43 protein-coding genes (2 of these 43 cut by a window edge) are annotated in these 57,671 nt (G+C 49.9%); 7 read left to right on the top strand and 36 right to left on the bottom strand.

The genetic code is table 11. The features are described from left to right. The 11 genes from RB298_RS17690 to RB298_RS17740 form a co-directional block, all read right to left on the bottom strand. A protein-coding gene (locus tag RB298_RS17690) for an ABC transporter permease (protein WP_486047775.1) crosses the window boundary here: on the bottom strand, window positions 1-483 show its 5' portion. 474 nt of this gene lie to the left of the window's left edge; the window shows 483 of its 957 coding nt (coding positions 1-483); it begins with the start codon at window positions 481-483; its stop codon lies off the left edge, out of view. 261 nt (window positions 484-744) lie between these two features. Then, entirely contained in the window at window positions 745-2,862 is a 2,118-nt protein-coding gene (locus RB298_RS17695; protein WP_375119646.1) for a helix-turn-helix domain-containing protein, read from the bottom strand. 499 nt (window positions 2,863-3,361) lie between these two features. Continuing rightward, on the bottom strand, window positions 3,362-4,123 hold the full coding sequence (locus RB298_RS17700; protein ID WP_486047777.1) for a DUF4253 domain-containing protein: 762 nt from the start codon (window positions 4,121-4,123) through the stop codon (window positions 3,362-3,364). 163 nt (window positions 4,124-4,286) lie between these two features. Beyond that, window positions 4,287-5,768 (bottom strand): S-layer homology domain-containing protein, encoded by a 1,482-nt coding sequence (locus RB298_RS17705; protein WP_486047779.1) that lies wholly within the window; start codon window positions 5,766-5,768, stop codon window positions 4,287-4,289. Window positions 5,769-5,901: 133 nt separating this feature from the next. Then, entirely contained in the window at window positions 5,902-6,597 is a 696-nt protein-coding gene (locus RB298_RS17710; RefSeq protein ID WP_486047781.1) for a response regulator transcription factor, read from the bottom strand. A 3-nt stretch (window positions 6,598-6,600) separates the two neighbouring features. Further along, complete coding sequence (locus tag RB298_RS17715; protein ID WP_277748769.1) at window positions 6,601-8,073, bottom strand: sensor histidine kinase; 1,473 nt, start codon at window positions 8,071-8,073, stop codon at window positions 6,601-6,603. 7 nt (window positions 8,074-8,080) lie between these two features. Then, window positions 8,081-9,301, bottom strand: coding sequence for an amidohydrolase (locus RB298_RS17720; protein WP_192572140.1), 1,221 nt, complete (start codon window positions 9,299-9,301; stop codon window positions 8,081-8,083). A gap of 167 nt (window positions 9,302-9,468) precedes the next feature. After that, window positions 9,469-10,230 carry a class I SAM-dependent methyltransferase gene (locus RB298_RS17725; RefSeq protein WP_486047784.1) on the bottom strand — a complete coding sequence of 254 codons (762 nt, stop codon included), beginning with the start codon at window positions 10,228-10,230 and terminating at the stop codon, window positions 9,469-9,471. A 32-nt stretch (window positions 10,231-10,262) separates the two neighbouring features. Then, window positions 10,263-10,859 carry a hypothetical protein gene (locus tag RB298_RS17730; RefSeq protein ID WP_096775571.1) on the bottom strand — a complete coding sequence of 199 codons (597 nt, stop codon included), beginning with the start codon at window positions 10,857-10,859 and terminating at the stop codon, window positions 10,263-10,265. Between the two features lie 121 nt (window positions 10,860-10,980). Then, window positions 10,981-11,955, bottom strand: a complete 975-nt coding sequence (locus RB298_RS17735; RefSeq protein WP_486047786.1) for a phosphotransferase enzyme family protein — start codon at window positions 11,953-11,955, stop codon at window positions 10,981-10,983. Window positions 11,956-11,991: 36 nt separating this feature from the next. Continuing rightward, a complete protein-coding gene (locus RB298_RS17740; protein WP_213578245.1) occupies window positions 11,992-12,555 on the bottom strand; it encodes an SMI1/KNR4 family protein in 564 nt (187 codons plus the stop codon). A 178-nt stretch (window positions 12,556-12,733) separates the two neighbouring features. On the opposite strand from RB298_RS17740, the gene RB298_RS17745 reads away from it, so the two are divergent. Beyond that, window positions 12,734-13,519 carry a M15 family metallopeptidase gene (locus tag RB298_RS17745; RefSeq protein ID WP_486047788.1) on the top strand — a complete coding sequence of 262 codons (786 nt, stop codon included), beginning with the start codon at window positions 12,734-12,736 and terminating at the stop codon, window positions 13,517-13,519. A 197-nt stretch (window positions 13,520-13,716) separates the two neighbouring features. Then, on the top strand, window positions 13,717-15,180 hold the full coding sequence (locus RB298_RS17750; RefSeq protein ID WP_486047790.1) for a 4-hydroxyphenylacetate 3-hydroxylase family protein: 1,464 nt from the start codon (window positions 13,717-13,719) through the stop codon (window positions 15,178-15,180). Between the two features lie 84 nt (window positions 15,181-15,264). On the opposite strand, the gene RB298_RS17755 is transcribed toward RB298_RS17750, so the two are convergent. Together RB298_RS17755 and RB298_RS17760 are read right to left on the bottom strand one after the other, a co-directional pair. After that, on the bottom strand, window positions 15,265-17,349 hold the full coding sequence (locus RB298_RS17755) for a DUF5054 domain-containing protein (protein WP_486047792.1): 2,085 nt from the start codon (window positions 17,347-17,349) through the stop codon (window positions 15,265-15,267). Window positions 17,350-17,556: 207 nt separating this feature from the next. After that, entirely contained in the window at window positions 17,557-19,116 is a 1,560-nt protein-coding gene (locus tag RB298_RS17760; protein WP_486047794.1) for a HEAT repeat domain-containing protein, read from the bottom strand. Window positions 19,117-19,261: 145 nt separating this feature from the next. Between RB298_RS17760 and RB298_RS17765 the strand changes: the two genes are divergently transcribed. The 3 genes from RB298_RS17765 to RB298_RS17775 all read left to right on the top strand — a co-directional run bounded on the left by RB298_RS17765 (window position 19,262) and on the right by RB298_RS17775 (window position 21,421). Next, entirely contained in the window at window positions 19,262-20,134 is an 873-nt protein-coding gene (locus RB298_RS17765) for a helix-turn-helix domain-containing protein (RefSeq protein WP_096775564.1), read from the top strand. Window positions 20,135-20,259: 125 nt separating this feature from the next. Further along, on the top strand, window positions 20,260-21,111 hold the full coding sequence (locus tag RB298_RS17770) for a serine/threonine protein kinase (protein WP_486047796.1): 852 nt from the start codon (window positions 20,260-20,262) through the stop codon (window positions 21,109-21,111). 100 nt (window positions 21,112-21,211) lie between these two features. Continuing rightward, complete coding sequence (locus RB298_RS17775) at window positions 21,212-21,421, top strand: hypothetical protein (RefSeq protein WP_009592958.1); 210 nt, start codon at window positions 21,212-21,214, stop codon at window positions 21,419-21,421. A gap of 68 nt (window positions 21,422-21,489) precedes the next feature. On the opposite strand, the gene aac(2')-IIb is transcribed toward RB298_RS17775, so the two are convergent. The 12 genes from aac(2')-IIb to RB298_RS17835 all read right to left on the bottom strand — a co-directional run bounded on the left by aac(2')-IIb (window position 21,490) and on the right by RB298_RS17835 (window position 39,717). Beyond that, on the bottom strand, window positions 21,490-22,218 hold the full coding sequence (gene aac(2')-IIb, locus RB298_RS17780; RefSeq protein ID WP_096775562.1) for a kasugamycin N-acetyltransferase AAC(2')-IIb: 729 nt from the start codon (window positions 22,216-22,218) through the stop codon (window positions 21,490-21,492). Between the two features lie 170 nt (window positions 22,219-22,388). After that, window positions 22,389-23,765, bottom strand: coding sequence for a Na+/H+ antiporter NhaC (gene nhaC, locus RB298_RS17785; protein ID WP_486047799.1), 1,377 nt, complete (start codon window positions 23,763-23,765; stop codon window positions 22,389-22,391). Between the two features lie 235 nt (window positions 23,766-24,000). Next, window positions 24,001-25,086: an aspartate-semialdehyde dehydrogenase gene (asd, locus tag RB298_RS17790; RefSeq protein WP_192572152.1), complete on the bottom strand. Its 1,086-nt coding sequence runs from the start codon at window positions 25,084-25,086 to the stop codon at window positions 24,001-24,003. A 655-nt stretch (window positions 25,087-25,741) separates the two neighbouring features. Then, window positions 25,742-27,340: an amidohydrolase gene (locus RB298_RS17795; RefSeq protein WP_486047802.1), complete on the bottom strand. Its 1,599-nt coding sequence runs from the start codon at window positions 27,338-27,340 to the stop codon at window positions 25,742-25,744. Window positions 27,341-27,469: 129 nt separating this feature from the next. Then, window positions 27,470-28,702, bottom strand: a complete 1,233-nt coding sequence (locus RB298_RS17800; protein WP_486047804.1) for an RICIN domain-containing protein — start codon at window positions 28,700-28,702, stop codon at window positions 27,470-27,472. 351 nt (window positions 28,703-29,053) lie between these two features. After that, entirely contained in the window at window positions 29,054-29,557 is a 504-nt protein-coding gene (locus tag RB298_RS17805) for a VOC family protein (RefSeq protein ID WP_486047805.1), read from the bottom strand. A 15-nt stretch (window positions 29,558-29,572) separates the two neighbouring features. Continuing rightward, window positions 29,573-30,916: a helix-turn-helix domain-containing protein gene (locus RB298_RS17810; protein WP_486047807.1), complete on the bottom strand. Its 1,344-nt coding sequence runs from the start codon at window positions 30,914-30,916 to the stop codon at window positions 29,573-29,575. A 312-nt stretch (window positions 30,917-31,228) separates the two neighbouring features. Next, window positions 31,229-32,023: a DUF2935 domain-containing protein gene (locus RB298_RS17815; RefSeq protein ID WP_192572155.1), complete on the bottom strand. Its 795-nt coding sequence runs from the start codon at window positions 32,021-32,023 to the stop codon at window positions 31,229-31,231. Between the two features lie 138 nt (window positions 32,024-32,161). After that, window positions 32,162-34,546, bottom strand: coding sequence for a polyprenyl synthetase family protein (locus tag RB298_RS17820; RefSeq protein WP_486047809.1), 2,385 nt, complete (start codon window positions 34,544-34,546; stop codon window positions 32,162-32,164). 97 nt (window positions 34,547-34,643) lie between these two features. After that, complete coding sequence (locus RB298_RS17825) at window positions 34,644-35,420, bottom strand: alpha/beta hydrolase (RefSeq protein ID WP_486047811.1); 777 nt, start codon at window positions 35,418-35,420, stop codon at window positions 34,644-34,646. Window positions 35,421-35,573: 153 nt separating this feature from the next. Then, window positions 35,574-39,038 carry a glycoside hydrolase family 2 TIM barrel-domain containing protein gene (locus RB298_RS17830; RefSeq protein ID WP_486047812.1) on the bottom strand — a complete coding sequence of 1,155 codons (3,465 nt, stop codon included), beginning with the start codon at window positions 39,036-39,038 and terminating at the stop codon, window positions 35,574-35,576. 265 nt (window positions 39,039-39,303) lie between these two features. Further along, window positions 39,304-39,717 (bottom strand): YugN-like family protein, encoded by a 414-nt coding sequence (locus tag RB298_RS17835; protein WP_009592953.1) that lies wholly within the window; start codon window positions 39,715-39,717, stop codon window positions 39,304-39,306. Window positions 39,718-40,202: 485 nt separating this feature from the next. Here RB298_RS17835 and RB298_RS17840 point away from each other — a divergent pair, with 485 nt between their 5' ends. Further along, a complete protein-coding gene (locus tag RB298_RS17840) occupies window positions 40,203-41,999 on the top strand; it encodes a hypothetical protein (RefSeq protein WP_486047815.1) in 1,797 nt (598 codons plus the stop codon). 87 nt (window positions 42,000-42,086) lie between these two features. On the opposite strand, the gene RB298_RS17845 is transcribed toward RB298_RS17840, so the two are convergent. From RB298_RS17845 to RB298_RS17880, 8 genes are all read right to left on the bottom strand, one after another. Continuing rightward, window positions 42,087-42,545, bottom strand: a complete 459-nt coding sequence (locus RB298_RS17845; protein ID WP_192572160.1) for a hypothetical protein — start codon at window positions 42,543-42,545, stop codon at window positions 42,087-42,089. A gap of 202 nt (window positions 42,546-42,747) precedes the next feature. After that, window positions 42,748-43,098, bottom strand: coding sequence for a DUF2512 family protein (locus RB298_RS17850; protein WP_096775550.1), 351 nt, complete (start codon window positions 43,096-43,098; stop codon window positions 42,748-42,750). Window positions 43,099-43,244: 146 nt separating this feature from the next. Beyond that, on the bottom strand, window positions 43,245-44,666 hold the full coding sequence (locus tag RB298_RS17855; protein ID WP_486047818.1) for a sensor histidine kinase: 1,422 nt from the start codon (window positions 44,664-44,666) through the stop codon (window positions 43,245-43,247). 3 nt (window positions 44,667-44,669) lie between these two features. After that, window positions 44,670-45,377, bottom strand: a complete 708-nt coding sequence (locus RB298_RS17860; RefSeq protein ID WP_213578213.1) for a response regulator transcription factor — start codon at window positions 45,375-45,377, stop codon at window positions 44,670-44,672. A gap of 95 nt (window positions 45,378-45,472) precedes the next feature. Further along, on the bottom strand, window positions 45,473-47,677 hold the full coding sequence (locus tag RB298_RS17865) for a M1 family metallopeptidase (protein WP_486047821.1): 2,205 nt from the start codon (window positions 47,675-47,677) through the stop codon (window positions 45,473-45,475). Window positions 47,678-47,704: 27 nt separating this feature from the next. Beyond that, window positions 47,705-48,070 (bottom strand): YxeA family protein, encoded by a 366-nt coding sequence (locus RB298_RS17870; RefSeq protein ID WP_192572164.1) that lies wholly within the window; start codon window positions 48,068-48,070, stop codon window positions 47,705-47,707. A gap of 25 nt (window positions 48,071-48,095) precedes the next feature. Then, entirely contained in the window at window positions 48,096-50,030 is a 1,935-nt protein-coding gene (locus RB298_RS17875) for an FtsX-like permease family protein (RefSeq protein WP_486047852.1), read from the bottom strand. Further along, window positions 50,017-50,784, bottom strand: a complete 768-nt coding sequence (locus RB298_RS17880; RefSeq protein WP_096775544.1) for an ABC transporter ATP-binding protein — start codon at window positions 50,782-50,784, stop codon at window positions 50,017-50,019. The genes RB298_RS17875 and RB298_RS17880 overlap by 14 nt, the downstream gene beginning before the upstream one ends. 153 nt (window positions 50,785-50,937) lie before the next feature. Between RB298_RS17880 and glsA the strand changes: the two genes are divergently transcribed. After that, entirely contained in the window at window positions 50,938-51,879 is a 942-nt protein-coding gene (glsA, locus tag RB298_RS17885) for a glutaminase A (protein ID WP_192572165.1), read from the top strand. Window positions 51,880-51,989: 110 nt separating this feature from the next. Here glsA and RB298_RS17890 read toward each other — a convergent pair whose 3' ends face one another. From RB298_RS17890 to RB298_RS17900, 3 genes are all read right to left on the bottom strand, one after another. Beyond that, on the bottom strand, window positions 51,990-52,667 hold the full coding sequence (locus RB298_RS17890; protein ID WP_192572166.1) for a serine/threonine protein kinase: 678 nt from the start codon (window positions 52,665-52,667) through the stop codon (window positions 51,990-51,992). Between the two features lie 158 nt (window positions 52,668-52,825). Continuing rightward, on the bottom strand, window positions 52,826-56,551 hold the full coding sequence (locus tag RB298_RS17895; protein WP_486047824.1) for a non-ribosomal peptide synthetase family protein: 3,726 nt from the start codon (window positions 56,549-56,551) through the stop codon (window positions 52,826-52,828). Between the two features lie 46 nt (window positions 56,552-56,597). Further along, window positions 56,598-57,671, bottom strand: the 3' portion of a protein-coding gene (locus tag RB298_RS17900; RefSeq protein ID WP_452520512.1) for a methyl-accepting chemotaxis protein. Its footprint extends 699 nt past the window's final position; only the last 1,074 of its 1,773 coding nucleotides appear in the window; its start codon lies beyond the right edge, outside the window — the gene reads right to left on this strand; the stop codon is at window positions 56,598-56,600.

Below are 57,671 nucleotides of genomic sequence, written 5' to 3' on the forward strand. Positions count from 1 at the left end.
CAAAGCCACGTTGGCAAAGCCCAGCCGCGGGGCCAGAAAGAGCATGATGATCGACACCATGACCACCGTTGAAATAAAATACGGCGCGAAGGATACCAGCTGGACGAATTTTTTGAATCGGCCGCCCCGGATCTCGTTAATCATTAACGCCAGCACGATCGGAATCGGAAACCCGGCTAAGATGAGATAACCGCTGAGAATGATCGTGTTTTTGACGAGCGTCCAGAATAACGGATTCTCGAAGAACAGCTCGAAGTGCTTGAAGCCTACCCAGGGACTGCCCCATATTCCCTTGATGACGTTGTAGTCCTTGAAGGCAAGAACGGCATTCAGCATCGGATAGTACTTAAATATCAGGAAAAACAGCAGCGGCGGAATCACGAGCAGGTACAGCTGCCAATGCTTCCTCAAACTCTTTCGTGCAACATGCCAATAGCCGGTGCTGGTGTTGGTATGGATAACAGGCTCCGACTCGATTACCAATGGCTTCTCCAGAATAATCCCCCCTAATGAAATGACAGATGCTGTGTCGGCATTGATTTGATAGCGTTTTCTTTATGTGTCGATCATAGGCGAGAAATCCGGCCTTTGAACAGGTACACTTCGGTCGTTTGGCGTACAAATAACCGTTTTTCCATAGGCCATCCTGTCTCGTCAGGGGCCAAATCCCGGGTATTCGCGTTTTCTTTAGCCCAAACAGCCGCATCGTCCAAAGCGACAATGCGGCTTGCGAGGATCAACCCTTTACACGACCTCATGAGACTGACGGTAAGCGCTCGGGGAAATGCCGATGAGCCGCTTGAATGCCCTGCGAAACGAATGGGAGCTGTTATAGCCCACCTGAGCCGCTATTTCATCGACCGTGAGGTTCGTCTCGGCAAGCAGAATGGCCGCCCGATCCATCCGCACCTTGATCAGATGATCGGAATAATTGACTCCGGTTACTTCCTTGAACAATTGGGAGATGTATTTCTCCGGCCGCTCCACGTGCTCAGCCACGCGGTATAAGGTGAGATCCGGATGTGCGTACGTCGCTTCGGTATATTCATAAATCTGCCTGATCAGTTTGGCATGGGAGTCCTTCTTTTTATTGGAAATATATCGGCACAGCTCTCCCATGATCGCGCGGATTTCGTTATGGATCGACTCCAGCGGCTCGGTAAAGCCGATATCGATGATGCGCCTTTTTATGCTTTCAAACCATTCCGACTCCGCAAAAATTTTCTGATCCATTAACTTAAGGAACGTTCCTTTGATTTCACCTACCAGCTGGTGCTTCATCTCGACGGATAACTCCCGCTGATGGAGATTTTGATCCATGATCAGATTGACGATCTTCTCGGCTTCTTCCAGCTCTCCTGCCCGTATCGTGCTGATCAAGCGCTGCTCGGTGTCCAGCGGGTAGTAATACGTTGTATTGACGATTCGGGCTTCGCGGTACCACACCGTCTCTTTTTGATTCATGTAGACGGCATATTCAAGAGCCTGCTTGGCCTGGTCAAATGACTGCCCCGCCTCTGAGACCGAATCGAACGGATCGCCGAAACCGGCTTGGAGGAACATTTTATATTCATGCAGCACCTGCTTCGTCAGCGTTTCGATCAACCCCGTAATTCGAAGCTCTTCATCCGGTCCAGGCTCTCGTTCTTGGTCGGCAAAGAACAAAACCACCATTTTGTCCGAGCCCAGATCCGTCATGGGCAGCGTCCCGGCGATTTCGGAAAAGGCCTGTTTCATGAGAAGCCGGGCGGCGTTAAGCTCGTTCAGGATCTCCACGCTGTCCATGCCGGCATATCCTTTGATCTGCAGGATGCCGACATAGCCTTTTCCGTTATGCAAGGCAATATCAGCCTGCTGGGCAGCGGAAGCAATTTCGTCCCTCGATTCAAACTCGCCGGCAATCAGCCGTCTCAGGAAAGCATCCCGGACAAACGGCAGCTGACGCGTCAGCTCGTTTTCCAGCTGTTTGTTTTTGCTGATCATATTGGAAATATTCCCGCTCAAAAAGTCGAATTCATTGCGCTCCGTCACCTCATCCCTGCCGAACTGCTCTTTCATGATGCTAATCATTCGATGGATCGGCACGCTGTTCCGATGAGCCAAATACAACCCGAACAGCAGCCCGACGATCATGGCGCCTCCGGTAATGAACCAGGACGCTTGTTTAATTTGATCGGCATTCTCCATTAGGGCGCTGCGGGGGATGCCGGCCTGATAGACCCAACCGCTCTTATCGGAGCGCGTGGTGATCACAAGGTCATTCTTGTAGAACTGGCTGGTTTTGTTCTGATCGAATGCCGGATCGTTCATGATTTGGCTTACATCGGATTCCATGTTTCCTTGAAGAGCAAGCGTATTCCCGTTCCCGTCGTGGATGTGCACCCAGCCGCCGTAGTTGTCGGTTAACCCCGAGAATAATCCGGCAATCGTCCGTGCATCGATCACGACCACAACATTGGCCGGGGAGGAATCGTTAAAGCTGTCCAGCGGGAGCGATTGCATGTACGTGATGACCGAGGTTTCGTTGTCCCTTTCCGAAAAGGAAGAGAGCGGTTTGATTTCACTGCGATGGGCTTTCTCCAGGATCTGTTGTTTCCATTCCTCAAAACTGAGATCGTCATAATGAAAAAACTCATAATAATGCTCCGGCCGATAAGAAGAGCCCGACGTTACGATCAAGTCGTAGTTCGCCAAATAGATGTAGTAATGCTGAAGAAAATCGTTGGTTTGACCGAAAGTCAGCACATTGCGCATCGTTCTCCATATGCCGTAAACATCCCTTTGGGCAAGATGATCGTTGAGAAGCACGTTAAGGTCTTGATTGATCGCCAGCTGCCGCGTCATCCCTTCCACTTCCGCCATCCTGTGTTCCAGCAGCTCCTGGCTTTTCTCGAGCTGAACGATGCTGTTCTCTATCGAAATGGATTGCGTTACGGAGATGGAGGTTAAGTAGGATATGTATCCTCCGATGGTGGGAATGAGCAGAATGGCAATATAGGAGATGAGAAAGCTGCGAAAAACCTTCGATTGCTTAAGAATAGATATCCCCCCTTATGTGATAGCGTTTTCAAAAAATAACGACTCAAGTTCTCCCGCCAGCTATAAATTTGATCATAATGGATATTTGCGGCGCAAGGGTAGGTACTTCTGCGTATGGCAGGGTACATTTTTCCATACCAGGCCTGCATGCGGCTAAATGACGGAAAGTAACTCCATATTAGGGGAATCGGCAAGCTGGGTAAATATCCGATTGTTAAGGTTCATGATGCTTTATGACAATAACGGAAAATAACCATGCCTTTGGATATTTTGACCATTGTCCACATAAAAAAAAGCCGCGTTTTCACGCGGCAGCTGACGTTTAATCCCACCAAAAATACCAGATATCGTGCTTCATTAAATAGTCCGCATAATGTCCAAGCGTCGGAAACCCGTCCATGATATATTGGCAGAAAATAAAATGCTCCTTGGCGAGCCGTAATGCTTCTTCAAACGTATGGGGTCGTTTTCCGGCCTGAAGAATCCAAGTATCTTCCGAAACGGCCACGATTTTAATCTGATACTTCTGCTGAAAATGCTTAAAAATCACCGACTGATGCTCGGGCAGCGGACATTCGTTATAACCTCCCATCGGAACCCACAGCGGTGCTTCATATCCGGCTTCGGCCGGCAGCGTCAGCAGGATCACCTGCTCGTCCTCTTCCACCTTTCCCTGCACCCATGACGTATTCCAGTCAAAGGGCTCGGCATCCGATTCGCCAAACTCTTCGTTGAGCATTTCGCTGCCTTCCCATAATAATGAATAAGAACGATATAATTCCTCAAAGCTCTTGCCTTCTAATTCTTCCGGTTCCAGCGCAATATCCGTATAGGATAATCGCGAAGCCACGATTTTTCCCAACACATCTTTCATGCTTAACCGCTGAACCTGCTCCAGCTCCTTGTTCACGTATTCAGAAAGGGTTTCTTCTTCGCAGATCTCCTCCATCATTTCCACCAGATTGTAGCCGGGAGCGATGAGAATCTTGTGCTCCCCTTCCTTTGGGACTGAGAGCGTTAAGCCATCCAAATCCAAAACTTCAATATCACGTTCGCTTAAATAATTGGCAAGCTCTTCGACCATATGTACACCTCGAATATAGCAGATTTTGAAACCAGTATAAGTTCTTACCCTTAATTTTACAAATGATAGAACCACTTAGATAGTCACTTATAAACAAGTTCAAGAGGACGAGCTTTACGCTCGCCCTCTTGTATATGGACAGACATGTCCATGCTGTAATGGATTAATTGACGGTCAGGGACGCATCGGTTTCTCCTGCCCACTCGCCTACAGGTTTGATGGTATACGTCAATCCCGGCTTCAATTTACTTTCCTGCGTCAAATCGAATATGCCTACGGCTCCTTTTCGGCTTGAATATTTATAGGTCGCAATGTGTTGATTGCCGTCAGCGTCGGTCAATTCCACGCTCCGGCCGGAGAACAGCTCATCCCCCGGATCCTCGGACAACGTGATGGCTATGGAACTGTCGCTGACTGCCTCGGCTCCGATGATGTCCAGCGGAGCATACGATCCTGCAACGAATGACGGATTGGCGATCTGTGCCCAGTCCGAAGAAACGGTGTAGGTAACGCCCGGCGTCAACGTCTGGCCTTCCGGCAATCGGAATTTCGGCTCTTGCTTGCCGTCGGTGGATTGGGTGAAGGGTACGTATTTGGCCACGATGGGTTGTCCGCCTGCAGGCGTAATCGTAACTTCCCTGGCTTGACCAGAAGATATGATCTGATAGACCTTGCCATCGGCGCTGTTATTCTCATCCAATACGAAGGCATTGGCTCCGCGGCCTCCGCTATAAGCGGAAATAACATAACCGTAGTCGACGACGCCATTCTCCTTGAGCGCCTCCAATTCAAATGTATCCTGGGTGACCTGTCTGGCCTCGGTCATGTCCAGCTTCGTGCTGTTTCCTGTAAATGTACCTGCTGTGTTCCCTTTATAGGTCAGCGTATACGATGTCCCCGGTTTTTGAACGGAAGTTGGAACGATATAGGTGGAAATAGAACCCGTCTTCAGACGCGGCATATTCGTTAGGGCAAGACCGTCGTTAAATTTAAAATCTTCTTTGGCTTTGGCAAACGACTCATCGTCCGATGTCAATGGAGCATCAAAGGTGACGATCAAGGTGATGGCATTCAGTGCGCGGACGCTCGTGATTTTTGCTTTTTCCGACGGTATTGCGTCATGTGCAATGCTGATCAAATAGGCAGCCTGACCTCGAGTGGCATGGCCCTCCTCGGAATAAAAACGCTCAGCCCAGTAATCCACGGACTTCGCATCTCGTTTCAGAGCCTTAGACACCATCTGTACCAGTTCGGCGTGGGTAACGCTTCCCCTTGGATCAAAACGTCCGTCCGGTGCCTGCATAATATCTAGTGCTACCAGCTCAGTTGCGTACCGCTCATACCACGCGTTTGATTTCACATCCGTGAAGCTTGGCTCTGTCTCCGCTTTCCCTTCAAGTCCAAACGCAAGCACCAGCATTTTCGCCAGCTCCGCCCGTGTGATCGGACTTGTTATCCCCATCGTGCCGTCTTGGTAACCCTGCATCACGCGCAGCTGGGACAGCCCTTGAACGGCTTGCTCTATATCTTGGGCAGCGAGCGGCGCTTGTGCAGCATCGGCCTGCAGAACATGAAACGGAAGCGTCGCCGTTCCCAGTGCGGCGGCCAGCATCATGGCCGCCAGTTTATTCGAATACTTCTTCATAAGTAAGTCCTCCCTATCTTCGATGAATATGAACGATAATCGTCATATCCCCATGATAGATGAGAGTCCTAAACTCCCAAGAAATCCGGGATTAAACGTTTCGAAAATATTTATTAACAATTTCTAAACTCATTCAGACCGAAAAACGATAGCCCGCTCCCCATACCGTTTCAATGTACTGCGGATTGGATGGATCCAGCTCCATCTTTTCGCGCAGCTTTCGGACGTGAACGGTGACGGTAGCGATATCCCCGCTGGAATCCATGCCCCAAATCCGTTCGAACAATTCATGTTTGTTGAACACCCGGTTCGGATGGCTCGCCAGAAATTCAAGCAAATTAAATTCCCGGGTCGTAAACGCGACTTCCTGATTGCGTACGAACACCCTTCGCGCCGTTTTGTCGATGACCAGGCCCCGGATATGAATTTCCGAGCTTGGACTCGGACTTTGCTTGCCCAGAAGCCTTACATATCTCATCAAATGGGCTTTGGCTCTTGCGACTAATTCGCTCGGGCTAAAAGGCTTGGTAATGTAATCGTCGGCACCGAGATTAAATGCACGGATTTTATCGATCTCCTCATTCTTGGCGGATACGATCAGAATCGGGACCTCCTTGTTCTTCCTGATATGGCTGCACAACTCGTAGCCATTCATGCCGGGAAGCTGAAGGTCCACAATGATGAGGCTGTAGTCCTCGTTAAGTGCAAGCTTCAAGCCCTCGTCACCCGTATGGCATAAATCGACGGCAAAACCGTTCAGCTCAAAATAATCCCGCTCCAACTGGGCGATGGTCGTTTCGTCTTCGATGATGAGAATGCGTGTGTCCATGGGTTACCGCGCCTCCTTCCTGTTCGCTCGTTTCAGGGTAAAGTACAGGCTTGTTCCGACGCCAAGCTCGCTTTCAGCCCAGATTTGGCCCCCGTGTCCTTCAATGATCTGGCTCGCAATCGCAAGACCCAGACCGCTGCCACCTGTTGAAGAGTTGCGGGATGACTCGGCCCGATAAAACCTTTCGAATATATAAGGGATCGCTTCCGGTGCGATGCCTGTACCGTTATCCCGGATTTCAACCGTTACCCATTCCGGAGACAGCCGGATCGAGATGCCGATGTTTTTTTGCCCCTTGTCCATGAAATTCTGGGCATTTCCAATGATGTTGAGCACGGTTCGCTTTAATTTCTCAAGGTCGGCAATGACTTCGACAGGATCACCGGGGCGTTCCTTCCACTCCAGCCGAATGTCCTTCTCCTCCAGAACATAGCGCTGCTCATCGATGCAGTCGTCAATGAAACCGATGATATCGACATGCTCGAACATAAACGGCACCTGCTTCAAATCCAGCTTGGAATACAGAAACAGCTCATCCACGAGTTTATCCAGATCGATGGTTTTGGTGTAGATGATATTCACGTATTTATCCATCTTCTCGGGCGTATCCGCGACGCCGTCACGAATGCCCTCGACATAACCCTTTATATTCGTTATCGGTGTGCGCAGATCGTGTGAGATATTGGAGATCAGCTCTTTTCGGTTCTCTTCGTCCCGGAGCCGGAGCTGAATCGATTCGTGCAGCCGCTTTCGCATATTCTCAAACGTTTCGTTTAGCTGGCCGATTTCGTCCTTCGAATGCATATCCAGGGAAAACTGAAGATTCCCCTCCTTGATGTGTTCGGCCGAATTTCGGAGCAAGTCAAGCGGTTTTACCACGCTGCGCGTAATCCAGCGATATAACATCACGTTCGCAACCACGATGATGCCAACGAGACTCAATACAAGGATGGGCAACAGCTTGCGCGTTACCTCGCCGAAAGGACTTCGCTCGCGGATCACGTACACGCTTCCCTTCGTCTCGTCCGAGAACCGGAAGTCGAATTTGGCATAAGCATAAAAGCGTTCACCGATGCTCAGCGTATTGCGGATTTGATTGTTGTTCAGGTCGAATGGAGGGAGATTCGCTTCCAGCTCAGGCTGGTTTAACGTATTGGACTCGTAAACTTGAAGGCTTTCCTTACGGACGTACAGGCCTGCCCGCACGGTTCTCAGCTTAAAATCATATTCCGTCAGCAGCTCTTGATCCAGCAGACCGTCCGGTTCGTTCTTGGCAAGATATTTTAATTCAAGGAAGATAGACTCCTCTTGCTCGGTCAGCGGGTTAACCTGGTAGTGAACTTTATAAAAATCCCGAACCCCGCGAATGTCCCCGGTAGCCGCGACGGTAAACAAACTGGCAGTCAAGACGAACACCAACAAGCTGATGACCAGCATGCCGGTAAAGGACAGCAGCAGCTTGATCCTGATCGACATGCATCGCCTAAAGCGAACCGGAGACGATGCTGCCCTTAAACATCGTCGCCACGCGCTTCGATCTTCTGGCAATGGCTTCGGCGGAACAAGAAGCTTCGACAAACACGATGCTGGCGGCGTCCCCGACCTGCGGCCATATCTGCTCGCCATCCGGACCAAGCGGCGTCATGCCGCCGGTGATATATTGAAGCGTACGTGCCAAAGAGCGTTCATCCACCCATCGGGACACCTCAGCCAGCCGGCCCGCGCGTTCCAGCACGTCCCCGTTTCCGAAAGGCGACCACACGTCAAAAATGTTATCGCATCCGACGGCTACCTCTACGCCGCACTCATGCAGCAAACCGACCGGCGGCATGTTGCGACCGATCGGCACGCTCGAAATAATGGCAACCCCTGCATCAGCCAGCATTTCCCCCATTTCGATGGCTTGCGGCGTCGGGATATCGCCGAGTCCGAATGCATGGCTAATCGCCACTTTGCCCTGCAGGCCCGCCTCGATGGTCAGCTGTGCCAACCGCTTCATGGTGAAGGTTCCCAGATGATGGGCATCGTGCAAATGCAGGTCAATTCCCGCATTCGCCTCCACGGCAAGCTCTACCATTTCCTGCAGGGAAGCTTCGATATCACCATCCACCGTCGCCGGGTCCACCCCGCCTACCAAGCCTGCTCCGCCGCGAAGTGCTTGTCTCACCCATTCCTTTGACTTCGAGCGCAGCAAACCATGCTGAGGAAAAGCTACGATCTCGTAGGATAACTTTCCTTCAAATGCGCGTAATGCTTGTTGAACCGCTTCAAAGTTAGCCAAACCCGCTTCCGGATAAATATCGACATGCGTTCGTACATGCGTCACCCCGGACTCCAGGTACATCTGAAGCAGGCGTTCCGCACGGTCCTGCGTCCGGGTATCCAGGGCCGGAAGCGTTGCTTTCTCGATATCCAAACGCTCGAAAATGCTGGAGACCGGCGTTACGGATCGCCACCGGTCACCGAGCAGCGTTTTATCCAAATGGCAGTGCTTTTCGGTAAAGGACGGCAGAAGCAATACACCCTTCACGTCGTGTTGCGGCCATGAATCCGTGATGGTCTTATCGGATGACACGATCTTCGCAATGTTCCCGTCCTCTATGAATACGTGGCAAATCTCCGTTTTTGTTCCCGTAATAACGCCTTCTTGAACTTCATAGCCGCTCTCTAAACGAGCATTCGTTAACCAAAATGCGGTACTCATATCCATCGTTCCTTTCCTTGCCAGATATACGATTATGCTATCATAGGAACATCTATATGGATAATATTAAAAAAATAGGATTCACTTAAGTTTTACATATACATATAAAAGAAAAGCCACCCGTTGAGGATGACTCTTCTGGTAAAGACATGGAAGTAGGCATGAGGTTAAAGCTTTATGGCTCTTGTCGCAATTAAACTGTTTGCATAGCGGTCCAGCAATTTCTCGCCTCCGAAGGAATCCTCGTATAACCCGGCAATCATAAATCCGGATTGAATCTGACCTCCCATTTGCTGTTCCAGCGTATGTCCGAATTCCAATGCTACCCCGCTTCTCACAATCTCTTCTTCCGTCGCATAATCCAGTTCAGAATAGGGAAGGGTGTGCTTCACCCGAAGCGTGCCCTGTTCTTCCAGTTCCCAGTCGAATAAATAAAAGACCGGGTTCATAAAGCCGCTAATCATTATGCCGCCAGGCTTCAACACGCGATATGCCTCCTGCCAGACCGGCTGGATATCAGGCACGTAAAGGTTAGATACCGGATGAACCAACAAATCAAAGCTCTCCGATTCAAACATGCTTAAATCCGTCATCGAACCGAGAACCGTCCGAATGGACAATCCGTCCCGTTCAGCAACAAATCGATCCTGCTCCAATTGAGATTCGGAGAAATCCAGCACGGTTACATTTGCTCCCGCAGCTGCCAATACGGGTCCCTGCTGCCCTCCTCCAGAAGCTAGGCAGAGCACATTCTTTCCGTTTAGTTCCGGAAACCATTCTTTGGGCACAGGCTTGGTTGAAGTGACGATAATAGACCAATCGCCCATTCTGGCTTTCTGGATTTCTTCGCTGCTTACAGGAACAGTCCACTGATTTTTCTGTTTGACTTTAAGCTCCCATTGGTCTTGGTTATGCTTGATAATCTCCATATGCAGATCTCCTATTATTGAATCATGGGCTTTCAGCTTGTATTCACGGACCTTTGATCCAGCCAGGCTTCAAACTGTTCCGGCGTGCTTACGTTGTCTTCGAGAACCGCTGTATAAATATCGAAGCTTCGTACACTTTTTCCATATTCAGCAAGGCTTGCCCAACGATTTTTGATTCTCAAAATAGCTTCCCGGCGTTCCTGAGTCAGCCGTCCAGGCATCGTTATGATATGTTTCAAGTCAGGTTGTCTCTCCGGTTCATCCACGAACCAAATGTCCAAGGCCCATTCGTTACCGCGCTGTGATTTATATTTTAGTCCGATGTACAATCCATCGGGATACGCGGGATCCGTATTATAATCACCGGTATCGTTGATGAACTTCAGCTCCCGTACACCGGCTTGCAGCATGAGCTCCGATGCGATGTGTGCAGTTAATGGTTGATTCAGCCGGGAACATTTTACCGTCATGTCCAGGTCTCTCCATACCATCAATCCGAGGGCTGAGCTGCCGACACGCACCGGTTCGCCTGCTTGACTTAACAACTCGTAAAGTCGAAGTTCATCTGCTACCTCAGAAGCTTCCTCCTGGAGAGCCTCTTGTTGTAGTTGAAGTTCGCTTTCCGCCATACGGTGTTCACCTCTAATCATATCGTTGATATCTCATATGGTATCACCCGATCAGCGTGCTTTCCAAGGGATTGAATGCTTATAATTATCTTTCACGGATAAAGTGTGATTCGACATCGAACTATACGGAATAAAATATGCGTGCACCCGACAAAAAAGGCGTGCAAAAATCGGCGCATAGCTTCGGCATTCGTTCACGCATCCATGCATGCACGGATTCATTCTCCATCTGAAAGACATAGTAGCCGATAATGGCAAGCAGCATGCAACCTTCTAATAAAACGAGCTTATGTTGTCCTGTATGATCATTGCCATAATACCCTTTCAGGAATGTATCCCGAAGCTGTGAAGGAACCATCATGGCACCCATGGCAACATCCGTGTAATGGTACCCTGGTCCGAAAAAACCAAAATCGATAAAACTCAGTTCTCCATCTGAGGTCATGATGATATTCCCCAAGCTCAAATCTCCGTGGATAAGCCCCCAAGCCTCAACGTTGCCACTGTCCACAAGAAGCGCGTTAACCAACGATATCGTTTCTTCAATAATGGAAATATCGGAGGAAGTAAACAAATCTTTCGCCAATCCTTGCTTTATAACTTCAATCATATATAGATTGTAGGCTATCCCCTGACTCGGACGCTTGTCCAAGCCCTCCTGCTCGTATGAGCCATAAAATTTGTGCAGCTCAGCAATGCGAGTCCCCAGCTTCTCGACCAGTACCGGGTCGCTTACGTCATCCTTCTGCAAGTCTCTTCCTTCCAGCCAGGTAAGCACGGAGCTGTTCCAACGCTTCCCCTCGTGTTCGAAAATCGTGATCAATTCACCTTTCCGATTACGCATAGGCCTTTGGACAAGCAGATGATCCCAGCCTGACAAGTGCTCCAGCATATGCAGTTCGCCCAGCAGACCGTCGTAGGTATGCTGCTGACCAGCCATGCCTTCTTTTAGCGGTTGATGAATGCGCATCAGATATGTGCTTCCGTCATGGCCTACTACCTTATACGTTCGATTTTCATTATGCCGAATAAAGGCAATTTCCGGTTCCCGGATGTCGTATTCATTCAAAATTTCCTGCAGCTGTTCATTTCGCATTTGAAACTTCTCCTTATACTTCTGAAATGGAACCCGTCAGCCCTCCAGGAACGTATCGTCAAAATACGCTTTGAAATCCGGGTACAAAAATACTAGCGACTCTTTAAGTTCGTCCCGATCCGTGTGTTCTTCATCCAGATCAAACAATATTTCATGTTCGATCTCATAGATGGCTCCGATTCCCTCGCCGGCCTCTCCACTTACATCGATACACCAGATCTTGCCGTATTCGGAATCCCAAGTGAAAGGGAGATATCCCAGCCGGCACAACAAGGGATTGTACATGTTCCTGACGTTCTCCAGCGGCTCGTCTACCGGCTGTTCAGGTATGACGTCAAAGTAATGATGGTACGTGGAGATGAATGCTTTATACCACTCGGGAAAATTCAATCCATACGCTGCTTCCATCTCCCCAATCTGATCTTCGCTCACAATGGAAGGGACCAATTTCCATATGGACCATTCCTCATCGGTATCAACGGTCTTCATCTCCGCGGGAACGTCCGGCCGCATCCACCTGCAGAACCCATCCTCCGAAATTTCGCCGTATTTAGCGTAATAGGCCTCAAACCCTCGTTTGATATAATCGCGTATTTCCATGTATAAAGTCTCCTTATGTAGAAAATCGTCCCTTTTTCATATATTACTATTATCTATTTTCGGGTTATGATTAGATTCAATCTATTCTATTTTGTTTACAATTCAGAAACAATCCGGAGATTCTATCGATATAACTCTCTTATATACTCAATAGACAGCTAACGAGGAGGGACTACACATGCGCAATACTTTTATCAAAACAATCCTGCCATCCGTCATCATCGGTTCAGTCGTAACAAGTTTGGCTTTATCCGGGTTCCCGAACGGTTCCGGCTTGGATAAGGCGGAAGCGGCCGCAGCATCTTCTGCCAGCCTATCATTTTCGAAGTTTTTGGATAACAACGCCCCTAAACGGACGCTGAGGTCGGTTAACGGGATAAATACGGTCACCAATCTGTCCAGCACGGTTGTGCTCGTCAATAAACAAAGAAATCTACCATCGAATTATGTACCGCAAGATTTGGTCGTACCCCAAATTCCGTTCAGCTTCTCGGGACCAAGCCCCAAAAAGCAGATGAAAAAAATAGCGGCGTCTGCGCTCGAAAAGCTGTTCGCTGCTGCCAAACGGGACGGGATCGACCTCAAAGCCGTATCAGGTTATCGTTCCTATGCAACCCAAAAAGCCATATTCGCGCGTAACGCCAGTATCAAGGGCGAGGCTGTCGCTAACCAAACAAGCGCACGCCCGGGGCAAAGCGAGCATCAGACCGGACTTAGCATGGATATTTCCAGTGCTTCCGTAGGCTATGCCCTGGAGCAAAGCTTCGGAAATACGAAGGAAGGCAAATGGCTGAAGGCCAATGCACCGAAGTACGGATTTATCATTCGTTATGGAAAAGGTCAGGAGAAATTAACCGGATACTCTTACGAGCCTTGGCATGTACGCTATGTGGGCGTCTACATTGCCGGAGAAATTACGAGACAACAACTGACGCTGGAGCAGTATCTGGGTCAAGCCCGGTAATCGCAAATTTTATATAAGCGGGCCCAAACGGGTCCGTTTTTTTCGTATGAAGTCTTCCGGTCGCGCCTTCTGAGGTACATCCGCATATTTTGCAGCGTTTCCTGCGGACAATGTACTCCGCTTGGACGAAGCACGTACATTAACAGCAGTAGACAGGTTAGTTAGAGCTTACGATTTTCGCAAACGGGGTGAACAATGTGCCTATCAAATCAGGGAAGCAGTACATCGAACGGATCGATCGGCAAAACATCAACCTTCGGTATAAAGGGGAGCTTATCCAGGGACCTTTATCCAAGCACCCTGCATTCCAGGGTATCATTCAGACCCAAGCGGAGCTTTACGATATGCAAGGCGAAGCGTGTTATATCGAGCAGATGACGTACCCCTCGCCCGATACCGGAGAACGGGTGGGCCTGTCTTTTCTCCCGCCGAGGAATGCCGAGGATTTGCAGAAACGCAGATTGATGATGGAACTTTGGGCCAAGAGGCACAACGGCTTTTTAGGCCGCTCTCCCGATTATATGAACACGGCGATCATGTCGCTGTACACGGCTGCCAATATACTGGAGGAACACAATCCGAAGTACGCGGAAAACCTCAGGGCCTATTACCGGTACTGTCGAGATCATGATATCACGTTATCCCATGCCTTCATTCAGCCCTATGCTTGTAAAATGTCCGGACAGCAAGATGCTGCAGAGGACACGATCGCCGCCAAGGTGGTTGAGATCAACGATCAAGGCATGATCATAACCGGAGCTTTCATGATGGCAACGCAGGGAGCCACGTGCGAGGAAATGCTGGTATTCCCGTCGCCTTCGCCCACGTTGTTCCAGAATGTCAATCCAACCGCATTCGCCTTTGCGGTACCGAACGATTTGCCCGGAATGACGTTTATATGCCGTGAGAGCTATGGTGCCGCTTCTTCCTATGATTATCCCTTGAGCGCCAGATATGAAGAGATGGACGTTCTCGTCATCTTTGACCACGTATTGGTCCCGCATGACCGGATCTTTTATTATGGGGACGAGGCCTATGCCGGACGTTTATTCGGCGAGAGTCGCTTTCACACCCATATTGCCCATCAAATGGCCACCCGTTATATCGCCAAAACCGAATTTATGCTTGGTTTGCTGGAGAGCTTGGCAGACGAGCAGAACGTTGGGCTCGAGCCCCAAATGATCGCGAACGTTTCAAAAATCATTGCATATCTCGAGACCTTCAAAGCCCTGAGATTGGCTTCCGAACTGGGCGCCAGCCGGGATAAATTCGGTTATTTCGTTCCATCGGCGGGCCCGCTTACCGCATCCAGCATGTTATTCCCCCAACTTTATCCCGAGATGGTGGAGATGATACAGCTGCTGGGTTCCAGCGGCCTGATTATGATCCCTTCCGAAATGGACTTCCAGTCGGATTCAGGTCCTTATCTGAACCAATATTTAAGAGGCTCGACCACGGAGGCGCGGGATCGAATCGCCTTGTTCCGCCTTGCCTGGGAGCTTGGCGCAGGCTCTTTCGGGGGCCGTCAAACCCAGTTTGAACGCTTCTTCTTCGGAAATGCGCAGACGGTAGCCTATCGCATGTATAACCAGTTTGAACAGCATGAGCAGCTACGGAACAGGATTCAGGATTTTATCGCCAAGAACGATACTTCATCATGATTTGACGGTTTGGATGATTAGGCAAGAAAAAAAGATGCGAGCCCATATCTCACATCTTTCCGTTTCATTACAAACACAATGAGCTTACGAATGGGAATGCAGGCTCAAGCGGAACCGATACCTCATGTCGTCTTCGAACCACATCATAAAGTTTGTCCCCCATACGTTGTTGTGCAGGTTGAAATGAAATCCGCCGGTCAACGGAGCATAGGAGTTGTCGAATTGCAGCAGCCTCGGTTCCCCCGGGCACACAAGCGGCGCGTCCAAGGATTCAATGACCGCCGTTCCGTCCGCCCCCTCATAATATAAGCCCGAATTGATGCCATGCATGTTCCGGTTGCCGTCCTTGACGACGGATAACGGAGATATCCGCATTCCCAGCTTATCCATCGACCATGCGTTAGGATTATCCACAAGCGGCACAAACGATAACCAGCTTGCTTCCGGAAGACGGCATGCGGGTTTGCCCCTCCAGCTTAGGCATACCTCAATGACGGGCTCATTCGCATGGAACGAATAGAATACGTTAATTTGGCGTGGTGCCCCGTACTGATTGCTGAGAACCTCCGGCAGCTTCATTTCTGCGGTCACGATATCATAATCGGCATGCCTCTCCAGGTGCAGTGTTCGCAAGGACGCGGTGTACCTCTGATGCTCCGGCCTCGGTTTGACATACTCGATTCCCGGCTTGCCGAAATCGTTGTCCGCCCAGCCATGATGTATATCCAGATTCGTCATGTATTCTTTGAAGAAACGGTTGTAGTTTTCTTGGCCGAAGGTTTCATACATATAAGTGCCAAGTCTCTGATGCTCTCCCGCCCATGCCTTTCCGGATCGATCCATCAATCGGTTAATCGAACCGTCGGCAGCGAAGCTCACCTGAAACTGGCCTAATTCGTAAAGCTCGTTCGTTTCGATCGGCTGTTTATGCTGCACCGGCTCCGAGTTATGGACGGTATGCTGCGGACTCATCCGATCCAGCTCGGTTCTCGCTTCAGCCGCTAGCGTCGTGGGCAGCGATTGAAGAGCTTCTTCAAGATAATCCCGCTGCTCCTGCCAGGAACTCTCGTAATGGCTGTACGATCTGGTGCCGTTTGCCTGCTGGCATAGGTAATCGAATTTCTTCCGTGTATTGTCTTCAACAATATCCCGTGCTCTTGCAGCGGCTAGATCAGCCGAGGAATAATTCACGAAATCGACGAGATACACGGAATTGTTCAGCCCCCAAGTATGCTCGGGAATCAACATCAGACGGTTGCAAAATCGAGCGTACGCCTCACTGTCCCTATCCAATCGACCATCCTCGATCCAGCGATCCCGAAGCCTTAACAATTCGCGGTAGCGGGCGATTTTCCAAGGATCCGAGGCAATCCCGTGTATCCACGAGTCCCCGATCTCTTCGCTGACGACAGGCAATCGGTCTTTCACCGCTTGAAGCCGCGCGGCAAAAGCATCCAATGTCGAGGCCATGATGTCCGCCCCCGGATATTCCCTTCGCAGCTGTTCGAATAATGCCCGGATCTCCTCCATCGTGGATGGACCATGATTATCGTGGGTATGGGCAAAATACAAGGCATCCTCCAGCCCTTCCATCTGATAGGGCTTACCATAACTATCCGCATAATGTACGATAATCTCCGAGCCGTCGGAAGCACGCCATACAAACATCTCCGGCACCTTGGGATTTTTGGAGACCATGTTAACGCCTAAATGTAAATATTGTATGCCGTGTTTTGCCAGCAGAGGCACCATGGCTAGGGTATGGCCCGGTACGTCCGTCATTTTTGCGGCAATCGTGGTTTTTCCGTACTTTCGGTCCAAATCGCCCGAAATGGACAGCCCGAATTCGAATAAACCGGCATCCATGATCTCGGTATGCGTTGTAAACGGCAGCCCGTGCCAGACCATGCGTCCCTCCCCAATGGCTTTTTCCATGCGCGCCCGCATGTCGGGAGAAGCCGTTTGCAGAAATTCATGGATTAGCCATGAGCCGGTGGTCCATACGAATTTTACATCCCCCTCTTCATTCGACAGCTGTTCGGACAGCTCCAAGGCCTGGGGTATGAAATGTTCCATATATCGGTCGATTACGTTCTTTCCCAAATCGGTAAACCCGATGTCCAGATGGGTCTTGAATACGACATGAACTCTTTTGATTGATGCTGCCATGCATGACCGCCTCCTTCAACAATGATCGGCTTAATGCCGAACTTTGAGCCCATTTTACTAGAGCGCATCGAGCAAGTCTTTGCATGATAGGGTCATGCTTTTGCAAAATAAGGACACCTAGCGTGAATAGAGCCAGAGTACGGGCATGCCGAAAAGCCCTCTCATTTCGGCTTGGAATGAGAAGGGCTTGTAAGGAAAATGCGGATATCAGAACGTGCTCGCCTTCGTTGTGTCCGGACACCATCTGGCCGGTCGGTAATATCGGATCAGGACCTCCATCGCTTCGGGTGTCCGCAGATGGGTAAGCGTTTCGAAGGCATACGCCCTGACGTAACGATCCTTGCTGAGAAGAGCTTGCTCTAGCGAATGGATGACGATGGGAACGTCCTGTGGCGAGGCCGTTCGCAGCAATGACAAGGCTGCCGCATATCCGAGTTTGTTCAGGATATAACTTTGCTGCGTGTTGTCGTTATCCCGGGTTTCCGCTGTTCCGTCCCCCTCTTGCAGTATCGACTCTTCCAATATGTTGGCCAAGGCCTGGCACATTTCGCCTGCCTCACTCCCCATCATGCCCAGCGCTTCGATTGCGTTTCGACGAACCCAATCGCTCGGGTCCTGTAAGCATGCAATCAATGCAGACGAAACCTGACGCGTCGAAGGCACAATCGCCCCTAACGCAAAAGCAGCAAGCGCTCTGCGCTTCTCGTCCGAATGTTCGAGCAGTGTCAGCAGTCCTGGAACGGCTCCAGCGCCGGCACTCTGCAGTCCGTAAGCCGCTCTTTCCGCGATTTGCCTTGTACCTTCGGACATAAGGCGCAGCAATTCATCGGTTCCTGCGGATCCCAGCCGGCCAAGCGCATAACCGGCATTCAAAGCTACCGGCTCCTTGTCATTCAACATTCGGCCCAGTTCCGGAGCTAAGGAAGCGGCCTTCTCTCCTAACATTCCAACTTGATCCGCCGCCCTGGCGCGAATGACCTCGTCCTCGGATTTTAATTCTTCGGCCAATGGCTCGATCGGGACTTCGTCTTCCGTTGCCGAGAGGTTCTCCTGACCCGGTTCGCCGCGCATCCAGTTCCATACATCCCTCCAAAGATTCAAGTGCGCGTAAGGGGTTCCCCCCGTTAGGTTCATTTCGGTCCCTAGATGATTCCAGCTCGGCGATTCCGGCGCACGCAATCGAACGAATTGAAACTTCAGCATGTATCGATCCATGCCAGACACATTAAGCGAAGCTTTGTGCCACAAATCAAAATGCACCAAAACCATCGTCCCCGCTTTGCCAGTCGGGAGTATCGTCTCGCCTTGATCGCCTACGAACTTATCGTAGTATGCGGTACCGGGCATGATGGCGGTAGGTCCCATTTCCTCGGTGATATCCTGCATGTAATAAAATATCATCGCCCACCAAGGTCGGTGGCTGCGCATGCTGGACCAGTAACCGTCTTTATGCCACTGCCCGCCCCCCGGCAGCGGATCGCCCGGCTGATTGTAATGGCAATGCCGATGCGGATGCATGTAGTAGTCCGCTCCGAGCACGCTCGTCAAAGCCCCTTGAACGACCGGTGTTTCGAAGAACTGCTGAATCTCGGGTACGCGGGGCAGGATGTTATTGCCGGGATTTCCTTCCTCGTGCAGTACGGCGTTGATTTTATCCCTGACTTCAGCATGCAGCTGATCCGGCAATTCGTTATGAAGCACCACATACCCCTTCATGATAAACTGGCAAATTTGTTCATCCGTCAACAGCCATTGACTGTCCAACATCTCAATTCCCTCCTCAAGCATGAAATGAATTAGTGTTAGTATAGCAACGCCCGCGATCCTTGTATTTACATAAACGTCAGGCTTTTGTACAATCGTCATGCGAATAATAATAGAATCTTCTCTTGAAGGATGTGGAAATGAATACGTGGATTTTGCCGTCTTCCATCCCTATGTGCTGTACGCCACCAGATACCCCTTTTCCAAAGGTCAAAGCAATAACAACCGCCACTGTTATTCGTCATCCCTTTATCTCATTACCGAGGGTCGGGGCATCGTTCGCACTCGTGGGCGAACGCACATCACCGACCCAGGTTCCCTTGTGTACATACCGGCAGGTCAGCCGCATGATTGGATAGCGGACAGCCGGGATCCCATGGTCCATGTGTGCTGTTATTTCGACTGGGCCCATGTGGACCGCAGGCATTTGGCCGATCACCCCAGCGTAATATGTTATGACATGGCCCAACTGAATCCTTCCTATGTAGGTCCTGCTTTTCCTTACGCCCTACCCGAGTTCATGAGAGTAGAGAAAGTCAGCCTATGGAGCGATTGGTTTGAAAAATTCTACACCGGGAACCAGTATGAAAATGAGCATACCTATATGCGCAGCGTGAAGACGCAGAGCCAATTCCTGCAATTCATTGAATACTTCCTTGCCTTCGCCCTGCAGGACGAGGCGATACCCGATCACAGAATGAACAAGCTGCTGCAGCGTTTGGATCAGGATATCCTTCACGGCAAACTGCGGCCATTGGAAGCATATTATGAGGAGCTCCGGATCAGCAGAGGTTATTTCTTCGAATTGTTCAAGCGTTCGACGGGGCTGCCGCCGACGCAGTATATTAACCAGTTTCGCATCCATCGTGCCAAGGAGGATCTGCGCAATACGGACATCAGCATTACCGAGATCGCCGAGAAGTTCGGCTTCTCATCCATCCATTATTTTTCGAAGCTGTTCCGTCAACTTAACGGACTGTCGCCCCTGGAGTATCGGAAACATCAGATGGAAGCCGACTGACGAACGAACTTCGCCCCAATCCGATGTATACCTCGATGCGTAACATCGCTTATAATGTACGATAATCAGGAATGGCACACGCTCAGAATTAGGCGAAGGACCTAAACAGGAGAGGTTGGAATATAATGCGCTTTTTATCGAACCTCGGCTCCTTTATCAACGCATGGCGGGATTACCCGGCTGAAGAGAATACGGTGCTGGGGAGTCGCTACACCGTCCAAGAAATGATTGGCGAAGGAAGTTACGGCATCATCTATCAATGTCGGGATCAACAGAGCGGTCATATAGTCGCCGTCAAACAGTCACGGCCAAGCAAAGGCGATTACGCCAACGAATTGCTGAATCGGGAAGCCGTGATATTAAGCACCCTTCAGCATCCGCAAATTCCGGCATATCGGGATTTTTTCACGGACAGCCGCCATTCGTATCTGGTCATGTCTTATATGGACGGGGATACGCTGGAGGATTTAATATTCGAACATGGCATGAAATACGGGGAAGCCGAATGTCTCCATATCGCGCTGCAGCTTCTGGAGCTGGTCCGTTACCTGCACGAACAAGGCTATGTTCATCTCGACCTGCGGATTCCCAATGTGCTGTTTAAGGATGGCCGTATCCATCTCATCGATTTTGGGCTGGCACGAAGGATCGGTGAACCCCCTCCTCTCCGGCAGCCTGTCCGAAAGAAGTTCCGGCGCGGCGGCACGAGCTCCTCTGTTCAATATAAAGAGTCGAAAGAAATCGAGGATCTCCGCGACATCGGTCACTTTATGTTGTTCATGCTCTATTCTGCCTATGATCCGGACGACGACCCGAGCGCAATCGGGGATCGAAGCTGGCAGGAAGAACTGCAGCTCTCGGATGAACTCCGGGATATGATCAAACGCTTGCTGCAGTTGAGCAGACCTTACTCCGGTTCCTTGCAATTCATGAATGAGCTCCAGACGCTCGCGAATGCAAAAAAACCGCCCCTCTGATAAGACGGGCAGCGTTTTATTTGATTCCGGGGTTTCATTTATGTTACGATCCGATTAAATGATATGGAATGATTCCGAACAAGAAAGGAGGAAATTCCACATGTTACGAAAAATCATGAACAAATTTCTCCACTCGACGTCCCACAGTCATGGCCGCAAGCGTTACAGCAGTTCCGCGAAGAATTACGGAAGAAAATACAGCAGCAGTCACGGGTATTCTCGCCGCAAAGGATCGTCTTCCGATTACAAACGCAGGCACGGCAACCAAGGTCATGGCTATTATAAAAACAGAAGAGGCAGCTCAAGCTAATCATTCAACATCATATAGCACACTACCTCCTTCAACGTGGTTGCATGTTGAGGGATTTTTTTATCGTTTCACCGAATCGTGAAGTTGACGCCGTAATAGGACAATGCCAATTTACCGGCCACTCTCTGGGAAGAAGCATTATCCCATGAGGTACTGTACAGGGGCAATGCTCCCATTTTCCGCACCTCGATTGCCCAACCGGCAGCAACGGCGGCCGCATAACCTCTCCCTCGAAATTCGGCTAACGTCTCCAGTCCGGCTTCGTGCGCTTCCGCAGAAACGCGAACACTCCGGCAGACCGACACCACCCTCTGATCTTGAATGATCGCGACACAAGGCTGGGCGTAGTCAATTTCCGCGTTCAGCCATTCCAAACCGGCGAGCGAATACTCGGTTATATTGTCTCCGGTGATCGATACCGCCTGCATGTTCGGCGATGACGTTGTGATGTCAAGAATCCGATAACAAGGTCCGCTCGTATATTGATCAGCAGCCAGCAGATTCATGTAGTCATCGAAGTGCTTGGGTCTCGTTTGAAAATCTTCGTTAAGAGACGGTTCATTTTCAACCAGCGCCGTCAGTTGCTCGGCAAGTTTGTCCTGAATATCATAACGAAGCCGGCAAACGGCTGAACCGTCGATCGTTCGACCCAAGAAAAATCGGGGAGCCGGCTCCTCTCCCGGCCAAGGCTCGTTAATGGTTCGCATCCGACTATCCAGGTCATGCGTAAACATAACCCGTGCGTGCATCTCCATCAAATCCTTAGCGGTTGGCTCATGTCCTATCCGCTGGTTCATGCTTTCACCCCATAAGAATTTCAACCATAGTTTCGCCCCATCCATCTCCATCGTAGCAGATTTTTCGAACAACGGGTTGGGCACAAATGAATATAAACGATAAATAAAAAGACCCTGTCTCCCTTTGTATCAGGGAAACAAGGCCAACATGGGATCGTGCCTATCTAGGATCATGCCTCCCTGCCAAGGGAGTTCCGCTGCAATCGCGGTATCAAAGCGTACGCAAACGTGAAGAGCGGGCTCAGCCAAAGGAAAGTTGCATAAGGTGCGTACTCGATGACCGGTACTCCAAGGGTCGTGGCAAAAAAAGCACCGCTGACGCCCCATGGAATTAAAGGGTTAACCAGCGTTCCACAATCCTCCAATGTGCGTGACAGCGTCTTGGCCGGTATGTTTCGGCGAGTATATTCCTCCTTGAACATTTGACCGGGCAAAAGGATCGATAAATACTGCTCGCCCGTCATGCCGTTAACCGCGATGGAAGATGCACCCGTCATCACGACCACGCTGCTGCTGCGCTTCAGCGGCTGCATGACTTTACGGAAGAAGGCTTCGATGACGCCGCAATGCTGAAGCAGCCCTCCCAAGGATAATGCAATCAAGATCAGCGATACGGACCACATCATGGATTGCAATCCGCCGCGGTTGACAATGGAAGCAACGGTTTCGTTGGCAACCGTACTCTTGTAGCCGCTCTGCATCACGCTGAACCAGACATCGACGGCTGCCTGCTGCTGAACGAAGGCCGTCACGATCAGTCCGGTTACAATGCCTGCGATGAGCGTCGGCAGGATCGGCATGCGCTTGACGGAACAGGCGATAACGGCAAGCGGCGACATCAACGTCAGCCAATGAATATGGAATCCGTCATGAAGCGCCGCCTTGATTAGATTTATCGAGGACAAATCCAGCGCGTTACTTGTGGGCGCAAGCAGGAAAAAGACCGTTGTCACCACAAGGGCCGGCACTGTCGTGTAAATCATATTGCCGATATGGGTGAATAAGGATATGCCGGCGACCGCGGGAGCAAAGTTCGTGGTGTCGGAGAGCGGCGACATTTTATCACCGAAGCAAGCGCCGCAGATCACCGCTCCGGCTGCCAGCGTCGGAGAAATTCCTGTCGTTACCGCGATCCCCATAAAGGCAACGCCAACCGTACTGACTGTCGTGAAGGAGCTTCCGGTGAACATCGAGACCACGATGGTCACATATAATGCGCTCACGGCAAAATAATGCGGTTCGATATAATCCATGCCATAGTATAAAATAGTCGGTACCGTGCCGCTCATCATCCATACCGCAATCAAAATGCCGATGAGCGAAAGAATGAGAATCGGCATAATCGCCGTTTGAATTCCTTGAATGATGGCGGATTCGAGCTGCTTCCAGGAAAACCCGAACAAACGCAGCAAGGCCGCCGTACCGACGGTGGTTGCCAAGAGCGGAAGATGCGGTTCTGCTTTCAGCAAAAAGATGGAGACAAACAGCAGCGCCAGAATAAACGCGATAAGAATGATGCTTTTTGAGAAACTGAGATGTCGTTCCATGATGCTAAGACTCCTTATCCATTGTCGTGGCGGGAGAAACCTCCCGTCCATTGATGATGAATGTTTGACTTTTTCACTTTTATGCTTTTCGGCTTTTTGGCTTCTTTGCATTGAAGCGCAGAGTAACACTATAAACGATAAGGGCGGACGCCGTCAATGTAGGAATCATGAACAATCACCAAAATAAAGACGACTGCTTGCTGCAGTCGTCTTTTATCATATATAGGATGTATCGTTATTTCGCTTGAATGTAACCTTCCGCTTTCAACAGTTCCGCAATCAGAACGGCTCCGCCGGCTGCACCGCGCAGCGTATTATGCGAGAGGCCCACGAATTTATAATCGTAGAGGGAATCCTCGCGCAATCTGCCAACCGAAACGCCCATTCCGCGCTCAATGTCGCGATCCAGCTTCGTCTGCGGCCGGTTCTCTTCTTCGAAATACGTAATGAATTGCTTAGGCGCACTAGGGAGTTCCAACTCTTGCGGTCTGCCTTTAAACTGCTGCCAGCGTTCCAGGATTTCCTCCTTCGACGGCTTGTTCTCGAACGAAGCAAACACGGTAGCTAAATGGCCATCGGTTACGGGAACGCGTATGCATTGCGTCGTAATCAATGGGGATTCAGCTTTCACGATCTCCCCGTTCACAACGCTGCCCCAGATGCGAAGCGGCTCCTGCTCGCTCTTCTCTTCCTCGCCGCCGATATACGGAATCACGTTGTCCAGCATATCCGGCCAATCGGTGAAGTTCTTGCCGGCCCCGGATATTGCCTGGTAAGTGGAGGCAACGACATTCGTAGGTTTGAAATCAAGCAAAGCGTGCAGCGCCGGCACATAACTTTGAATGGAACAATTCGGCTTCACCGCAATGAACCCGGTTGTTGTTCCCAGACGTTTGCGCTGTGCGGCAATCACGTCGATATGACCCGGATTGATTTCCGGAATGACCATCGGAACGTCAGGCGTCCAGCGATGGGCGGAGTTGTTGGAGATGACGGGCGTGCCCGTTTTGGCATAGGCCTCTTCCAATGCCTGAATCTCGTTCTTCTTCATGTCGACCGCGCAGAATACGAAGTCAACCTCTGCGGCAACCTGTTCCACCTGCGATGCATCCTGAACGACAATGCCTTTCACCTGCTCGGGGATCGGCGTAGCCAGCTTCCAGCGGCCCTGTACCGATTCTTCATACGTTTTGCCGGCCGAATTGCGGCTGGCTGCAATGGTGGTCACTTCGAACCATGGATGCCCATCCAGCAATTGCATAAAACGTTGACCCACCATTCCTGTTCCACCGACTATACCCACTCTAAGTTTTTGTGACATTCGCTACTCATATCCTTTCAATAATGGCGTCATGTTCCCATACATCGATGTACCGTACGGACAAAAGCATGCAATAAATAAGCTACTACTAGATAATTATTCAATCCGGCAAGATCCGTGTAGGTTTCCCGCCTTGTACCATCGTATTTCTTTAGATATAAGAAAAGTTTACTTTCTCAGAAGACGGACCGCTTATATCAGAACGGTTACTTACGATATAAGAACGGCAAGCCACTGATGTCTAACCTTTTTGATCACTTAACAAAAAAATCCCACCCCCAAGACCGTAAGTCTCAGGGACGAGATTGTTATACTCGCGGTACCACCCCAAATTTGCCAATATGTCACCATATTCGCCTCATCGAGTACGGCATTACACGGGAATGCAGATACTCTAGCTCTGTAACAGGAGCTCCTGGCACACCATCCCCCTCCGTTGAGAGTTCCTTGTGCTGCTCAGAGTCTTTTTTCAATAAAGAACGCTTTGCCCCTTTTCAGCTGCCGGAGCTCTCTGTACAAGAATTCGTTTATTTACTCGTCTCGTCATCGCATTTGTTATGATTATTATATATAAAACCATTTCGTCGGTAAACCATATTTATAAAATTTTCACGAGAATGATCAAGATGGTTAAGACCTGTTCCTGTCGTGACACCTACTCGGCATAACCGATTTCCCCGTTAATGACCGTCATTCTAACCTTCGTCTCCAGCAACTCGTCCGGATCCATCCCATCATGCAAGCAGCGATCCGCCACCGTGAAATCGGCATATTTGCCCAATTCCAGTGTTCCTCGTTGATCCGCTTCTCCTGCTGCCCCAGCGCTGCCGAGCGTAAACAGCCCAATCGCTTCCGTCAGGCTGAGCTTCTCCTCCGGCAAATAGCCTGCGTGATGCTCCTCCGGCTTGCGTCTGGTAATGGCAGCATGAATCCCGAGCAGCGGATTCAGCGGCTCTATGGGAGCGTCGCTGCCGCCGGAACAAGGCAGCCCCGAACGCAGCCACTTCTTCCATGCATACAAACAGCTTGTCCGATCAGGACCTATGCGCTCCAGCACCCATGGAAAATCGCTGACCACAAACCGGGGCTGCAGATCCACGGCCAGCTTCAGCTTGCTCATTCGCTTAACCGTATCGGGATGTACAATTTGGGCATGAATGAAGCGGTCGGGAAGCTTCGCAGCTCTGCTAAGCGGAAGGATTTCAAGCACATCCGTCATCATCTCTGCAGCGCCGTCACCGATCGCATGAAAAGCAACGGGATAACCCAGCCTGCGCGCCCTGCCAACAATCTCCCTTAGCTCCTCTGGCGAATGCATGGCCAGTCCGCGGGTATGCGGCGCATCATGGTAAGGCTCCTTGAGCAGCGCCGTTCTTCCTCCAACCGCCCCGTCCGCGAACAATTTAACCGCTCCGATGCGATTCCATTCGTTCCCGCTGCCTGCCTTGACGCCGAGCTCCTCCATTTCATCAAGAAAGCCATGGAACATCAGCTGATGGGTACGGAAGCGCAGTCCCTCCTCGCGCAGTTCACGATGGATCCGCTGCATCGCTTCCACGCTGCCCAGCAGGCGGAGGTCTTCCGTATGCGCTGCCGTCAGGCCGAGCCGTAGGGCATCACGGCATGCCTGAAGCATCGCAGCTTTCAGCTTGGACGGGTCAGGCTCCGGCTGGACCATGGTAAAAGGCACCGAAGCATTCTCGTAGATGCAGCCGTTCAACCGGCCATCGGCATCCCGGCCGAAAGCGCCGGACTCCGGATCGGGCGTGTCCGCAGTGATCCCCGCTCTTCGAAACGCTTCCGAATTACCGAGGAAAGCATGGAAACAGGTTCTCGTCAGATATACAGGATGCTCCGTAGTGATGTCGTCAAGCTCCATCATATTCGGGATTACCGGGTCCGGAAAATGGTTCTCGTTCCAATTCAGCCCCATGATCCACTCCCCAGGCGGCGTTACCGCAGCCCGAGCTCGCAGCATAGCCAGCATCTCGTCTTTCGAAGCCGCCTCGGTGAAGTCCAGCATGCCCAGCTTGAGTCCGTGCATGCCGAGATGCATATGGGCATCCACCAGGCCTGGCAGCACGAAAGCCCCCTCCCAATCCACCGTTCGATAATCCCGTCCCGATAACTGCAGACGCAGCTCGGCCGCACTTCCCATGGCACGAATGATGCCGTCTTCTACATATATCGAATCCGCAGTCGTTGCAGCGTGCGGTGAATAAAGAAGACCGTTTGTAAAAAGGACAGGTTCCATGTGTCTGATTCCTCCGGATTTTTCCCATCATTATACCAGACATGCCTTCAGCTCGTCAGCCGGCGCAGCCCCAAGGCAACCCTCCCCAAAATGAAACAGGCGGTCCCAAACGGGACTGCCTGTCCAAGCTTAATTGATTTTGGTGAAAGCCCACTTCTGCGCATCCGTGCCATTGTCCGTCCATTGCTGAACGGCAGCCCCGTCCGCGGTGGAGGCACTGGCTACATCGACTGCAAGCCCGCTCGCTTTGGACACAAGTTTATAATAACCGCCTCCAACATCAATGATCCTCCATCGCTGTGCATCCGTACCATTATCATTCCATTGCTGCAGCTGAACGCCGGCGGAAGTGGACGAATTCGGCACGTCGAGAACTTTGCCGCTATGCACGGCCGTGAGTTTGTAGTATCCGTCTCCCGTGCTTTCCACCCGGAACCTTTGGTTATTGGCGACGTAGTTGGTCCACTGCTGGATTTTGGCGCCGCTGACCGTGGACACATCCACGACATCCATCACTTTGCCGCTCGCCTTGGAAGCGATCGTATAAATCCCGTCGCTGATGACATTCGATGCACCCGTGTCTTGGTACACGCGTACGTAATCCACCAGCATCTGCGATGGGAACGGCGTGGAATTGTTCGGACTGCCCGGCCAATTTCCGCCAACCGCCAAGTTCAGCAATAAGAAGAACGGACGCTGGAATTCCTCGGTATTGCCCGTTCCGTTCTCAATATAAAATTCATTGAACTGCTGACCGTCCACAAACCAGCGGATGTATTTAGAATCCCACTCAATGCTGTAGACATGGAACTGGGAAAAATCCAGATTGCCGGATACCCGACCGAATTCGGCGTGACCTCCTGCATCCCAGTGAACGGTACCGTTCACGTATGGATTCAGATTTACCCGTTCCATAATGTCGATCTCTCCGCTCTTCGGCCAGCCGACCGTGCTGATGTTGCTTCCGAGCATCCAAAACGCCGGCCACAAACCTTGGCCCGACGGCAGCTTGATTCGAGCCTCCACTTTCCCGTAAGTAAAGCTCTTCAAATCCTGGGTTTTGATCCGGGCAGAGGTGTAATTCATCCCGCCATAGGATTCCTTCTGCGCCGTAATGACAAGGTTACCGCCGGAGACCTGCAGGTTCTGTGCGCGATCGGTATAATACTGCAGCTCATTGTTTCCCCATCCGCCGCTGCCGGTACCGATTTCCGGCGTCCAATTGGATCTGTTGAGCGAGGTCCCGTTAAACTCGTCACTCCATACCAAATTCCAGTTCGGCGCCGCATTGGTTTTGTTCACAGGCAATAGAACGACCAGAAGACTAAACAGCAGAACTACACATATTCCTTTTCTTAGCATCATGTTCCCTCCTATTTTCATCGGATTCAGGTTTCATGGATACCTAGTGTGCCAGCATCGTGCGGACCGTCTACTGAAGCTTCGTATCACCTCTCTTTCTCGTTCTCTCGTCTTGCCTTAAACCAATCTATGATGGAAGATTCACTTGTTGTTCTCCTATAAAACACCGTAAATAATGCGCTTACATTTCCATTATATTCCTGTAGTATGCTACTATCAACCTAAATTTATATTATTTTACATTCGTATTTTATTTCTTTCATTAAATTCCTTACGCTTCTCTCCATATCAAAAAGCCGGCTGCTAGAGCCGGCTTCTGTCACTTCCCTATTTCCTCGTACAAATTCTAACTTATTCACGACATATCATGAGTTTATTCCCATCGGGATCCTTCACGACGAACCAATGGTTGTGCTCGATTTCCGTCACGAGTTCCACGCCGAGCTTCTTCATATATTCCAAAGAACCTTCCAGGTCCTCTGTCATCAGCATGAAGGCGGGAATATCGATAGACGGTGCTCCCTCGGGCTGATCTCCCCCCCACTTCGGCATCGTATCCAGAATCACGCCCGTACCTTCCATGGGCAAAGGACATAAATGTCCGTTCATAATCTGGCAATCGGCCTCTGGGATGCCCAGCACGCGGCAGTACCAGCTGCGCGACGCTTCGATATTCCGTACCGGAATGAATATGCTGCCCACTTTGTTCTTAATGGGGCTTGCCTGTGTATGGTTGTCCGTATTCTGCATGGATTCGTTCATGGTTTTTCCTCCCTGGATCATCTTTAGCACGCGTGGTGCCTTAAACGGTCGATACCCTTCCGGCAGCTCTTTTCCGACAGGCCATCTGCTCATGAGCTCCCTCCATTCTTATGTCTGCTGCTTGATTTTAACCGGAACATAACACTTCGCTTGGATCATTCCATCATCTGACGCTCCCTCCAGTTCGTAACTGGCATACCACAGGCGCTCTGGATCCGGCGTAAACTCGCTTGAAGCATCGAGCCATCGATAAATTCGATGAAGTACGCCTGTCATCGCGCCATAAGCACCTGATTCCAGGCAGGCATAGGTACCGCCTTCCAACTCAACCTGCACGTCCTTATCTTCAAGGGTTGGAAGGAACTCCTCCGGCGGAACTATATAAATCTCGTAGGCGGAGCTTTGCTTCAGCAGAGCGTCGTCACAGCTCATGAATACGCGAATACGCGAGTCGCCCCTAAACCCGTTACGCGATAACCAGGCAATCGAAGCTTCATCCGCTTGTTCCACGCAGTCCGGCCCCTTTCTGCGAAAGGCTATCGCCTTAAGCGTGGACAACTCGACAATTTCGATCTTTCCCATCATTTTGCTTCGTTCCACGGGAAGGTAAAGCTTCATGCGAACGATTTGATTCTTGTTCAGTACATATTCTTCCATGAAATGATGCTTTCCTTGCTCAAACACGCTGCGGGGCAGCCATTCGGAGAACAAGCGGTTCCATGTGTTCTGAATGCAGTCTTCCGCCACCGATGGCGTTCGGACCACTGCATACAGCCCGCCATCAAGAACGATGGCTTTCAGTTCCGGATGCTTCATCATCTGGGCCCGCTCCTTCACGTCAATAGCGAGCAATTGATATCCGCACGGCTTGCTTTCATCCTCCAGATCCACGTTCCAACCGAAGAGCCTCAGCTCATGGATATCGATATGGTGAGAAGACATAAGCGTCCGGAAATGCTCGATCGCAGCGGTTTCTATCCCTTTCTCATGCTCTGCAGCAAACAGGCAACCAATCCCTTTCCGGGGAAGCAAACGGGTAACCCTTACTTCAGGAAAGCGTTCAGAAGCATCCCGCTCTCCCATGAATGTTGTCCGTTCATTCAGGTTCATCCGTTCAAAACTGTAGACCAGCCGAGCTTTCCGGTATGCTCCTGGAGTTAGTCCTGTGCACCTTTTAAAGGATTTCATGAATGCCGGGTAGGACTCAAATCCACAGCGGTACCCGATATCGATGGTCGGCAGATCGGTATTGCGCAAACAGCTGGCGGCTTCGCTGATCCTGCGTTTTCGTATGTACTCCTTGACGGGGTGTCCCGTTATACTGTGAAACAATCGGTAGAGATTCGGCAATGACATGGCTGCCACGCCGGCAATTTCCTCGAGTGCCAGCGGTTCCGTGAGATGATCTTCGACAAAATCAATGGCGCGTTGAACGATTTCACCGGTCTGCATTTCTTGTCCTTTCTCTCACTTATGATTGTAGCTTCCTATGAAGACATCATACCAAATTTCAGCGAAGGCGAACTGTACTTTTTTATCAAAAACTCGATCTCGTCATGGCAAAATCAAAAAAGCAGCCTCTTCATTGACAGCAAGAGAACTGCTTTCCATTCAAATTGTTAACTTGGTCGGCTTGCTTGGAGATGCTGCTCCCGTAGATCGCCATAAGTGCGACGGGGCCCTTTTTCCAGTGAATGTTTAGCCCCATGAGAAGAAAGTAAAGATTGCCTTTTTTAACTCGAGAAAGAGCCCATCCTTCATCCATCAACCTGTGACTCTCGGCTTCGTCGGATCGCAGTTCGGGCTCTGTACTTCGCCCAGAGCAGCCAGCTTGGACAGATAGTAGCATTCTTCCCGATACATATGATCCGGCATCAGCGGGTTGATCCGGTCCAGCACTTCCCCGCGCAGCTCAAGCTCCTCGAGTTCCGACAGAAAGTGCATGAACACTCTCATTTCCAGGTTTACATCGGCATGAAATTTGCGCAGGGCGGGAAAATCCTTCAGGCGGGTCCGCAGGTACCCTGTCATTTCAACAGCCTTCAGATAAAACCCTTCGAAATCTTTCTGGAACGCCATGCTTTTGGCAATCAACGGCTTCTCGGCAAAATCCAGATCGGCGGCCAGACTTGCCGCATGACCAAAGGCATCCTGCAGCCAGACCATATCATAATGCAAAGGATGGAACAGCGGCACTCCCTTCCCCTCTTGCAAGGCCTGCAAAATTCGCAGGTATTCCTCCAATTCATTTACCATGTGGTTGATAAAGGACGGGGTCAGGAGAAAATCTATGGTGCCTGCAAGCTGCCGTTCTAATAAATTCAGCTTGAATTCGCGCAATTCTTGCGAAGCACGAAGGGCTTCTTCGTTCAGTTTAGCGATGAATGTAGATGCATCCGGTCGCCGAGATTCACTGAGAAGCCTATCAAATCTGGTCATTAAGGATTCTGCGGTAGCGATGTCCGCTTTTTCCTTTGGCGACAGCGCAGTAAAAATAAAACGGCAATGGTCCCCAAGAATCTGCAGCCAAAACCGGTGCTCATACAATGGATCACTCATTGGCCTTGCCTCCTCTGGCAGCTTTATTCTCAGAAAATATATGCAGCTGCCGTGGGAGTAGAACGATTGACGACTCCAGCCGGAGCAATCGCTTGCCTTCGTTTAGACTACCGACAATCTACGCGTTACGGGACCATCTTAACGTTCACGATTAACCATATAGTTCAATAGATGCTTGAGAAACGCCGTATTGCGCGGCATTTCCTGCAGCGCCTCCATCGCCTGGCAATAATGATCCCACATTTCCCGGCTGGCCCCTTCCTGCCCCAGAATGCTCACGAAGGTCGAGGTGTTGTTCTCCGCATCCTGTCCCCCGGGTTTGCCAAGCTGCTCCACGTTCCCCTGCACATCCAGCAAATCATCCTGAATCTGAAAAGCAATGCCTGCGTGGTAAGCAAATTTCTTCAGGATTGCGATTTCTGGCTCCTTCACCTGAGCCAGAATGGCGGGCATAACCAGCGATGCCTCGAACGCGATCCCCGTCTTGTAGTAACAAACCGTATTCAACTGCTCCAAGGACAAGGCCGTTCCTTTTGAATTCAAATCCATCGCCTGGCCGGAACACATATCTCCCGCTCGCTGGGACGAATACCGTATCAGCTTCAACACCGTTTTCGGGTCAAACCCTTCCAGGGAGGATTGCTCTTCGATCGCTTTCTGTATTAGGAACAAACCGGTAATTTCCGCCGTGGCGCTATCGTGAACCTGATGCAAGGTCGGCCGCCCTCTACGAGTAGAGGCGTTATCCTGGGAAGGCAAATCATCGAATATCAAGGATGCGGTGTGCATGTATTCAAGCGATCTCAGCAGGGGCACGATGGCTGATGCCTGCAGTCCATATTCCTTCACGGCCATTACCCAAGTCAGAATGGGTCTCAGGCGCTTGCCATCCCCTTCGAGCGAATAATTGGCCGCATCGATCAGCGACTCTTTCATCGGCGGTATGCCGGGAGTCTTGTCGATTTGCAAATGTTGGTTAATCTCATCTCGAACGGATTTAAACGTATCGATAAAATAATCCTTCTCTTTCCGCTCGTTTCTAAGTACGGTTACCATCTGGTCACGCAGCAATTTATCAAGGAAATCCACCTGATCGGCTTTGGAAACCATGTGCTGGATAAGACGATTGAATTCCGGGTTCCCGGAAGCGAAAATATCCATAATTTCATTGTATTTCTCGGTGCCGAGGCGTTCTTTGCAGCGCTTCAGTCCATTGATGGCCCGGTCGAGCATCACCTCTCGCGTCTTGGCGTCCGAATGGTACACGTTATGAATCAGGTGGGAAATCACCGCCCAGTATAATTCAAAAGGATTGATGAGGTCCTGGCGTTGGCCGCGATATTGTAGATAGTAAGTGTAAGGTGTTACCGCCCCGTCATTCAAGTCTTGGAACATATCGGCAAAATCATCGGCCAACTGGTTGTAGATCCCATAATAGAACGTTCGGTCCTCGAAGCCTTCATCCGCCGCTGCGCTTATTACGGAACGGACAATTAATCGCGAGGAAGAGGATTTCAGGATGATCGGCAGATATAATTCTTCATTGGTATAATCCGGATTCGCAAGGTCCTTGATACGGTCAATATGCTGGGAATGAAAAAACACGTTGGACTGCTCGAAAAAAGTTTGCTGCGTTTCCGTGCGCTGCCGCCCTTGAATATACTCGAATGCATCCCGGAGTTCCTGATGCACGAAATGAACGAGCTCCATGTTTTTACCGCTCCACTGGCCAAGTTCCGGTACTTTCCCGGTAAGCAGGGCCTGCCGTATCATGTGGGAGTACTGTTCCTTCTCCTGGGCGTTCAAGACCCCTGAATCGAGCAGATCGTCTATGAAAGGATAGGTTAATCCGTAGGAATAACCCAGCCGGATCGCATCGTCAAGACGCGCTGAGCGTTCCGCTGGCGATGTTTCGCCATTCAAATCTTCCATAACATGCATGACAACCCCGACGATAATTTTGATTAATTTGCGCTGGGCTTGCTCTGCATCCATCTTGTCCGGGATGTGGGAGGCTACATGCTTCAGTTTGTTGATGACCCAAATCACGGCTGTTTCAATGCCTTCCTTCTGCGCCCAACGGTACAATCCCGCCAGACTCATAAAATCCGGCGTGTCTCCCTCTTTTGCTCCGTTTGAGCGAACCAGAAGTTTTCGGGTATTCGCAACAACGCGTCGTATTCTCTCTTTCGTATCAGGGGAATCCAGCGCCATGCCCAGATCCCTCATATAAATATAGGAAATGCTTCGATCCAAATAATCATCCAATTCGCCTGTATAGTTGAGCCATCCGATGTATCTATGATAATCCCGGTTATCCGGCTTTTTCTTCGCCGGCAAAATAGAGGACAGCCATGATTGACGTTGAACATGCTTTCTTTTCCATATGAGAATGTCTTCTGTCAGGATAGGCACATAACTCTTATCCTTTACCTGTACATGGAGCGATGCAAAATACTGAGCAGCCTTCTGCTCAGCCTGCCGATATCCCGTATCGGCGTAATCTGTATATGCCACATTCATATGATGGAATCCCTCAACTTCTTTAAATGTTAAACATGCATCCATGTTTATAACCTTTATACGCAGAAGTTTCAATCGGGTTACATTTCAGTTACAGTTACAGGGAATCATCCATAGACTGAAGCCAACGCCCCATGGCTTCCGACACTTCGTCCAGCTGCTCGGCATCGGTGATGGCGGGTTCATGGTCTCCTTTTTGCATACCGTAAGCTCCGAATTGCCCGTGATTTCCGCCCTCAATCTCTACATAGGTGGTAGCTTCCGGCAGATTCTTTTGTGCAGCCTCCCATTTCGTTCGATCAAGAACGCCGTCCTGCGTACCGGTGATCTGAAGCGCGGACAGGTTTAATCCGTTCAGACTGCCTCCATCGTCAGCGTATGAGGCCATGAAATATACGCCGTCAATGACATCCGCATGTTCCTTGGCATATCTCGCGGCAAAAACGCCGCCTAAGGAATGCCCACCGATAACATATCGGTTGTCTGGATGCTCCGCTATGAAGGAATCTGCCTTGTTCTGTCCGAATATGGCAAGATTCAGCGGCATGGAGGCAACATACACGCGATGCCCTTTCTCCGCCATTCTCTTGGCAAAAGGCGCGTAACTTTCGGGCTCCACCAATCCGCCCGGATAAAAAATAATGTCGGGCTGAATCACTTGCCCATCCACGGGCTCGAAGCGATAGCCGTCTTGGAGACGTTCAACCGCTACCTTCGCGTCGGTTTGAAATACCGCTTTCGCTTCATCCAGCGGCTCGTAAGTAAGTGAATCCAGTATGGCAAGACCTGCGATAATTATGATGGCCAAGATGGACAATATCCAAATGAATGGCCTGATCCATCTTTTGCTCCTCGGTTCATGGGTTTGCTTCATGTCTATCACGGTCCCTTCAATCCAAAATATGATATCATATCAAATTATACCGCAGGGTTAATTAAATTCCTACGCGCCTGTTCGGACACCCTTACATCCTTCATAACGAAACCAAGCTGCCGAGTTGATCGGCAGCTTGGTCTATCTCGCATATTATGAATCTGTTCGCACAAATCGGAACCAGCCAAAATCAAATTGGCTTCCCGGCAGGAAGATGAACGTCACCTTCTGTTTGCCGGCCACGGGCTCCAGATCGAATACCTGCTCTTCATATTCGTAGGCTTGCCTAAATTCGACCAGCCGGTTGCTTTCGCCATCCGGATGCGCAAACCGAATATGAATCGTATTTTTATCTAAGGCGGATCTGCCGTACACCACCAGTTTCGATGCACCGTCGGCTAAGAAATCCATCTCGTCAAACTCGAGGGAGACGTTATTTCCTATCCCTTGAACAAACCTGTTGTCCAACACCGTAAAGGTATCCCCGTAAATCCGGTCGCAATCGGCGGCAAAGTTGGGCTCAAAGGCTCGATTCCCCGGTTGAAAATAAAACCCTTTGATGTGCACCTTCTGGCGAAGGACAAAGCAAATCGACGTAATGCCGCGCAGCTTCTTGGACAATCGGTAGGTTTCTTCCTGATACACGTTCCATTTGGACTCCTTCTGATAAATGCAATCGGCCAGCAGGGAGCTGTCCTCTTCGCCAGGCATGCCCTCCCAGATTTGCAAAGCGTACGCTTCGCTTGAAAGAGCAAATATCGGAATCGTAATCGTATCCGAGCCATGGGGGCCAAAATCGATGTCCCGGAACCCGACCTGCGTCTCGCCGTCTCTGCTCGTGGCTACGCCTCTTTCGTTTCCGTTCCCGACTTCACCTTGACTGTAATCATATAATCCTGCAGATATGAAAGAGTATGGATCCTTGTATGCTGCAGCCAAACCGTCGACCTTAAATTCAAGCTGGGAGATGAGCCGGGTTTTACCTGTCCCGTTCCGGCTCGTACATCTTAATCGAAATTCCCCGTCGCCAAGGGCTGTTACGATGGCAGCATGGCCATTGGCCTCGACGCTCGCAATATTGGATTCGATGCCGGCATCGTTTACGACGGCCCATTCGACTTCCTGATAAGAAGCTGCCAGTGGATGCAATATGGCCCGAACTGTCATTTGTCTATTCGCCGGATCAAAGACCTGACCCTTTTCGCTGATCAGCTCAATCTTACGAAGCGGAATCTCGTCCCTGTTTCCTGTCAGGCATGGTCCCTCCTCATTCCTCATGCTTGCGGATATTCCTTGCGTCACATCATCCTGTACGGGTATGGAAGTCAAATGAAGGGATTGACGCTCCATGCCTGTGGAGGACACCTCGATCCCGATTCCGCCGGGCTCCAATGTCGCACCGATGATCGCCATCAGCTTGCCGCTGAACAGTCTTCTGCTTAGGCCTTTGTACGGATCGTAATCCGTGCTGTCCCCATTATCGAGACCCAGCAGCCGTCCCGCCCCCGTGACATGGACCTCCATACGGTTATTGGCATTCTCGACGGAGTGCCCATCCTCATCTTCCATCGTGATCTCAACGAAGATGAGATCTGTTCCATCGGCCCTCAGCTCTTCTTTATCCGGACGCAGGACGATCCGCTTGGCATCGCCAAACGATCGTTTTGCATCCGTGGCTACGATACGGCCTGTTTCGTCATAAGCGATCGCTTTCAATTCGCCTTTGACGTAAGGAATCTTCCACCACCCAACCAGTTCTCTTCCTCGTGCATGGTCAATGTCATGCGTACCCACGGTTTCCCCATTGAGTCGTAATTCTACTTTTGGCGCATTGGAGCAGATGCGAACATCTATCATCTGACCGTCATTGAAATCCCAATAGGGCAGCAGATGCACCATGGGCTTCGTTTTGTAATCCGTCCAGGCGGCTTGATAGATATAATAGGAGTCCTTCTTGAAGGTTGCCGTATCAATCTGTCCGAAATAGGAGTTTTTAGTATGGTACGGCGTAGGCTCACCAATATAATCGAACCCGGTCCATATGAATTGACCGAGCGAGAAGGGCGTATCCCGTTCAGCCAGGATGCATGCCTCCGCCGATTTCGCTCCCCAGCTAGTCGAGCTGTTGCCGAGGGAAGAACACTGCTCGTCATCATCGGCCAGGATGGATTTTTCGAACGGGAAATGGTAGATGCCTCTGCTTTGTACGACGGACGCGGTCTCACTGCCATATATGATCCAATCCGGATGTTCCCGGTGATGGTTCTCGTAATATTTCTCGGCATAGTTATATCCCGCTACCTTCACGATATCGGCACATTGCTGCGCGTTCTCCCAAGGCATATAATTCGATCCGATGGTAACCTTTGCATTTTGCTTGGGATCGTATGTATAAACCTCATCCATCAGCATTCTTGTGATATCCTGGCCCCTCTCGTCCGCATGAGTATCATATATCTCATTCCCGATGCTCCACATGATAAGGCTCGGATGGTTGCGGTCCCGTTTGACCCAGCTTTTCACGTCACGCTGAACCCATTCCCGAAAGAACCTGGCATAATCATAAGGCGTCTTCGGCCGCTCCCACATATCGAAGGCTTCCGATACAATCAGCAGCCCCATTTCATCCGCCAGCTCCATCAGCTCCTTGGCCGGCATATTATGGGCGGTGCGAATCGCGTTAACCCCCATTTCCTTCAGAATTTTAAACCTTCTCGCCAATGCGGTTTTGTTAAAGGCTGCTCCCAAAGCGCCGAGATCATGATGCTCGCATACGCCGTTCAATTTGAATTTGCTGCCGTTCAGCAGGAACCCTTGATGAGGATCCAGCCGAATGTGTCGGAATCCCACGTTATGAGTGACGGCTTCCAAGATTGCATACTGCGAAACTGTGGAACGCTTGGTTCCGCTCAGCTTCATTTCGGTGACCAATTGATACAAGTTAGGTTCTTCCGGACTCCAGAGCAGCGGATCCTTGACAGCTAATGTTTGCGTATTTATGATGCTGCCTGCACTGCTGCACGTGTGATTGGCGTCGACCCGGTCAGAAGCCTCGGCGATGATCTGCCCATCCTTCAAAATCACATGCTTGATCAGCACATCATCCACGACCTTCATTTCCGTCTCGACTTCAACCAGCCATCCATCTTCCCGATGCTTAGTCGCTATATAAACGCCGTCCGTGACGATGTGGTTGGATTCCCTTGTCTTTAACCATACATTCCGATAAATGCCTGCCCCGGAGTACCATCGGCTGTTCGGGCTTTGATGCACAACCTTTACGACGATGACATTCGCACCGTCCCGGAGCGCATCCGTGATCTCGTGTTCAAATGAAGAATAGCCATACTTCCATTCGCCCATAGGACGACCATTGACATAGACTGAAGAATCCATGTACACACCGTCAAAACAGAGGAAGACCTGACCGCCGTCATTATTCCGCAACCATTCCTTCCGGTACCAGCCAATGCTGTTCTCGTATAAATCCTCCGTGTTATGTATGAGCCAATCATGAGGAAGATCAACAGGCTGAAATTGTAGATTCTCCGAATCTTCAACGTCCAAACCGCTTTTTGCAAACGTCCATCCATCATTAAACAAAGCTCTTTTATTCATGGGTGATATCACCTTCTTCGTCTATTTATTAATCAATGAGGACCGCATATTCAGTCAATCTTACTATATCAGGATGCTTTATCATTTGAGCCTTCTCCAAAAAAGTTCTAAGGTTTTCAAAGGATGATCTTTAATTTTTGTATATTCTTGCACTGAACAAAAAAAGAGCCCTTCGCATGCAGCATGCATCAGAGCCATTGCTTCATTATATTGCAGATGTGCCAAAAGAGACCAAGCGTCCCGAATCTCTTAGGATATCTTAATGTTAATGCAAATACCCCGTCTCCACCTCGTCCAAGACTTTTCTCGCTTGTTCAACCCACATATCGTCCACCGAGGCGTCAGGGTCGATCGGCGACTGGAATTGATCGAAGAGAGCTCCCAATAAACGTGGTCTCGCATGCTTATCGGTTCCCTTATTATATATATGCCTGAAGACAAATGGTCGGCCAAGCTTGATCGTTGCATGGCATCCGCCGCATTCGCCATCCAAGCTGCCCTTGGTTACGTGAAAGGGAATGCGAAGCCACACCATCCGCTCCTGATCCAATCTCCTATCCAAATAGCCATGCTTGTAATCCCAATTGCTGGCTAACGTAAAATCGTGTTTGCATAGATAAGTATCGATGTTTACGAAACGATCCTCCATATTCTCCAGTCGCGATTCCAAATTAATCATGTTAACGCCCACCTTCACATTTTAGTTCTAGGATGGACGCGAACTCCCGCCTTTATACGGTTCGCTGCTGCTTGCGGTATCCTGATGACCGATTGTGTTCGGGTGCTGAAGTCGCTTATGCTTGCCCACTGTCTTAAATTACTAGTCATGATGACATAGCTCTCCCATTCTGGATCGCAGTTATTAAATATAATGCTGACCTTTCCCAAAACAGTGACACTGGACCAACCAAGCGCCAAAAACGCAACTTTCTTCCTGAGCTGTTAGCCTTATTCTTGTTCATATTCATATAATTTATGTCATTTAGTTATATTATTCCATTTTGTATCTAGTTCCTTTTATACCGATCACCCGTTCGATTGATTGGTGACTATAATGTCCTGTAAGAACTTGGGCTCATCTTTTTTTGAACTATCAATGCTATAATAACCCCGTTTACTAAACAGAGAATACGTGGAGTTCTCGCAGAGAAACGGAGGGAAAACATGAAAGTGAAAGGTTACCAGAAGCTTGCTAGCCTCTTGGTTGTTATGCTTCTGGTGGGGCTGCATACCCCGGCTTACGGCGAAAATAATTCAAAAAAAGCGACTTGGATATGGCAGACGGACCTGATACGGGATGGCGGCGAAGAGCTGCTTGATTTTTCCCGCGAAGAAGGCATTAATCTGATCTACTTGCAGATCGATCGTCAGCTGTCGTCGGAGATATACGAGGCGTTTATAGAGCGTGCGCATGAGGACCAAATCGCGGTCCATGCCTTGGGCGGAGACCCTAGATGGGCACTCACCGAACATCTCGATGACATGCTCGGTCTCGCTGATTGGGTAATCGACTATAACGGCAAGGTTGCGGCAGGTGCCCGATTCGACGGGATTCATCTGGATGTAGAACCGTATGTGCTTGCCAAGTGGCAAACTGAACAGGACCAAATCATCACCACCTGGGAACAAAATCTTAAGGCGTTCCTGAGCCTAGCTTCCGGAAAGGGACTCGAGCTTGGGATCGATATTCCTTTCTGGTTTGACCAATACGCCTTGGCGGATGGAACCGGACTTAATGAATGGCTGATCGGTGCGTTTGACCATGTTACCGTCATGGCTTACCGGAATGAAGTGGAATCCGAGCATGGGATTCTGGACTTGACGCGGGCTGAGCTTGAGCTTGCCGACAGGCTTGGGAAACAGATTCTGATCGGTGTTAATACCAAGGAGATGCCAGGCGAGTCTTATACCACCTTTTATGGACACGGGAAGGACAAGTTGAATCAGAAATTGGATCATCTCTCCAGTGCGCTCGGTTCTTATCCATCCTTTGCCGGTGTCGCAATCCACGATATTCGCAACTGGCAAAACATGTCTGCTGATGAGATCGTTCCCCCTGGAAGCACGGATCCCGTTTCCCCGTCACCGGCCCCGGAGCCGAATCCAGAACCAGAACCCGGTGAAGGCGATCGCGTGCCGGATGCGGATCCGGTGACGAGGGATCCTATGGTAAGAGGCACTTATATATGGGAAGCCCATGAAGTCGTTCAAAACAGTCAGGAAATTCTTGATTTTGCCAAAGAGAAGAAATTGAACTGGCTATATGTACGCCTTGATCTGGAACAGCCGTACAGCTCGTACTCGTCGTTTGTTAAACAAGCGGCTGCGGCAGGAATCGAGGTTCATGCCATGGGCGGACATCCGATATGGGCCCTTGAGGAGAACCGGCCGAGAATGATGCGGCTCGTCAATTATGTGAAGAGCTACAATCGCGCCGTTGAAGGCGATGAGCGTTTCCACGGCATTCACCTGGACATTGAGCCCTACGTGCTGCCGGCATGGAAAGAGGATTCGCAGCAGGTTATTTCAGAATGGACCGCGAATCTGGATGCATTCGTTACGGAATTGAAAAAGGATTCTTCATTGGAAGCCAGCATGGATATGGCCGTGTGGTTGGATAAATATAAAGTCACCGGCGAAGACATGTCGCTCAGCAAGTGGATGATCAATCGTATGGACCATGTTTCCCTCATGGCCTTCCGGGATGTAGCGGAGGGATCCAACGGCATCGTCGGGGTTTCCAAGGAAGAGATTGCATTTGCCGATGAGCTGGGCAAGCCCATCAAGATATCGGTAGAGATCAAAGCCAGTCATGAAGGCGATCATATCACCTTCCACGAAGAAGGTGCCGCCTATATGGAGGAAGAGCTTGCCAAGCTGCCTGCTTTATTAAAGGATTCACCTTCCTTTACCGGCAGCGTCGTGCATGCTTATGCGTATTGGAAAAGCGCGAAGCCGTAAAATGTAAGAAAGAACATAACCCCATTGCTCATAAAGGAGCGATGGGGTTATTTCATTGACGTTTCAGCCGGTGTGACTTGACTCTCTTCATTGCATCGTATATTTTGCTTGTACGGATGGTAGTATCGTGGCCATCTGGATCATCAAACCAAGCATGGCATATACCAGATGTATGAAGGAAACGGAATCCAGGATATACACCTGAACCATAATCCAGATGATTAACTCAAAACCCGAATATAAAGAAAAGGTCCAGGACCAATGCTTTTCTTTGAAAATATTGAATCTTTGAGCTGCGTCCCACTCCCACTTTAGAATCAGTCCGGAAGCCGTGATCAGAGGCAGGATGCCAAACACGCAGAATAAAAGAATGCCTGGAATTAAATAATCAGGAAAGAAAGAGTCCTGCAATAATGAGCTGGGCATCCCAATGAGTTCACCACTAGGATCCGTTATAAGCATCGTTCCCCCTGCCAACGCGCCGATCGCCAAGAATGCTTGAAGGCCAATCAATGCATGGGATCGCTTCCCTTTGATATTGACCATCTCCTAACAGCCTCAATTCTCTTTAAGATTCGAAGGTCGCCTACATCGAATCTATTCCCTCTTCTCTAAGTAAGAAATAATATTTGTCACAACGCCACGGCAGCTGGTCCAAGACTCAGAGAATAAAAAAAGCCTGATTACTCAGGCTAAAGTGATATTGCTTATAGAAGCGCAAGTCCGTGATTCATTATGCAATGCGCAGTTACGAGGCTCGCTGTTTTTTGTTAAGAAGATGCTCGCCCCTGATCCAGCTATGAAAGAAATACTCAAATGCCCCCGCAAGTACTGCCAGCAGCAGAATCTCCGAGAAATCAATGGTCCAGTTGGCAGCGGCGCCGATGATCCACAGCATGACAAATACCAAGCCGGCATCCGCTATCGTGGCGATCATATTGCTGGTGCGAGGCAGAATATATAAATCCCCTACCAAGTAAGCAATGATGGCGATCCCCACTGCCGTCAATAGGGCACCGATGAACGAAGCATCGGTTAGGGAAACCAACAGTGCCGTAATCATAACCCCATGCACCAATAACTTAACAAGCAGTTTCATAATGATACACTCCTTTTTACGGTAGTGTATCCAGCTTGCGCTATGATTACTCCGGGTTATTCCCGGCCGTGAGGGATTTGACGAGCCGCGGGAAACCTTGGCCATCGTCCGCATAACGACCCAATCTGGAAGGATAGCCTCTGTCTCTACGCTAGGCGAAGCTTGATTTCCGCTATCGTGCCTTGGCCAACCTCGCTGCGAACCTTAATCTCCCCGCCATGGGCGATGACGATATCACGTGTAATAGCCATGCCAAGCCCCGATCCCTTATGGAGCTCTCCCGTATTCGTCCCCCGGAAATAACGGTCGAAGATTCTTCCGAGTTCTTCCTCCTTAATGCCTTTCCCATTGTCCTCCACCCGAATAAGAATATGATCCTCGTTCTTCTCGACTTGAACCTTGATCGCAACATCCTCGCGGTTATGAACGATTGCATTGAAAATCAAGTTGCTGATCGCCCTGCGGATCAGGATATCGTCAACCTCGACTTGAATGGCTTCATGGCTGCTACCAAATTCAATGTCCCGATTGGAATAACCTGGATTGTTCAAGGTATCGATCACGGCATTTCGGACCAGACTAACAATGTTTATATGCTTCTTATTCAGCATCAGCTCTTTGTTCCTCAAGCGGGTCGACAGATTCAAATCCTCGATCACGTCCCGCAAATAGATGGATTTACGTTCAATGATCCCGGCATAATCCCTTATTTCGTCTTGCGAGAACTGGTACTCCGTATCCTTCATCATTTCGGCATAGCCTTGAATCGAAGCCAGGGGCGTTTTGATGTCATGCGAGATATTGCCGATCCACTCTTCCCTCATCGCATCCAATTTTTTTCTTTCCTTCTCGCTTGCTTGCAGCTCTTGGGATAGAAGATTGATGTTGGCAAACACATCCTTGTACACCCCTTTAGGCTGGTGATAGATGTGATAATTACGGTTCGCCAGCCGCTTAATGCTGTCGATCAGCATAAACATGGGTTTGGTCAGCCGCTTGCTGAAGATATATGCGATACATAAGGCGATGAATCCGTCAACGATGATGAGGATCAAGCTAAAGATCTTGAACGTTTGTACAAAATTTCGAGTGTCGATCGTGAGCACTTGCCGCTCCAAGTATGGAGAAGTGAAGCCAACCAAGTAACTGAAACGATGATCGGAGTATGTTTTCTCGCCGATAAAGACGGTTGATAGCACGTCCTTCTCGATGTACTTATAAATTTGCACCATATCAATCGGAGTGTATTTCGTTTTCGCTCCTTCAGGAGCCCGATAACGGTAAATTTCCCTGCCATCCTCATCCAAAACCTGAAGCCAGGCCTCATTCTGCTTCAGAATGTCCTTGCCCTTCTCGCTCACGGAAGCACCGGATTCCGAAATCACGATATGCTCCTTGAAGGATCGGGAAATCGCCTCTGCCGAGGTTTGCCTGCCGGCGGTCAGGAAATCCTCATTCATCGATTGCACAACAAACAAGCCGATGACAACGATGATATTCATAATAATCACGATGACGACAATAAGCACGACGGAGACCAGATACCTGCCGGTAAGCTTCCACCTCATGCCTTATTCTTCCTCTACGGCTAGCTTATACCCAAGGCCTTTTACCGTCAGCAGATAACGCGGATTGGAGGGATCCTCCTCGATTTTCTCCCGCAGTCTTCGGATATGCACCATCACGGTATTATCGAAGCCGAAAAATTCCTCGCCCCACACCTGATCATATAAACTTTCCTTGCTCATGATCTGGCCCGGGTGCTTGAGCATCAGCGTCAGCAATCCAAGCTCCTTCGGTTTCAGCGGAATGACCTTGCCGTTCTTCTTCAGTTCGATCTTTTCCTCATCTAATTCAAATGGTCCTACTTGAACAAGACGATTCGGCTTTTCCTCTTGCTGAGGCATTTCCGGTCTGCGAAATCGGGCTTTTATCCGGTATGCCACTTCTTTCGGGCTGAATGGCTTCGTAATGTAATCGTCACCGCCGATGGCAAAACCCAGGATTTTATCAATCTCCTCCGTCTTGGCGGACAAGAAGAATATCGGGACATTGGAGATGCTGCGGATTTTCTTGCACACCTCGTAGCCTTCTCCGTCGGGAAGCATGATATCCAGGATAACGATATCGGGCTGACGCTGCTGAAATTCAATCCATGCTTCCTCTGCCGTAGCTGCGGTGTACACCTGATCGATCCCCTCTTTGATCAGCACGGTTTGAAGCAGCCTGACAATATCGGCTTCATCATCAACCACTAGTACTCTTTGATCAAACGCCATTTGATTCCCCCCCTTGCTATAACAACCATCTTACCCACTTGGCAAGCTGCTATTCAATTACGCCAGCCTGCTTGAACTCGTAATGATATCGGCACTTATTCCGCCGAGAAAAACTTCGACAATGGATTCACCACTTGTTTATCTAACAACACCTTCCCCGTCTTGTCCAACACATAGTACTGATAATAAGCGCTCGTGAATCCGAGTGATTCCTGCATTTTTGCCATGTACGTCTCCATGGCCTCGTCTGTTATATGATCACCATTCCAGAAATAGTGCAGCAATAAGCGATTTTGATTAAATGGATGCTTGATCACGTACGCTCCGGAAGCACTCGGTTGATTCATGGTATCCTTCCAGGCAAAGCCCATTTTGTTGGCCCGATCGACGATACCGGATTTCAGGGCCTGGATCACCCCGTTCGTTTTACCGTTGCCGATCACGATCAGGTTGTTGGTCCCCAGTTCCTTTTTCATTTTCTTTTTCAATACCTGGCGATCCCGAATGACCTCGTATTTCACTCCGCTGATATCCATAAGCATCGAGAGCTGGTTTACCATGGCTTCTTGCTGTTTGCGTGTTCGCCTGCTTGCTTGATCGCTCAGGACGATCGATAACGGCTCTCCCTGAAGGGCCTTATCCATGATACGGCTCATCGTTTCGTAGGGCAAATCTGGAATTTGGGTTAAGGCCGATTGATACAGCAATTGAAACTGGTCATGCATATAGGCGGTTTTCTCTTCCTCTGTCAGCTGGTATTCTGGCTTTAGCACAAAACCCGGTTGATATAGCGCGGCGGCCATTTCGTTTCGCGCCTCATTTCCGAGCACGTCGTCTATCGTTTGGAGCAGCCCCTCAATCGTAGCATTTTTGTAGACATAGCGTTTGAAATATTCCCTCATCATGCGGTCAAACTTCTCTTCGCCCACGGAACGATACAATTGGTAGATCGCTTGGCGGCCTTTATCGTAATATACCGGACTAGCCATATCCCCCACCTCGTCATTGTTTGACGCTATAGCAAGTTCCAGCGAGGAATCGTCAACTTGAATGGATCTAAAGCCATTCAGCTTATCCCCCTGCTTCTCGGCAAAATACACCTTGGAAAAATCGGCGAAACCTTCATCGAGGAAAGACTCCGTCTCCGAATCGTTCCCGATCAGCGCGTGGAACCATTGATGAGCGATTTCATGAACGAATACCGTATCCTGCGCCGGATCAGCCTGCCCCTGAACTTGCCCCATTTGAATGACACGCGAATATTCGATAGCCACGCCCTCTACATATGACTCCACGATGCGAAAATCTGGATATGGATATGCGCCGTATTTATCACCAAAGAATTGAATGGCCTTAAATGCTTGATCAATATACCGGTCTATGATCTGTTTCTTTCCCGGTTCGTTATCAAAATAAAAATATTCGATCGTCAACCCGTCACGCGTAACGCTGTCCACCTTGAAATTGGGACTGGCAAAGAATACGAATTCCCTTGTATTATTGGCAACAGCCGAAACGACTTTGCGGCCGGGTTTCACGTCATTCCGTGTCGTTATCGTGCCTGGCATCGCCACTTGATAAGCATCAGGAACATTGATATCTACTTCATAATCCGCAGAAGTATAATAATCGGTCTCGAACGTTGAACTGTAAGGGGTAGTATTCCATTGATGCTTATCCTCGTCATAGACCGACATGACCGGAAACCAGTGAGCGCCATTCACAATATCATGGTAATACGATAAGCGCTGTGAGCCATACGGAATCTTCAAAGAAAAATCCATATATACCGTGATCGATCCGCCAGGCGGCAAGGGCTGCCTCAATTGAACGGTCAAAGCCTGTTCTTTATCGCTGAAATCAAGAGCTTGACCGCTGGAGGTCACATTCTCGATATCAATGCCGCCAAGAAAATCCTCCGGTTGTTTATCCGGATGGTTCTTGCTGATTTCTTCGTTTGATCGTTTAAACATGGACGTCTGCGTTGATGCCGAGCGGTTGGCGTTGGCATATGTATGGAACGCCAGCTCACTCAGCGTATCTTGGCTGGTGTTTCGATAGGTGATCCTGCTGCTTCCCTGCATGGTCATATCCTTCTCATTCAGCCTAGCCTGAATATCGTAATGAATCGGTGCTTGTGCTTCAATATCCGCTGCGATTGGCGCAATCGTTGAAGCTGGCGCAGCTTTCGCCGCCGCACTTCCCGGTCCGATGACCGGGCCCGCCGCCAAAGTCAATGCGAGCGAGCCGATGATCGTTTTTTTGGTCAAATTCGCCGTTCTACTTCTCAATGAATTCATCATGTTATCCCCCTAAGATACGATCCCTTATTTCCCTAAAGCATCAAGCTTCAGCTTGGCTGGTCCCGGCAGCTCGCTGGCCTGTACCTCTTGATAGGAGCTGACGCCTGTTTTTTTAACATAGACACGCAAGTAAGCTTCCTTACGCAGCTCTTTATGCGCTGTAAAGGTTAATGTCTTTGCCGCTCCCTCTTTATCAAAGCCCTCCAAATTGTATTCATAGTAGACGTATTTTTCTCCATTATCAGACTTATCTTCTACTCGCGTCCCTTCTTGAACTTGCACAAAATATTGATCCGTACCGAGACGATTCATGTTCACGTTCTGAATGAAGATGATGAATCCGATTAGGAGGACGGCTAAAACGCCGCCGAAGATCATTGTTTTTTTCATGGTTACTCTCCTTTTCTTGATAAACCTATTTGTTTTTCGTTACGATTCTATAGTAGGCATTCACGGTGACTACATAGTAGATGAGATAGATGCAAGTATATACGCCCATACAGATCACGACCGGTATCACCAGATTCATGTTTAGAAGCCTGGACAAGGCTATCAATGCTACCGAGCAGTGGGCAATGCCGGCGATGAGCGGCAGCGCAAAGATAAACAAAACCTGGTGGGCGATGGTTTTTCTGACCTCGCGTTTGTTCACGCCGATTTTACTTAATATCCGGTACCTTGCCTTATCCGAGTTCGCTTCGGTTAATTGCTTGAAGTATATGATGCTGCCGGTCGCCGTGAGGAACACGAGCCCCAGGAATCCTCCCATAAATATCAACAGGCCCGACGATTCCATTCCTCTTGCATAATCCTGATAATAGCTTGCGAATCCCGCGCTTTCCGGCAGGACGCCCTCAATTTCCTCCGTTAACTGCTTTGCTTGGTCCTGATTCGATATGCCGTATGCTTCCAGGCTAAAAGATTTATTTGTCTCCTTCTCCAATTTCGCAAATAACTCATCGCTTAAGACGATGGTGGAGTACACCGTCCCCATGTTCAGCACACTGAATTTCTTCAATTCCTTAAAGGTGATATCATGCTCCTGGTTGTTCTGCATAAGCTTCACCTTCGAGCCCACATACGCCGGCGATATGCCTTCGTAATAAACCGGGTCCAGCACAGCAGCCTCATCGCCCTTTAATTCCATGGCTTCCTTGCGGCCCTGCAGCTTCGCCAGCTCGTTAAAATCCTGATTGGATATGGCGCTGTAGATCTGCATGTCATACGAGAATGCCGCATCAAGTCCGCTGACATCGGCATCCACTTCAAGGACAGGCACGGTTGCATGGTACAACAGCCCATGGTCCGATGAGGAGGCGATCAGCTCGTCGATTCGTTTGGTTGTCACGTCATCGCCGCTAATAAACGTCATGCTGTTCGGGTTTGCTAGCGAGGCATTGGCTGCATTGCTGTAATAAAAGCTGTAAGCCGTTCCGACGGCGGTAAGCGTCGTTGCGCTTAGCACCGCAATGATGGTTAACGTACGAGCATTGCCTTTGATGCGATATAGAAGCTGGGAGATGCTGATGATGTTCATCCCGTTCCAAAATCTGTTCTTGTTATTCCTGGATAATTTCAACAAGGTTACGGTCAGGGTGCTGAACAGCAGATACGTGCCGATAATCACCGTTATGAGGATGACGAGCGGCGTCAGCATGAATCCCATCGCTGCCCATACCTTGGATTGCAGCAAATTCTGCAGGGCCAGCCAGTAACCGACGCCAACGAACACCAGCGACAATATGGCGGTAATCCATGAAGCCTTGGGTTCCTGTTCTCCCTCCTGATCCGCATGAAACAATTCAATCAATTTGAACCGGTAGATCAATCGGTAACCCTGCAACGACGTAATAAGCGTTATGATCATGAACACGATGGTGGTGTTGATGATGGCCTCGGGGGATATCGAAAAGCTCGTTATCGCGTCGTAACCCATCACCTTCATTAACAGGGAAACAAAAAATCTGGCGAGCACGGATCCGAGAGTTATCCCAGCCAGCAAAGCCAGCACGCCCATCAGAAAGTTTTCATAAAATAACATCAGCCCGATCTGTTTCTTCCTAACGCCAAGCAGCGAATACAGTCCGACTTCTTTCTTGCGTTTGCGGGTAAAGAACGAGTTGGAATACCAGATGAAAACAGCCACGAAGATGATCAGCACGACGGCGGCAGCGCTAAAGGCCGAACTGATTTTGGTCGACCCCTCCGCAGCGGACTGTATCGCCGTATCATATTTCAATGAAACAAAAGTGAAGTAAATGACGATACTAAAAATCATCGAGGCGAAATACAAAAAGTAATTTGCGAGATTTTTGCGGATGTTTTTTCTGGCAATGCTAAACAGTGTCATCATGTTCACCCCCAAGCGCGGCCAGCACTTCGAGTATTTGATCAAAAAATACCTTGCGCAATTGGTCTTCTCGATGGAGCTCCTGGTACAGCCGGCCGTCTTTTATGAAAATGACGCGTTTGCAGAAGCTTGCCGCATAGGCATCGTGAGTGACCATCAGGATGGTGGAATGATGAAACTCATTCAGTTTCTTTAAACTTTGCAGCAGGCTGGCCGCCGACTTGGAATCCAGCGCCCCTGTCGGCTCGTCCGCCAGGATCAGACTAGGATGGGCAACGATGGCGCGCGATGCTGCGGTGCGCTGCTTCTGGCCCCCCGAGATGTGATAAGGATATTTGCCTAAGATATCGCGAATGCCGAACGTGTCGGCGATTTCGTTAACCCGCTTCTCAATCTCCGCGGCAGACACCTTGGACAATGCCAGCGGCAGTACAATATTTTCTTTGACGGTCAGGGTATCCAGCAGGTTGTAGTCCTGAAATATGAATCCAAGCTGATTCCGGCGAAAATCGGATAACTGCTCCTCGTTCATCGACAGGATATGTTGTCCGGCAATGGTAATATCGCCTGCCGTCGGTGTATCGATCGTCGAGAAGATATTCAGCAGCGTGGATTTGCCGGCCCCGGAGGGTCCCATAATGCCGACAAACTCGCCTTCCTGAATCTCAAGATTGATATCTTGCAATGCCGTATATGAATTTCCTTGGATACCGAATATTTTTTCTACATGTTTTGCCTGTAATATGGTTGTCATATGGCTTCTCCTTCAAGTCGTCGTTTGTTAAGCACAGATGTAATTATAGAAGGCGAACCTTACACGATTTTTATACGAACCTTACATAAAGCTTAACAAAACAGCAGTAACGACTCGGACTCATCAATATGTATCCATGGAGGGGTATAAACGATGACATCTCCCGACCTCGAAGCCATCCGGCAGCGGCTGCCGGACTGGCTGAAAGCAAGCTCGCCATGCTCAGACAGAGGTAAAGTCGCCTCTTACATTCCCGAACTGTCCAAAGCTCCACATGATGCCTTGGGCATTACCCTTCTAAGCGCTCAGGGAGAATCCGTCACAGCCGGGGACTGCGGGCTTCGTTTTACGATGCAAAGCATCTCCAAAGTATTCACGCTGATCCTGGCACTGATGGACAATGGAGAGGAAACCGTTTTTGGCAAGGTTGGCATGGAGCCGACCGGAGACAACTTCAATTCCATGTTGAAGCTGGAGCTGGTTCGGCCCGGCATTCCCTTCAATCCGATGATTAATGCAGGCGCGATTACCGTTTCTTCCTTGATTAACGGAAGCAGCCCGTACGAGAAGTCAAGTAGAATTCTTCAGTTTCTTAAAGAGCTATCCGGGAACGTCAACTTGGATTATGATATGGGCGTTTATCGCTCGGAATCGGATACCGGAAATTTAAATCGTTCCATAGCGTTCTTTTTGAAAGAAAACGGGGTTCTCAGCGGAGATGTTGAAGAGGTGTTGGAGGTATACTTCAGGCACTGCTCCATTGTTGTGGATTGTGCCGATTTAGCCCGGATGGGCTTGGTCCTGGCCTGCAGCGGTTTGGATCCGCTAACCGGCAAAACGCTCATTCCTCGCAGGTATGTTCAAATCGCCAAGACGTTCATGACGACATGCGGGATGTACAACGCGTCGGGCGAATTTGCCATTCAGGTAGGATTGCCGGCCAAAAGCGGCGTTTCAGGAGGTATCTTAACATTAGTACCGGGACGTTACGGCATCGGCGTGGTAGGCCCGGCACTGAATGATAAAGGGAACAGTTATGCCGGCGTGCATCTCCTGCAAACCTTGTCCCGGGAGATGGACTGGAGTATGTTCTAAGTAAAAATCCCCCTGAAGCAAGAGCATATGCTTAAGGGGGATTGATTCGCAGCCTTTTTCTCAAAAATAATAACGACAACATTCCTGCCATCTTCGTATGAATCCAACTGCTATTTTCTGAAAAATAATCTGCCGATCCGATCCGCGAACTCCTGCATGTTCACGCTGGATGGATCAAGACGGTAATATCCGTTCTTCACGGCTTCCAATACCCAGAGCGGCAGCTTCTTGCCCTCAAGCAGCGGATATACATTGTCGTAAGCCCACATGAGATGCTCCCATCGCTTGTCGTTGCCATCCTGAACATACTCGGATACATCGAGCACTTTCCCTCTGCCGTCCTGCAGCAGTACATTCTTCAAATGAATGTCCCGCGGGTTCAAGCCCTTGCTACGCACGAAGGAGCGTGCTGCTTCGACATCCTCTATGACCTGCCTAGGAACGGGCACACCATAGAGCAAGCAATCGTACAAGGTTAATCCGGATTCATGGCTGATCGCTACATACCGCTCGCCTGTCCCATAAAATACAGGAAAATAAGGACTGCCCATCAGCTCTTGATAGACCTTGATCTCCGCTTCCTTCTTGGGCAGCGCCTCCACAGCATACAATTTATAAGCATATGCCGGCATAGGTTCATAGACGAATACCGCAGCATCCGTGCCGATTCCGACACAGCGCAGGTCATCCGATTCGCCTTCAATCGTTACCGGGTCGTTGGTGCCATTCTTGATCACTTCCATGCAAGCCAGCGCGGATTCTGCCTGCTTCCATTGTTCGTTATTCATGGGCCACCTCATTTGGTGATTATGGACTTAAATCAGTATGATCGTACCATAATCGAGCCCTAAAAACATCTTTGCCGCCTTGCCGTACCATACGCACAAAAAATTACAAAAAAACCGCGAAAGCATTCGCGGTTTCTTGCTTGCTAACCTGAATATCGTTACTCAGGCTTCACGAAATATCCAATGCCAGCGGCATAATCCATCATCTTTTCAAAAAACGGCTTGTCCGGCACAGCGCATTTCACGCCCGTGTTACGGAGGAATTCCGAAGTTTGCGGACAAGTATACCGGTAAACGGAATTCTTCGCCCCGTCGCCTTCAAACTGTGCCATGGCCAGCTCCAGGCCTTCCTTGTTCTTCGGCTGCTGCGGATCCAATAACCATGCCTCGTATTCCTTCCAGTCCATCAAGGCAATGTCATATCCATAATCTTTAAAATGCTCCACCATATCCTCGTAAGGAATGGCAACCGGATTGCAGATATGGAATACTCGGCCGACGGTCTCTTGCTGAAGCAGCAGCGCAGTAATCGCTTCCCCCGCATAGTTAATCGGCGTAATATCCACTTGCCACTTCACGCTAGGCGCTTTCTTCAACAGCACCATCGCCTTCAGCATGCGATAAAACGCGTTGTTATCTATGTTCTTCTGAAATTTTCCGTTCTCGGAGTGACAGGACAAATTGCCGACCCGGTATACCGCTGCCGGAATGCCTCGTTCCTTACCGGCTTTGATGACCAGCTTCTCGGCTTCCAGCTTGCTGTTCGTATAGACATTCTCGATGGACGACTCCTCGTAGCCCGTTCCGGCAACGATCGCCTCCCATTGGCCGCCCAGCGCCAGGTCCTCCGGAATGCCAAGCGTAGATATAAAATGGAAGCGGGTATTAGGTTTCTTTTGGGCCAAAGCAAGTAGTCTGTCCGTGCTCTCAACATTAACTCGGGCAAAATAGTCGGCATCCCCGAAATGCTTCACCTCAGCTCCGCAATGAATGATGGAATCGATGCGCCCTTCAATCAGGGCCAGGTCTTCTGCCCCAAGCCCCAGAGACTCCTGCTCCAAGTCGCCCTGAATCGCGATCACCCGCTTGTCCATTCGAGACTTTATGTCTTCGCCAAAATATCCCGTCATGACCTGCTCCAGGCGAATATACGGCTCCATCAGCTTTGAAGGCCGAACCAGGCAATATACGGTTGCGGTGGATTGATACAGCAGTTCGTGCAGCAAATGAGATCCCAAATACCCCGTTGCGCCGGTTAGCAAAATATGCTGCTGGGTATACACTTGTTCCGAAGCATGATTGACAGGAAAAGAAATCGGATACTCCGCCAAATCCTGAATCGGGAGATCCCGTTCCTCCAATGGATCGACCAAGATATCCTGGCTGCCTAATTCCGCAACTCTCTCCGCTAGTTTCGCTATGGTTGGAAATACAAAGAAATCATTGATCTTCAACTGCGGATATCGAGGCTTAAGGAGGACCAGAATCTCCAGGATTTTCAGCGAATAGCCGCCGATATCGAAGAAATCGTCGTGGATGCCGATTTTGGTTTGTCCCAACGCTTTTTCCCAGGCTGCGGCGATATCCCGCTGGGTATCGTTAACCGGGGCTTCGTATGGGGAGTTATCCTCTTCCGCCTCCATCGACAGGTCGTATATAGCCAGCTTCTTGCGGTCTATTTTACCCGTCGGGGACAACGGCATTTCTTCCACGAAACCGATGTATTTAGGTACCATGTAACTCGGCACTTTCCGGCTTAAGAATTGTACCAATTCCTTGGCAGGGACGGCCTGTCCATCATGTGAAGTGTAAAATGCCGCCAGCATTTTGCTTCCGTCCTCATCCGTTCTCGGAATGACTGCGATATCCTTCACGCACTCATGCTTTGCCAGATTGTCCTCGATCTCCCCGATCTCAATCCGGAAGCCTCTGATTTTCACCTGTGAATCTTTTCTTCCCCGGTATTCCACCTGCCCGTTCGGCAGCAGCCGCACCAAGTCGCCCGAACGGTAGTACTGTTTGCCTGATTCGGGCGTTATCGGATCCGGAATGAAGGCTTCCTTGGTCTTCTCGGGCTGATTCAAATATCCCTTGGCTACGCCTACCGAGCAGATGAGCAATTCCCCCGTTACGCAAGTCGGACATAATTCATCATGTTCGTTTACGATATACAATTCATAGTTGGCAAAAGGCGTACCGATATACACGGTGGCCAGATCCTCCGAAATCGGATAATCCACGACATGCCCTGTTGCCACGACGGTCGTTTCGGTAGGGCCGTAAAGGTTCACGATTGGAATCGGAAGCTTCTTCCGGAACATGCGAACGGTTTCTCCCGCCAAAGCTTCCCCGCCGACCACGATCGTTTTGATGTTACGGTATTTGTGTGTGTCCTCCATCGGCAAATACGCTGCCAATTGATTGAAGAACACCGTAGGCAATATCGCGACGCGCGTTGCGTTGGTGTCTGCCACCGCTTCCGTAAAGGCATCTATGGAGAAGCGCTGCTCATCCGATAGGAGATGCAGACGCGAGCCGCAAGCCAGTGAGCCGAATATATCGTAAACGGAAGCATCAAAGCTGAATGTGGAATATTGAAGAATAATATCCCGTTCGCTCATCTGCAAATTCTCCCGATTGGCCAGTGCCAGATTCACGACGCCTTGATGGGCGATCAATGCGCCCTTCGGTTTGCCTGTAGAACCGGAAGTATAAATGATGTAGGCCAGATCATCGCCCGTCACGCCCACGCCGCAAGCTTCTGCCGGATAGGAATAGACATGGTCATCGAGACAGAAATATTCCGGTTTGGTTTGGACTTGGGCCAATAGTCCATTCAGTTTCGCCGTGAAATCCGGATGCGTCAGAATGATGTTTGATGCCGTATCCTCGATAATATAGGCATTTCGTTCATCCGGATGGGAAGGATCCAGCGGGATATAGGCTCCCCCGGCTTTGAGGACGCCGAGCATGCTGATAATCGTATCGAGGCTTCTCTTCATAAATATCGAGACGAACTGGCCTTTGCGCAGCCCCTTGGCTATGAGCATATGGGAAATTTGGTTCGACTGCCTGTCAAGCTGTTCGTACGTGATCTGCTCCTGGCCGGAAGATAATGCAATTCGCTTCGGATATTTCTCCACAACCGCAGCGAACATTGCCACGAGCGTCGGATCTTCCGGAAGCTCCATCTTCGTGTCGTTGAGGATTGCATAGGCATTCCGGTCCTCTTCCGTCAGCATAGGCAGACGGCTAACCGGCATCTCCTGATGTTCAAGAGCGGCTGCCGCAAGCAGCTCGAAATGCCTGCTGAATTTTTCAATCGTTTCTTCTTTGAACAATGGCTGGGCATAGGAAACATAAAGTGTCCATTGATCCCTTTCCTCCTCCTGAACCACCCAGTTCAGCCCGCTTACACCGTAGGCATAGCCGTTGCCGTTCCGGCCGTAAATCGTCCGCAGATGGAGCGGCTGACCGATAAAACCTTCGATGTCAGAAAGGGAAAGGATGCTTGCTTCAATCTGCTCCATCTTGGCCGAAATTTGCTCATACAAACGAGCAAATGAATCATTTTCGCTTATGCTCACTCTTAGCGGAAGCAAATTGCCCTTCTCATTGTTCACGCCGATCAGCAAATCCGAATCGTGCGTCATGCGGTACAGAAACACCGCATAGCTTGTCAGCATCCATGACTTGATGTTATACGCGTCGCGGAAACGCTGGATTTTACCGGTTTCGATACGAAGGGGAATCGCCATGCGGTCGAAATCTTGATGCTGAAGATGCGCTGGACCATCGGTGTACAGATAGAATCCCGGTAAAGGTAGCTGCAGTTCATTCAACCAATATTCTTTGCCTTGTTCGATCATCAACGTAGTATTCAAAGGTTTCAGCTCCATCTTTTTCTATGCTTTTTCTATTCCGGCGTCATTACACTCGCAGTCTGTTTACGAGAGCCTCCAGTTCGGCGGACACCTGATTGATCTGCTCGGCAGACTCGAAGATTTTGGCGAAGGAAGCCTGCTGCTCCTGGGCGCTGATACGGATCTCGCCCGACACGGTCGAGTTCTTCTCTGCGAGCTCAGCCAGTTGTTTAATCGCAGCGGTGATCTGTTCGGTCTCGGCCACCATCTGCTGGGTTGCTGCAGACACCTCTTGAATTTGGCTGGTTACCGTATCCGTGGCCACCAGCATGCCTTTGAACAGCTCGCCGGTTTCTTTGACAACTTCCATTCCCTTGGCGACGTTGTGTTCGCCTTCGCTGATGGCTTCTACCGCGGATGCCGTCTCCTCCTGGATGTAACGAACCAATTCAATGATTTGGTCTGCCGATTTTCTCGATTCCTCCGAGAGCTTCTTCACTTCGCTGGCAACGACGGCAAAACCTCGGCCCTCTTCGCCCGCTCTGGCCGCCTCGATTCCTGCATTGAGCGATAACAAATTCGTCTGAGAAGCGATCTCGGTAATAACCTGTACGATCTGTCCGATCTCATGGGAGCGGTTCTGCAGCTTTTCGATGATATGCACCGAATTTTTGACCGAATGATCAATCGAATTCATCTGCTCGATCACCTGTTCCACATTGTGGTTCCCTCGTTCCGACTGCGCCTTCATCTGGATGGATATTTCGGATAAATCCGATGTATTGCCGGCAATCGTCGATACGCCGGATGAGATCTCCTCAAGCGACACCACGCTTTCCGTAATGGAAGTGCTCTGGACAGCGACCCGATCGGACATTTCCTCCATGTTCTTGGTAATCGCCGAAGAATTGTTATTGTTGATTTCCACGGCCGAGAAGAGGAACTTGGACTGCTCAGCGGATTGCTCCGACACCGATTTGATCGTGGTAACAAGCTCATTGATATGATTCACCGTCGTATTGAACTTGGCATTGACCTGCCCGAGTTCATCGTCGCCTGCTTTTAACTGAACCGTGAAATCGCCTTTGCTCAGCTTGTCCAGCGCTCCCATTAAAGCCTGAATCGGGGCGAATGTGCGTCT

Origin of the sequence: Priestia sp. BR_2, from assembly GCF_041954005.1 — a bacterium.
Lineage (GTDB): Bacteria > Bacillota > Bacilli > Paenibacillales > Paenibacillaceae > Paenibacillus_AQ > Paenibacillus_AQ lautus_A.

Excerpts from the sequence above, each read along its gene's own strand:
- RB298_RS17740 (WP_213578245.1), bottom strand. The coding sequence starts at position 12,555 with ATGGAAATACGCGATTATATCAAACGAGGGTTTGAGGCCTATTACGCT.
- RB298_RS17775 (WP_009592958.1), top strand. The coding sequence starts at position 21,212 with ATGTTACGAAAAATCATGAACAAATTTCTCCACTCGACGTCCCACAGT.
- RB298_RS17845 (WP_192572160.1), bottom strand. The coding sequence starts at position 42,545 with ATGGTCAATATCAAAGGGAAGCGATCCCATGCATTGATTGGCCTTCAA.
- RB298_RS17695 (WP_375119646.1), bottom strand. The coding sequence starts at position 2,862 with ATGGCGGAAGTGGAAGGGATGACGCGGCAGCTGGCGATCAATCAAGAC.
- RB298_RS17865 (WP_486047821.1), bottom strand. The coding sequence starts at position 47,677 with ATGAATTCATTGAGAAGTAGAACGGCGAATTTGACCAAAAAAACGATC.
- RB298_RS17815 (WP_192572155.1), bottom strand. The coding sequence starts at position 32,023 with ATGAGTGATCCATTGTATGAGCACCGGTTTTGGCTGCAGATTCTTGGG.
- nhaC (WP_486047799.1), bottom strand. The coding sequence starts at position 23,765 with ATGGAACGACATCTCAGTTTCTCAAAAAGCATCATTCTTATCGCGTTT.
- RB298_RS17805 (WP_486047805.1), bottom strand. The coding sequence starts at position 29,557 with ATGAGCAGATGGCCTGTCGGAAAAGAGCTGCCGGAAGGGTATCGACCG.
- RB298_RS17875 (WP_486047852.1), bottom strand. The coding sequence starts at position 50,030 with ATGACACTGTTTAGCATTGCCAGAAAAAACATCCGCAAAAATCTCGCA.
- glsA (WP_192572165.1), top strand. The coding sequence starts at position 50,938 with ATGACATCTCCCGACCTCGAAGCCATCCGGCAGCGGCTGCCGGACTGG.
- RB298_RS17850 (WP_096775550.1), bottom strand. The coding sequence starts at position 43,098 with ATGAAACTGCTTGTTAAGTTATTGGTGCATGGGGTTATGATTACGGCA.
- RB298_RS17735 (WP_486047786.1), bottom strand. The coding sequence starts at position 11,955 with ATGCGAAATGAACAGCTGCAGGAAATTTTGAATGAATACGACATCCGG.
- RB298_RS17745 (WP_486047788.1), top strand. The coding sequence starts at position 12,734 with ATGCGCAATACTTTTATCAAAACAATCCTGCCATCCGTCATCATCGGT.
- RB298_RS17890 (WP_192572166.1), bottom strand. The coding sequence starts at position 52,667 with ATGAATAACGAACAATGGAAGCAGGCAGAATCCGCGCTGGCTTGCATG.
- RB298_RS17755 (WP_486047792.1), bottom strand. The coding sequence starts at position 17,349 with ATGGCAGCATCAATCAAAAGAGTTCATGTCGTATTCAAGACCCATCTG.
- RB298_RS17810 (WP_486047807.1), bottom strand. The coding sequence starts at position 30,916 with ATGCAGACCGGTGAAATCGTTCAACGCGCCATTGATTTTGTCGAAGAT.
- RB298_RS17860 (WP_213578213.1), bottom strand. The coding sequence starts at position 45,377 with ATGGCGTTTGATCAAAGAGTACTAGTGGTTGATGATGAAGCCGATATT.
- RB298_RS17800 (WP_486047804.1), bottom strand. The coding sequence starts at position 28,702 with ATGCTAAGAAAAGGAATATGTGTAGTTCTGCTGTTTAGTCTTCTGGTC.
- RB298_RS17705 (WP_486047779.1), bottom strand. The coding sequence starts at position 5,768 with ATGAAGAAGTATTCGAATAAACTGGCGGCCATGATGCTGGCCGCCGCA.
- RB298_RS17795 (WP_486047802.1), bottom strand. The coding sequence starts at position 27,340 with ATGGAACCTGTCCTTTTTACAAACGGTCTTCTTTATTCACCGCACGCT.
- RB298_RS17730 (WP_096775571.1), bottom strand. The coding sequence starts at position 10,859 with ATGGCGGAAAGCGAACTTCAACTACAACAAGAGGCTCTCCAGGAGGAA.
- RB298_RS17840 (WP_486047815.1), top strand. The coding sequence starts at position 40,203 with ATGAAAGTGAAAGGTTACCAGAAGCTTGCTAGCCTCTTGGTTGTTATG.
- RB298_RS17700 (WP_486047777.1), bottom strand. The coding sequence starts at position 4,123 with ATGGTCGAAGAGCTTGCCAATTATTTAAGCGAACGTGATATTGAAGTT.
- RB298_RS17835 (WP_009592953.1), bottom strand. The coding sequence starts at position 39,717 with ATGATTAATTTGGAATCGCGACTGGAGAATATGGAGGATCGTTTCGTA.
- asd (WP_192572152.1), bottom strand. The coding sequence starts at position 25,086 with ATGTCACAAAAACTTAGAGTGGGTATAGTCGGTGGAACAGGAATGGTG.
- RB298_RS17715 (WP_277748769.1), bottom strand. The coding sequence starts at position 8,073 with ATGTCGATCAGGATCAAGCTGCTGCTGTCCTTTACCGGCATGCTGGTC.
- RB298_RS17710 (WP_486047781.1), bottom strand. The coding sequence starts at position 6,597 with ATGGACACACGCATTCTCATCATCGAAGACGAAACGACCATCGCCCAG.
- RB298_RS17830 (WP_486047812.1), bottom strand. The coding sequence starts at position 39,038 with ATGAATAAAAGAGCTTTGTTTAATGATGGATGGACGTTTGCAAAAAGC.
- RB298_RS17855 (WP_486047818.1), bottom strand. The coding sequence starts at position 44,666 with ATGAGGTGGAAGCTTACCGGCAGGTATCTGGTCTCCGTCGTGCTTATT.
- RB298_RS17880 (WP_096775544.1), bottom strand. The coding sequence starts at position 50,784 with ATGACAACCATATTACAGGCAAAACATGTAGAAAAAATATTCGGTATC.
- RB298_RS17720 (WP_192572140.1), bottom strand. The coding sequence starts at position 9,301 with ATGAGTACCGCATTTTGGTTAACGAATGCTCGTTTAGAGAGCGGCTAT.
- RB298_RS17760 (WP_486047794.1), bottom strand. The coding sequence starts at position 19,116 with ATGTTGGACAGTCAATGGCTGTTGACGGATGAACAAATTTGCCAGTTT.
- RB298_RS17770 (WP_486047796.1), top strand. The coding sequence starts at position 20,260 with ATGCGCTTTTTATCGAACCTCGGCTCCTTTATCAACGCATGGCGGGAT.
- RB298_RS17820 (WP_486047809.1), bottom strand. The coding sequence starts at position 34,546 with ATGAATGTGGCATATACAGATTACGCCGATACGGGATATCGGCAGGCT.
- RB298_RS17725 (WP_486047784.1), bottom strand. The coding sequence starts at position 10,230 with ATGGAGATTATCAAGCATAACCAAGACCAATGGGAGCTTAAAGTCAAA.
- RB298_RS17870 (WP_192572164.1), bottom strand. The coding sequence starts at position 48,070 with ATGAAAAAAACAATGATCTTCGGCGGCGTTTTAGCCGTCCTCCTAATC.
- RB298_RS17825 (WP_486047811.1), bottom strand. The coding sequence starts at position 35,420 with ATGAAGCAAACCCATGAACCGAGGAGCAAAAGATGGATCAGGCCATTC.